Source organism: Streptomyces sp. NPDC060366 (assembly GCF_042725135.1).
Lineage (GTDB): Bacteria > Actinomycetota > Actinomycetes > Streptomycetales > Streptomycetaceae > Streptomyces.
In genome coordinates this window covers 57,672-113,179 of sequence record NZ_JBHXDC010000010.1, presented here as the reverse complement: position 1 = coordinate 113,179, position 55,508 = coordinate 57,672, and the positions used below count along the sequence as shown (strand labels likewise).

The following is a 55,508-nucleotide window of genomic DNA, read 5'->3' as shown; positions in this document are numbered from 1 at the left end:
GTCGACGCCCGAGCAGACCGGGTCGACGTGCGGGTCGAGATTCCAGTGTCGAAGGTGTGCGGCGACAATCCGCCGAATCTGCGATACGCGCTCCGGAGAGGCGTGCAATTCCACCTCGTAGTAGCGGCCGAGTGGAATCGTCATGGTCGAGGCTCCTCACACACAGGGGCCCACGTACTTCACCTCGTTGCTGCAACGACCCCCGAATACGAAGCGTGAGCGTAAGCCACTTCTGGGTCACTGAAAAGATTGACCCGACGGAGCCGAATGCGCAACTTATGGGATCCTCACGGCTGCTCCCGGGACATGGCGCGCGACAGCGATCCGGGGGCGGACGGACGAGAAACGCGCTGGTCGGAGGGGGTCCCCGGCCGGTCAGGCGGCCCGGCAGAGACAGAAGGGATGACCGGCCGGATCCGCGTACACCCGGAAGCCACGTTTACCCCCGTCGTCATCGAGATCGAGCGCTGTCGCGCCGAGCGCGAGCACCTTCTCCTGCGCGGCCTCCATGTCGGCCACCGTGAAGTCGAGATGCGCCTGCTGCGAGTTCGAATCGGCGCGCGGCCAGTCCGGGGCGCGGTGGCCGGGGGCCCGCTGGAAGGCGATCCGGGCGCCGCCCGGTTCGCGCAGATCCCACCAGTCCTCGTAGTCGTGGCTGATCTCCCCGCCGAGCACGCCTTGGTAGAACTCGGCGAGTGCCGCCGGGTCCTGACAGTCCAGCGCCACCAGTGTGAAGGTCACAGTCGTCACTTCTCGGCCTCCCCATTCCTCACGAACGGCGTGTGTCCAGCCGTAGCTGGACCTCCTGCTCCTGGTCACCCGCGGCCGTACCCAGCACCTGTACGGCGAACGCGCCGGACAGCTCCTCCTGTAGTTTCGCGACCGCCCAGTAGCCTCCCTGGACGTCCGCGGTCACCGGCTTGCTCAGCCGGGTCGGGTCGGCCTTCCGCCGTACCTCCGACACGTCGAAGGTCGAACTCCACACCGTCGGACGGGCGCCCGTCACCTCCTGAGGCCGGTCGTCCGGCGCGCGGTCGGAGGCGAAGACGGTGCGCAGCGCGCCGAACACGGCCTGCGCGTCCTCCGTCTCGCAGCCGCTGATCTCCACCGTCACTTCCGCGTCGGTGCCGTGTGCCGCTGTGGACTCTTGCGTGCTCTTCACCGTGGGTTCCTCCGCTGGGAAGTGGGCGCCGGGCCGGTCAGCCCGACGGCTCGTCGGGGACGGGCTGCTCGGGATGCACCCCGCCGGTGTTGGGGTCGCCGCGCCTGCCGGCGCCCGCCTCGTCCGCGTCGGGCAGCGACTGGTCGGGCTCGTCCGGGGCTTTTGCCGTGTCCGGGTCGTCGTCGGGCTCGCCGGACGAGCCCAGGCCCTCCACATCCACGTCCAGCGGGTCCTCGCCGGGGCGGGCGTGCTGGTCGGGGAGGTCCCTCGGGACGGCCGCGCCGTTTCCCTCGGTGTCGTCCGGATGTCGCTGGCTCACGGTGATTCCCTTCGTCGCCCGATGGTCGGTACGTCGTCGCGGTTACGTCGGTGGTCGGCGATCGCGGACTACCGACCGGCCTGGTCGTCCGCCGGGCCGCATACCCGATCGCGGGCCGAAAACCCGGACAGGCCGGGCCTCCCTGGTGTGGCGCGCCGATCGGTGCGCTCGCGCTCAGCGGTCCGTCAGGGTGAAAAGCCCGCCGTCGGGGTCCCGCAGCGTCACCTGTTCCCCGTCCTCGTACGAAGTCTTCTCCGCCGCGACCACGGCGCCGCCCATCGCCTCGGCGGTCTCGGCCGCCGTCCTGATCGCCTTCACACCGTCCACGGCGAACGACACGTGCCAGCGCGGGCGCAGATGCGGGTCCGCCGCGGCCTCGATGCCGCCGCTGCCTATTCGCGCCACGACGTGCCCGGAGCCCCGTCCCGTACGGAGCACGACCCGGTCCTGCTCGTAGCTGACGTCGATGCCACCGAGTCCGTCGTCGGCCCACTTCAGCACCTCGCCGTAGAAGATCGCCGATGCGATGGCGTCATAGGTCCGCAGTTCCAGCCGGAACGGGGGGCCGCCGAGCTTGGCCGTGGGGTCGGGCAGCGGCTCGCCCTCCCAGAAGCCGAAGACGGCGCCGTCCCGGTCGGCGGCGAGCGCCGCCCGCCCCATCTCGAAGGCCAGGGGCCCCACGGCGACCGTGGCGCTGCGCTCCCTGATGCGGGAGGCCGTCGCGTCCACGTCGCCCACGACGAAGTACGGCGTCCAGGCCACGGCGACCTGGAGCGTGGGGGCCAGCGCGCCGATACTCGCGACCGGTACGCCTTCGGTCTCCGCCACGACGAACTGGTCGCCGAGCTTGGCGGGGCGGAAGGTCCAGCCGAGTACGGCACCGTAGAAGCTCTGCGTGTCCGCGAGATCGCGGGCCAGCAGGCTCGCCCAGCACGGAGCCCCGAACACAGGATGCCTCGGTGCCATGACCGCTCGCCTCACTCCGGTCGTGCCAGTGGATCCCCCCGGCTCCCCTCCGCTCCCTGACGACTGTGCCAGCAGAGCACCCGGCCCGCATGTCGCCGGCATCTCGCCCTGGCCATGGGGCGGCCGGTGCACCGGTGGCCGGGCTCGGCGGATCCCGGCGTCGATTCGGCCGGTGCGGGCGGGGTACACGCGGCGCAGCGGCCGGCACGTGGGGCCGGCCCGCCCGAGCGGAAGGCTGACTTGAACCAGAAACAACCCGTCGCGAAGACGTCCGCCGTGGAGACATCCGAGGTGAGGACGTCCGACGCCGACAAGCCCGACGGTAAGCCCGACCCGAACAAGCCGGACCCGAACAAGCCCGGCTCGGAGAGCTTGGACGCGGCGAAGTCCGACGCGAAGAAGTCCGACGGAAACACCCGGATCACCATCCTCGTGGCCCTCGCCGCGAACATCGTCATCGCCGTCGCGAAGGCCATCGGCGGTCTCATCTCGGGGTCACCGGCGCTCCTCTCGGAGGCCGCGCACTCCGTGGCCGACAGCGTGAACGAGGTCTTCCTGCTCACCGCGCTGCACCGCAGCCGGCGCCCGGCGGACCGCCGTCACCCCTTCGGGTACGGCAAGGAGCGCTACTTCTGGTCGCTCCTGGCGGCTGTCGGGATCTTCGTCATGGGCGGCTGTTTCTCCTTCTACCAGGGCTATCACGCCCTGGCCACGGACGACGGGGAGAGCCCGAGCGGCTATACGGCCGGCCTGATCGTCCTCGGCGTCGCCCTGATCGCCGAGGGCAGTTCGCTGCTCCGCGCCCTCCACCAGCTGCGGAAACAGAAGGGCAGCGCCAAGGACCCCGCCGTGCGGACCGTCGTCGCCGAGGACGCGACCGCCGTGCTCGGTGTGCTGCTCGCGATGGCGGGCATGGTGCTGCATCTGGTCACCGGCGAGGTGGTCTGGGAGGCGGGCGCTTCCTTCGGTATCGGACTGCTGCTGGTGTACGTGGCGTACCGCCTCGGCGCCGAGGCGCGTGTCCAACTCGTCGGTGAGTCCGTCGATCCCGAGCTGCGCGGCCGGATCGCCTCGCTCCTCGACGCCCAGCCGGAGATCGACAACGTCGCCCAACTGCTGACCATGCGGCTCGGGATGGACTCGGCGCTCATCGCGGCGCGGATCGATCTGGTGCCGGGGCTCGACAGCGAGGAGATCGAGCTGATCTGCGTACGCATCAAGCGCTCCGTGGCCGGGACCTGGCCGGAGGCCGACCATGTCTTCCTCGACATCACGGAGGCTCCCCCGGAGACCTCGCGGACCGGCGGTACGTAGCGTCTTCGGAGGGAGCCGGGACGGCCCGCGAGGGGTGGTGGCAGACTGGCCGCCGATCCTTCGAACGGAGCCCCTGTGCCCATGATCCGTCGCCTCCGCCGGGCGGTGCGGCGCGTCTACCGCAGCACCGTCGACCTCAGCCATCCGGCCCGGTCCCCGCTCGGCAGCGCCGTCGTGAACTGCGTGGTCTACGAGGACGGCATACGGCAGCCGGGCGACTGCCCGGCCGAGGAAGCCGTACGACGGGTCCGCAAGTCCGGCAGGGGCTTCGTCTGGATCGGTCTGCACGAGCCGGACGAGGCCGAGTTCAAGGGCCTCGCCGACCTGTTCGGGCTCCATCCGCTGGCCGTCGAGGACGCCGTGCACGCGCATCAGCGGCCGAAGGTCGAGAGTTACGACGGGGCGCTGTTCGCGGTCTTCAAGACCTGCCGCTACGTGGAGCACGAAGTGCTCACCGCCACGAGCGAAGTGGTGGACACGGGCGAGCTGATGGTCTTCACGGGGCGGGACTTCGTGATCACGATCAGGCACGGCAGGCACGGTTCGCTCGGCCCTCTCAGGGAGCGGCTGGAGGCAGCGCCCGAGCGGCTGGCCATGGGTACGTCGTCCGTACTGCACGCGATCGCGGACCAGGTGGTCGACGACTGTCTCACTGTCGCCGACGCCGTCCAGGACGACATCGACCGTGTCGAGACCGAGGTCTTCAACGAGTCGGCCGGCCGGGCGGGGCGGGGTGACGCCGGGCGCATCTACCAGCTCAAGCGGGAACTGCTGGAGCTGAAGCGGGCCGTGGCGCCGCTCGCCCGGCCGCTCGACACGCTCGCCAACCGGACGCTGCCGGGTGTCACCGCCGAGGTACGGCCGTACTTCCGTGACGTCGCCGACCATCTGGCGCGGCTCACCGATCAGATCGCCGCGTTCGACAATCTGCTGGACTCCATCCTCCAGGCGCATCTCGCGCAGGTGACCGTCGCGCAGAACGAGGACATGCGCAAGATCACCGCGTGGGCCGCGATCGTCGCCGTGCCGACCATGGTCTGCGGCATCTACGGGATGAACTTCGAGCACATGCCCGGCCTGGGGTGGACGTACGGCTATCCGGCCGTCGTCGCTCTCATGGCGACGGCCTGCTACGTCCTTCACCGGAGCTTCCGCCGCAACGGCTGGCTGTAGCGGCCCCGGCTCGTCGCAACCGAGGACCACTCCCCCAGGGACTCGCATGAACTTCCGATCGAAAATATGTGCGATCCCCACTGGGTACGGTGTACGCTAGCTGCTCGCCGAGCATCACGAGGAGCAGTCCGTGAACATCCCAGCCGCCGACAGTCACAACGTGATCCAGGTCCGCGGGGCCCGCGAGAACAACCTGAGGGAGGTCTCGCTCGACATCCCCAAGCGCCGGCTCACGGTCTTCACCGGCGTCTCGGGATCCGGCAAGTCCTCGCTCGTCTTCGGCACCATCGCCGCCGAGTCGCAGCGTCTGATCAACGAGACGTACACGGCGTTCATCCAGTCGTTCATGCCGAGCATGGGCCGGCCCGACGTCGACTCGCTGCACAATCTGAGTGCCGCGATCGTGGTCGACCAGGAGCGGATGGGCGCCAACTCCCGTTCCACGGTGGGTACGGCGACCGACGCGTACACCATGCTGCGGATCATCTTCAGCCGGCTCGGCACCCCGCACATCGGGACCTCGACCGCCTTCAGCTTCAACGCCGCCGAAGGCATGTGCGCCGAGTGCGAGGGGATCGGCCAGGTGTCGAAGATCGACATCGACCAGCTGGTGAACCGCGAACTCTCCCTGAACGAGGGCGCGATCACCGTCCCCGGCTTCCAGGTGGACGCCTGGTACTGGCAGATCATGGTCGCCTCGGGCTTCTACGACCCGGACAAGAAACTCAAGGACTTCACCCCCGAGGAGTGGGAGGTCTTCCTCCACAAGACCGCGACCAAGGTCAAGGTCGGCTCCAACAACATGACGTACGAAGGGCTCGTCACCAAGGTCAACCGGACGGTCCTGGTCAAGGACCGGGATTCGATGCAGGCCCCGGTCAGGGCGTTCGTGGACCGGGCCGTGGTCTTCGCCGAGTGCCCGTCCTGCGGCGGCAGCCGGCTGAGCGCCGCCGCGCTGTCCTCGAAGGTCAACGACGTGAACATCGCGGAGTGTTCGGCGATGCAGATCAGCGATCTGGCCGAGTACGTACGGAAGATCGACGACCCGGGCGTCGCCCCGCTGCTCGGCAGTCTGCGGGATCTGCTGGAGTCACTGGTCGAGATCGGGCTCGGCTATCTGAGCCTGGACCGCGTCTCGTCCTCGCTCTCCGGCGGTGAAGCGCAGCGCGTGAAGATGGTGCGGCATCTCGGCTCCAGCCTCACCGACGCCACGTACATCTTCGACGAGCCGACGATCGGGCTGCACCCGCACGACATCCGGCGGATGAACGACCTGCTGCTGCGGCTGCGGGACAAGGGCAACACGGTGCTGGTCGTGGAGCACAAGCCCGAGGTCATCGCGATAGCCGACCATGTGGTGGATCTGGGTCCCGGGGCCGGTACGGCCGGCGGGCAGATCTGCTACACGGGCGACGTGGCGGGGCTGCGCGCCTCGGGCACGCTGACCGGGCGGCATCTCGAACACCGGGCGCGGCTGCGGGAGTCGGTGCGCGAGCCGAACGGACAGTTGTCGATCGAGGGCGCCGATCTGCACAACCTGAAGAACGTGAGCGTCGACGTCCCGACCGGTGTGCTGAGCGTGATCACCGGGGTCGCGGGGTCGGGGAAGTCCTCGCTGATCCATGGCTATCTCTCCAACAGGGACGGCGTGGTGGTGGCGGACCAGTCACCGATCCGGGGTTCGCGGCGGAGCAACCCGGCGACGTACACAGGGCTGTTGAGCCCCATCCGTACCGCCTTCGCCAAGGCCAACGGCGTCAAGGCGGCGCTGTTCAGCGCGAATTCGGAGGGTGCCTGCCCCAACTGCAACGGTCTCGGGCTCGTCTACACCGATCTCGCGATGATGGCGGGCGTCGCCTCGGTCTGCGAGAAGTGCGAGGGCAAGCGGTTCACTCCGCAGGTGCTCACCTACCGGCTGAACGGCAAGAACATCAGCGAGGTGCTCTCCATGTCGGTCGCGGAGGCGTACGACTACTTCCCCGGCGGGCAGGCACGCGCGATCCTCGGCCGGCTCAACGACGTGGGGCTGAGCTATCTGCGGCTCGGCCAGCCGCTGAACACCCTGTCGGGCGGTGAGCGGCAGCGGTTGAAGCTGGCGATCCAGATGGCGGAGAAGTCGTCCATCTACATCCTGGACGAGCCGACGACCGGGCTGCACATGGCGGACGTGGACAAGCTGCTCGCGCTGCTCGACCGGCTGGTGGACGCGGGCAACACGGTGATCGTCATCGAGCACCACCAGGCGGTGATGGCCCACGCGGACTGGCTGGTCGACCTGGGGCCGGGCGGCGGGCACGACGGCGGTCAGGTCGTCTTCACGGGTACGCCGGCCGATCTGGTGGCGCACTCGGACACGGTCACGGCGCGGCATCTGCGGGAGTACGTCGGTACCCACGCGTAGTCCGGGGCCGTACGGGGTCGGGCCCGGCGGGACGGCGGCACCGACCGCACACGTCCGCCGGGCTCAACGGCTTCTGGGCGCGCACCCGTGCACCGGGCCCGTGTACCTCCGCCGGGCCCGCCCGCATCTGCCCGGCCCGCACATATATCCGCTGGGCCGGCGGCGCCTCCACCGGCACAATCACGGTCATGTCACTCACGGTCGACCGTCTGCTCGTCGCACTCGAACCACTGTCGTACCCGGATCGCCTCAAGCACCTTGCCCACAGCGCCCGTTCACTCCACCCGACCGACGAACTACCTTCCCTGGTGGCCGAGTTGGCGGGGCGCGGCACCTACGAGCGACGTCTCGCGGCGTTCGCCGCGCTGGTCGGGCGGCACATCGACTTCCTGGCCGGGCGGCTGACCGACCGGGACCCGGTGGTCCGGGCGTACGCGATGCGGGCCGCCCGCACGCTGCCGCTCCCGGACGCGGCGATCGAGGCGGCGTACGAGGACGCCTCGGCCGACGCGCGGCAGCGGCTGGGCGAGGTCGTGCTGGCGAGCGGTCGTACGGCGCTGGCCGAGCGCCTGGTCCCGAGGCTGCGCGAGCAGTGGGGTGATCACACGGCGGCCAAGCTGCTGCCCGTCTGCTCGGCGGAGTTCGTGGCGGCGGCCCTGCCCGAACTCTCCTACGCCCTCGACTCCTGGACCAGAATCGGTCTCAACTTCCCCGATCAGGTGCTCGACCATGCCGAGCGGGACCTCGCGGACCGCCCGCGTGCCGAGCGCGACACCTCCTGGCACCGGTACGCGGAAGGGGTGGCCGCGGCCGTCTCCGCCCGCGGCGAGCGGGTGCTGTCGATGCTGGAGCGGCACCGGCCCGATGTACTGCCCGCGGCTCTGGTCGCGCGGTTGAACGAATTCGTGGCCGTCGACGCGGAGCGCACCGTACGGCTGCTGATCCCGGCGGACGGGGGCGGGCAGTCGTACCCGCCGCTTCCGTCGGCGTCCGTCCTGCGGCGGATCGTGCGGGCCGACCCTCCCTCGCTGCCCGCGCTCGGCCGCCACTGGATCGGCCGCCCGCACTTCGCCGTGCTGCTCAAGGCGCTGCCGCCGCACCGCCGGAGCGACTTCCTCGACCTGGCGACGGCCGGTGTCGAGAGCAAGGACGCCGACGACGTACTGCCGGTGCTCGGCCTGCTGCCGCGTGAACGCCGCTGGGCCGAGGCCCGCCGGTGGGCGGCCCGGCGGCGCGAGACGGGCGGCTCCTGGCACGAGGTCCTGGAGCTGGTCGCGTACGGCCCGGTCGCCGAGGCGCGTGCCGAACTGCTCGCGGGGACCCGCCGCCCGGACGCGGGTGACCGCGCGCGTGCCTGGCCGCTGCTGATCGTGAATGCCGCCCGCACCCGCGACCGCGCGTCCGTGCAGGAGGTGTTGGTCGAACTGCTGCGGCTGCGCAACGAACAGGATCCGGTGAGGTGCGCCGCCCTCGGCGCGCTCGCCGATGTGCGCCCCGACCTGTTCACAGCCGGCTCCACGCCGCAGCTGGACCGGATCCTCCAGGACGCCCTGGAGGCGCGGGACATCTCCTACAGCACGCGCGAGGCCGTCCGGAGCCTGGCGATCGCCCTGCTGCGTGAGAACGCGGCGGACGGTGAACAGGCCCTGCTGACTTGGTCGTTGGGTGCGCTGGAGCGTATCGCCGCGCATGTCGGGGTGGGGTATCTCGGCCCGCTCGACCGTGTGCTGCGGCGCGGCCAGGAACACCAGGTGCTCGACGCGCTGCGCCCGTGGCTGGACGCGGCGATGAACAAGGCCGACTACCAACTGCTGTTCACGCTGACCGGTTCGCTCGGCAGGCGGGCCCACCGGATGCCGGTCCTCCAGGGGTTGCTCGAAGAGGCGCTCAAGTACGGCGACGACAGCGCGTTCGCGACGGCGGTGAGGTACTGGCTCGAGCCGTGTTCGGACCGGCACGAGCGGGTGGCGAGGATTCTGGAGCTCGAACCGTCGGCGGCCGTACTCGGCCCGGTCGAGCGAGTCCTGACGGAGCGTCGGACCGATCTGCTGGACGTGCTGCTCGGCGGGCCGCCGCCGTACGGCCGCTTCCTCAAACGCGGCACGCGCCAAACGCTGCCCGAACTCCGGTGCGCCGCACGCTGGTTGCCGCGTCAGCAGGCGGCGGCTGGCGCCATGGCCGCGAGGGCGGCCGACGACAAGTCGCAGCCGCTCCACCGCCGGGCCGCGGCGATCCGGGCCGCGGCGACGGTCCCGGAGCACGGGCGTGCGCTCGCCCTGCGGTACGCCGAATCCCGGGACGTGGTGCTGGCGGAGGCCGCGCTGGCCGCGCTCGTATGGGCCGACCAGCCGCAGGACGCGCTTCCCGTGCTGCTGGCCCACGTCGGTGACGACCGCGCGAGGGTCGCCGTGCACGCCGCGACCCGCGCCGCGCGCTTCGCCGCGCCCTCCCAACTCGCCGAGCTGCTGGGCGCGGTGCTCACCGCCGACGAGGGTGTGAAGGTGACGAGCCGTAAGGAGGCGGTACGGCTGGCGGCCACGCTTCTGCCGCTCCCCCGCGCCGCGGCTCTGCTCGCCGCGGCGTTCGACGCGCCGCCCCGGCACCGCGACGTACAGGCGACGGTGGTGGCCTTCTCGACCGAACTGCTCTCCGAGGAGCGGACGTGGTCGCTGCTCACGGCGGCCACCGAAGGCCCGCCGCAGGTGCTCCAGGCGGTCGTACGGCCCGCGGCCTGGTCCCTGCCGGAGACCCACCGGCCCCGCTACGCCCGTCTGGTGGGCGACGTGTGCCGGTCGGCGGACCCGGAGGCGGCGACGGCCGGGCTGCGTGTGCTCCCCCTGTGGGCGCGGTACGCCCCTGACGTGGTGGACGGCCTGTCCGAGCGGGTCACCGACCTCGGCGAGGGGGCCGGGACGCGCGCCGTCTGGAGGGCCGCCGTGACGGCGATCGGCCGGCTCGCCGTCTCCGGGCTGCCGCATCCCGTCGGGGGCGCGGCTCCGGGAAGTCCGCTGCACGACGCGCTGACGGCGCTGCTCCCCGCGATCGCCGCGGGCGAGCCGGACGCTGCCGAGGACCGGGACCTCCCGGCCCGGCAGCGGGCGCTCGCTCTCCTGCGGGCCCTGCCGGACCGGCCGGGTCGCGAGATACATCCGGTGCTGGAGGCAGTGGCGGCGCTGCTCGCCGACGAGCCGTCACTGGCCGGGGCCCGCGCGGACGTGCTCCGCGGCCTCGTGGACCCGGACGCCGATCTTCCCGAACTCCTCGCGCGACTGAGGGACTTGGCGGCCAACGCGGCCGGCCGCCCCGCCCTCGCGGCGGCCACGGCGCACCAACTGCGCGGCCGGTTCGGCTCCGGCCCTCTGCCGTCCGATCCGTCGACGGTCCTGACCGCCGCGACCCGGCTGACCACCACCGGCGACCCGGCCACCGGCCTGCTGGCCGTCGCCCTGGTCTCTGCCACGGGCAACCGCCACGGCTGGCCCACCGAATGGCGCACGGCCCTGCGCGCCCTCCGGATACACCCGTCACCGGACGTGCGGGACGCGGCGCTGGGGGTGGTCCTCCGGACGGAGTGAGGCGCTTCGCGCGCGGTTCGCGTCCGAGGGTTCCGTGGGTTCCGTGGGCCGGTACGGCACCGGCCTACGGCGTCCCGTCGACGGTGGACACCGCGGTCGCCCTCAGGCGTCCCGGTACGCCTCCAGCAGCCGCAGCCAGACCTCGCTGATCGTCGGGTAGGACGGGACCGCGTGCCACAGGCGGGCGATCGGGACCTCGCCGGCGACCGCCACCGTGGCCGAGTGGAGCAGTTCGCCGACCCCGGGGCCCACGAAGGTCACCCCCCGCAGGATCTCGCTGTCCAGGTCCACGATCATCCGGGCGCGGCCCCGGTAGCCGTCCGCGTACAGGCTCGCGCCCGCGACATTGGCGATGTCGTAGTCGACCGCGCGGACCCGGTGGCCCGCCTCCTCGGCCTCCTTGAGGCTGAGGCCGACCGAGGCGGCCTCCGGCTCGCTGAAGACGACCTGGGGGACCGCGGCGTGGTCGGCCGTCGCCGCATGGGCTCCCCAGCGGTCGCTCTCCAGCAGGGGTACGCGCTGGGCCCTGGCCCCGATGGCGGCGCCCGCGATGCGGGCCTGGTACTTGCCCTGGTGGGTGAGGAGGGCGCGGTGGTTGACGTCGCCGACCGCGTACAGCCAGTCGCTGCCCTCGACCCGGCAGCTGTCGTCGACCGTCAGCCAGCCCGCCTTCAGCCCTACGGTGTCGAGTCCGATGTCCTGGGTGCGGGGCGCCCGGCCGGTCGCGAAGAGGATTTCGTCCGCCTCGATCCGCTCGCCGTTGTCGAGGACCACCGTGACGGGTCCGCTGCCGCCGTCGCGCTCGACCGAGGCGGCGGAGACGCCCATACGTACGGAGGCGCCCGCTTCCGTCAGTGAGTCGGTGACGAGCTCTCCCACGAAGGGCTCCATGCGGGGCAGCAGACCGTCGCCCCGTACGAGCAGCGTGACGTCCGAGCCGAATCCTTGGTAGGCGGTGGCCATCTCGACGCCGACCACTCCCCCGCCGACGACCACGAGCCGGTCGGGCACGCTCTGGGAGCTGGTCGCCTCGCGGCTCGTCCAGGGCTTGGCACCCGCCAGGCCCGGCAGGTCGGGCAGGATCGCGCTGGTGCCGGTGCAGACGGCGACCGCGTGGCGGGCGGTGAGGACCTGGACGCCGCCCTCGGGGTCGGTGACGGTCACCCGCTTCTCGCCGTCGAGCCGGCCGTGGCCCCGGTGGAGCACGGCGCCGATCGAGTCGAGCCAGGCGACCTGGCCGTCGTCCTTCCAGTGCGAGGTGTACTCGTCGCGGTGCGCGAGGACGGCCGGCACATCGAGCGGGCCCTGCACGGACGGGCTCAGACCGGGCACCCTGCGTGCCTCCGCGCGGGCGATCACCGGGCGCAGCAGGGCCTTGCTCGGCATGCACGCCCAGTAGGAGCACTCGCCGCCGACCAGCTCGCTCTCGACGACCGCCGCGCTCAGACCGGCGGCCCTGACCCGGTCGGCGACGTTCTCCCCGACCGGTCCCGCGCCCAGCACCACCACGTCGTACTCAATCGCTTCCGTCATGGGGCCAGTCTGGTGCGATGCCCGGCGCATGGCCACACGATCTTCGGGAATGGGCCAGGAATACGGCGGTGGTACGCACCGTTGTGCGAGGCGGCTTCATCCGGAGAGAACAGGAAGAGGTATCAGGTCATGGCCACTGTGGAACTCACCAAGGAGAACTTCGACCGGACGGTGTCGGAGAACGACTTCATCCTGATCGACTTCTGGGCTTCCTGGTGCGGTCCGTGCCGTCAGTTCGCCCCGGTGTACGAGCAGGCGTCCGAGCGCCACGACGACCTGGTCTTCGCCAAGGTCGACACCGAGGCGCAGCAGGAGCTGGCCGCGGCGTTCGAGATCCGTTCCATCCCGACCCTCATGATCGTCAGGGACAACGTCGCGGTCTTCGCCCAGCCCGGTGCGCTGCCCGAGACGGCCCTGGAGGACGTGATCGGGCAGGCACGCGCGCTCGACATGGAAGAGGTGCGCAAGTCGGTCGCCGAGGCGGAGGCCGCCGCGAAGGCGCAGGCCCCTGCGCCGGGCGACGGCACCGGATCCGGGACCGCCGCGAGCGCGTAGGGCAGGGGGCACAGGGCCCGCGCGTCAGCGTTCCAGTACGAGCGCGAGGCCCTGGCCGACACCGATGCACAGGGCGGCGAGACCGGTCCCCGAGCCCGCCGCCGCCAGTTGATGGGCGACGGACCCCGCGAGGCGCGCGCCGGAGGCACCCAGCGGGTGACCGATGGCGATCGCGCCGCCGCGCGGGTTCACGACGGCGGGATCCAGCTCGGGCCATTCGGCGAGGCAGCCCAACGACTGGGCGGCGAAAGCCTCGTTGAGTTCGAACGTGGTGAGATCGGCGAAGTCCCGGCCCGCCTTCGCCAGCGCACGGCGCACCGCCTCGACCGGGCCGAGGCCGAAGAGTTGCGGCTCGATGCCGGTGACGGCGGAGGCCCTGATCCGGGCGAGGGGTTCGCGGCCCGTCGCGCGCAGGCCCGCCTCGTCGACGATCAGCAGGGCGGCGGCGCCGTCGTTCAGCGGTGAGGCGTTGCCCGCCGTGACCGTCCCCTCGCCCTCCTTACGGAAGCTTGGCCTGAGCCTGCCGAGCGCTTCGAGGGAGGTGTTGTCGCGGACGCATTCGTCCCGTACGAGTTCCACTCCCGCGTACGGCACGACCTCCGCGTCGTACAGCCCCTCGCTCCACGCGCGGGCCGCCTTGCGGTGGCTCTCCAGCGCGAACGCGTCCTGTGCCTCCCTGGTGATCGCGTGTTTGTCGGCGACCAGTTCGGCGCCCTCGCCCAGCGGGACCGTCCATTCGGCGGGCATCGCCGGGTTGGTCATGCGCCAGCCGAGCGTCGTGGAGTGCAGTTGCTGGTGCCCGGCGGGAAAGGCGCGCTCGGGCTTCTGGAGCACCCAGGGAGCGCGCGACATGGACTCGACGCCTCCAGCCACGACGATCGACGCGTCGCCGAGCGCGACGGCGCGCGCCGCCTGGATGACCGCTTCGAGTCCCGAGCCGCAGAGCCGGTTGACGGTGACGCCGGGGACGGTCACGGGCAGCCCGGCGAGCAGCGCGGCCATTCGCGCCACGTCGCGGTTGTCCTCACCGGCGCCGTTGGCCGCGCCGAGCACCACGTCGTCGATCCTGGCCGGGTCGAGTTCCGGCGTACGGTCCACGAGCGCCCGCACGACATGGGCGGCGAGGTCGTCCGGCCGTACTGAGGAGAGCGCGCCGCCGAACTTCCCGATCGGCGTACGGACGGCGTCGACGACGTAGACGTCGCGAATGGTCATCGGATCGCTCATCGGGCTCTCTCCCCTTCGGTCAGCTGTTCGCTCGCGCACTCTTTCATGGGAGGGGCGCGGGGAGTCGAGGGGAGTGGCGGGGGCCCGGCCGGGAGTCCACGGGAGAACGTGCCGGCCGACCGGTCAACGCGTGCGAGGCTCCGCGACACCGGGTGTGTCCGGGCCGGCGGGGGCGTCGACGACGCGCGCCGACAGCCCGTAGTCCACCTCGTAGCCGTCGATCAGCAGACCTTCGACGGTGCGGGTCTCCGGGTCGATGTCCGCGACCATGCCGCCGCCCTCGTAGTGCGGGTAACCGGACTCACCGGTCTCCCCGGTCGCCTCCACGACGGCGGAGCGCAGGGCGGTCGCCGCGTCCGGCGGGCCGGTGCGGCCGGCGATGTGCTCCGGCACCAGCAGGATCTCGAAGCGCCGCGGGTATGGGTGCCAATGAGTGCTCATGCTGGTGACGCTAGACAACGCCCGGAGGCCCCGCATGTCGTCCAGGGGCCGTGTCAGGTCGACTCGCGCCGTACCGCCCGCGCCCCCATCAGATCGTGCCGCTCCGGTTCCCCGCCGGGATCGCGCACCACGCGGTCGACCAGGGCGGCCAGCCGCTGCCCGGTGACGAGGTCGATCCGCACGGTGGACAGGCGGGGCCGCAGCAGCCTGCCGAGAAGCAGGTCGTCGGCGCCGAGCACCGCCGTGTCGCCGGGGACGGCGACACCGGCGTCCTGGAACGCCCGCATCAGGAGCATCGCGTACTCGTCGTTGTAGGCGTAGACCGCGTCGAGGCCAAGGCCGTCCCAGCGGGCGGCGAGACGGGCCGCCGACTCCTCCGTGTAGGACAGCGGCAGCGGTTCGACGTGGCCGCCGGTGGACGACGCGGCGACGGCGGCGCGCGCGCCGGCGAGCCTGGGCTCCGAGAAGAGGTCGAGCCCCGGCTCCTCGGGCATCACCACCCCGATCCGGCTGCGCCCGCGCTCCAGCAGGTGCTCCACGGCGCAGCCGCCGATCTCGCGCTGGTTCATGACCAGGGCGTGCGCGCCCTCGACCCGCCGCGGGCCGAGCGTGATGACGGCTTTCGCGCCGGAGCGCTTGAGTATCTCCACCCCTTGGGGCGTGAGCGCGATCTCGCCGAGGGAGACGACGGCGACGGGGCGCAGTTCGGCCCAGGCGCGCGCCGCCTCGTCGCCGTCGAGGCCGAGGCTGCCGTACTGGACGACGGTGTAGTCCAACCGCCGCAGCGCCCACTGGAGTTCGTCGAGGAAGCGGCTGTAGAGGGGGCCGACGGGGACGTGCGCGGTGGGGAGCAGGACAATTCTGGTGTGTCCCGCGCGCAGGCTGCGCGCGGCGGCGTGGGGGACGTACGCCAGCTCCTCGGCGGCCTCGCGGACCTTGCGGCGGGTGGGTTCGCTGATCCGTACGGCGGAGGTGTTGTTGAGGACGTACGAGACGGTGGCCCGGGAGACTCCGGCCAGGCGGGCGACGTCGGCGCTGGTGGGGACGGGAGGGCCGGCGGTGCGGCGGGGACGTTCGGCGGGCGGTTCGGACCGCCGCGGGGAGGGCTGTGGGGACGACTGCGGGGAGGACTGTTCAGGTAACTGGCTCATCGCCCTCGGCATCTTTCCAGACGGCTCGCCGACGGGATCCGGGGCCTGTCGTCCGGAGGGATCACCACACTTCAAACGCGTCTCTCAACTCGGCTTCCTGAGAAGGGGATTGTCTTGCGACTGCACACCCACACCTGGGGCGAGGGCGACCGCGTCGCCCTCCTGATCCACGGCATCATGGCCGACCACCGGACATGGCGGCGGGTGGGCCCCGAACTGGCCGCGCGCGGACTGCGCGTGATCGCCGTCGATCTGCGCGGCCACGGTGCCAGCGGCCAAGGCCCGTACGGGCCGGGCGACTTCGCCGACGACCTCGTGGAGACGCTGCCCGCCGGTGCGGAGGTGGCGATCGGCCACTCCCTGGGCGGGATGGCGCTCGCGCTCGCGGTGGAGCGCCTGGCGCCGCGCCGCGCGGTCTACTGCGATCCGGCCTGGCATCTGCCGGGTCCGGCGGCGGGCGCCACCGAGAGCGAGGGACCCGCGCGGCTGGCGGCGGCCAAGACGCTCTCGCGCGGGGAGATATCCGCGCTCAATCCTCGTTGGGAGGATGTGGACGTGGATGTCGAGGTGGCGAGCCTCGCCGTGTGGGACGAGGGGACGGCGTACGGGATCGCCTCGGCGTTCGGCGCGGACCTGCGGCCCGCCCGGCCGGTGGTCCCCTCGCTGGTGACGACCGCCGATCCGAGCCCGATGGTCTCGCCCGCCGACGTGGCGGAGCTGCGTGCGCGGGGTTTCGAGGTCCGTGCGGTCGAGGGCGCGGGACACACGGCGCACCGTGACGATTTCGACGCGTTCATGGCCGCGTTGGAGGGCTGGATCTGAGACCGGGCCACACCGGGGCCGAGCGGGCGTCCGAGGAGGGTTCCGAGCCGCCCCGGTCGGCGGCCGGGGGCGCCGACGCTCTACCTTCGGTCGGATGAAGCCCTTCACCGAATCCGGCGCCCCCGACCACTCCCCCGACGCCGAACTCCCCGGCCGGAGCGGTCCCTCGGCCACCACCGAGGCCGAACCCCGTGACGTCGGGCCGGTACGCACCTCGTACGCGCCCGACAGGGACGGCGACCCCGATCCGGGCGAGATCGTCTGGACCTGGGTGCCTTACGAGGAGAACGACGGGCGCGGCAAGGACCGGCCGGTGCTCGTGGTGGCCCGCGAACCGGCCGGGACCCTGCTCGCCGTCCAGCTCTCCAGCAAGCGGCACGACCGCGACCACGAGTGGGTGCCGATCGGGGTCGGGCCGTGGGACCGGCGGGGGCGTGAGTCGTGGGTCGATCTGGACCGCGTGCTGCGCATCCACGACGAGGGCATGCGACGTGAGGCGTGCGCGCTGGACCGGGGACGGTTCGACCGGGTCGTGAGGCGGCTGCGGGAGCGTTACGGCTGGCGCTGAGCCGGCGCGCCGGAACGGGAGCCGGGGCCGGCGCCAGAACCGACATCGGGGCCGGCTCCCGGGGAATCGTCGGCGAACGTCCGGCGGAAGGCGGCCAGGGTGGCCGAATCAGCCGTCCGGTCGAGCACCGCGAAGACGACCTCGTCGAAGTGGCCGGCGAACCGGCCAGTCACCGCCCCCGCGCCCGTCCCGGCCCCCTCACCCGGCGGCCCGACCAGCAGCGCCCGGAACGCGCCGGCCACCCTCGCCGGGTCGTTGCGGAAAACCCCGCAGCCCCATGCCCCGAGCACCAGGCGCCGGTAGCCGCCCGCCACCGCGACCTCCAGGACCCGTTCGGCGCGGGAGTCGAGCGCGGCCGGAACGCGATGGCTCTCCTGGGGATGATCACGCGCGACGATCCCGGCGTTCGGCGCGGGCGAGGTGAGGAATCCGACCGTGAACGGGGTGTTCAGCAGCCGGCCCCGGTCGTCGCGGAAGACGGGGACGCCCGGCGAGTGGATCACGCGGTCGCTGTAGAAGGGGCTGCGCTCGGCCCGGTGGTGCGCGTAGTAGCCGGGGGCCCGCAGCAGGGTGACGTAGAGGGCGGAGGCCCGGCAGAGTGCCTCTTCCTGGGCCTGTGCTCCGTTCAGGTAGCCGCCGCCCGGGTTGCGCGCGGAGGCGAAGTTCAGGACGGCCACGGGGCCGGTCGATGCGGAGGTCATCCGGCGGGCGGCCTGGAGGCTGCTCTCACCGGTGACCTCGAATGATGTCGTACGGGAGGTGTCCGGGGTGACCGGCACGGGCTCCGGGCCGTACAGCCGGGTCCCTTCGGTGGCGGCCTCCAGCAGCGCGGCGAGCGGCACCCGGCGCCCGTCCTCGGCATGGTATCCGCCCGCCTCGACGATCTCCTCGGTGTGCTTCGCAATGCCCCGCAGCCGTGCGCTCATGACAGGCATCGTGCGTCAGGAAACACGCCCGGAGCAACCATGTTTTCCACCCGGAGGGGCACTCTTGTGCGGAGCGGCGGGAGTGGCCTTAGGTTGGACAAAGCGCTCCGCCCCGGACCCCGGGGCGGGGACCGGTCACGGTCTTCGACAGGAGGATCCGACCATGCCGTCGGACGAATTCGCAGCTGAGAGCCCGTCTCTCAACGAGGGCGACGCCGAGGCGCTGCTGCGCGGCATATGTTTCAAGACAGGGCCGCCCCGCATCGTCGGTGTCGAACTGGAATGGCTCGTTCACGATCTGTACGACCCCGAACTGCCCGTTCGGACCGCGCGTCTCGACAAGGCCTTCGGCGGCCTGCGGGACCTCCCCCTGCGATCGGCGCTGACGTTCGAACCGGGTGGCCAGCTGGAGCTCAGCTCGGCGCCCGCGCCCTCCCTGATGGAGTGTGTCGACTCCACAGCGGCGGACCTCGCCGCCGTACGCCGCGAACTGCGTACGGCCGGTCTCACGCTCACCGGCCTCGGACAGGATCCGTGGCACTCACCGGGCAGGCTCCTCCAGGAGCCGCGGTACGACGCGATGGAGACCTACCTCGACCGGATCGGCCCCTCGGGCCGCGCCATGATGCGTTCCTCCGCCTCCATCCAGGTCTGCCTCGACGCGGGGACCGAGGAGCCTGGCCCGCTCGGCTACGGCAGGCGCTGGCAGCTCGCCCATCTGCTGGGCGCGGTGCTGGTGGCCGCGTTCGCCAACTCGCCCGTCCAGGCCCGCCGTGCCACCGGCTGGCGTTCCACCCGGCAGGCGCTGTGGACGGACCTGGATCCGGCGCGTACCAAATCGCCCGACATGCGGCGGGAGCCGCGTCGCGCCTGGGCGGCGTACGCGCTGGACGCGCCGGTGATGTGCGTCCGGACGGCGGACGGTCCCTGGGACGTGCCCGAGGGGCTGAGTTTTCGTGAGTGGATCCGGTCGGGTCTGCCGCGCCCGCCGGTGCGAGCCGATCTCGACTACCACATCACCACCCTGTTCCCGCCGGTGCGTCCGCGCGGCCATCTGGAGCTGCGGATGATCGACGCCCAGCCGGGGGACGACGGCTGGATGGTGCCGCTGGCGGTGACCACCGCCCTGTTCGACGACCCCGAGGCCGCCGAGACGGTGTACCGCACCGTCAAATCGCTCGCCGAGACGGCGGGCCCCCTGCCCGCGCCGGGCAATCCGCTCTGGGTCACGGCGGCGCGGGACGGACTCGCCGACCCCGAGCTGCACGCGGCGGCGGTGGAGTGCTTCGCCGTCGCGCAGGAGGCGCTGCCCCGTACCGGTGCCACCGAGGCCGTACGGGAGGCCGTCGCGGCCTTCAACGAGCGGTACGTCGTGCCGGGCCGCTGCCCCGCCGACGACATGGACGTCCCCGTGACCGGGAAGGAGCTCCGCACATGACCGAGCACGCCGGGACACCGGCCGAGAGCGCGGACAGTGTCACCAAAGGTTCCGCCGACGGGATATCCGTCAGCGAGGACGTGGACGCGCTGCGGCGGCGGGCCGTCGACGCGCTGACCACCGCGCGCGAACGCACCGCGCTCCTCACCTCCTGCGTGGACGAGCCCGAACTGACCGCGCAGCACTCGCCGTTGATGTCTCCGCTGGTCTGGGACCTGGCCCATATCGGCAATCAGGAGGAGCAGTGGCTGCTCCGTACGGTCGGCGGCCGCGAGGCCGTCCGGCCGGAGATCGACTCCGTGTACGACGCCTTCGAGCATCCCAGGGCGCTGCGCCCCACGCTTCCGCTGCTCGCCCCGGCCGAGGCGCGCTCGTACGCCTCCGACATACGGGGCCGGGTCATGGACATCCTCGGCAGCAGTCCCCTGCGGGGCGGCCCGCTGCTGGACGCCGGGTTCGCCTTCGGGATGATCGCGCAGCACGAACAGCAGCACGACGAGACGATGCTGATCACCCATCAGCTGCGACGGGGTCCCGCCGCACTCACCGCGCCCGAGCCGCCGGCCCCCGATCCGGCCGACGCCGCGGACCTGCCGAGTGAAATCCTCGTGCCGGCCGGGCAGTTCTCGATGGGCACCTCGGCCGAACCGTGGGCGCTGGACAACGAACGGCCCGCGCACCACCGGCTCGTGCCCGCGTTCCACCTGGACACCGTGCCGGTGACCAACGGCGACTATCTGCGCTTCATCGAGGACGGCGGCTATACGGACGAGCGCTGGTGGGCCCCGGAGGGCTGGGCACAGATCCGTGAACACTCCATCGCCGCACCGCTGTTCTGGCGGCGCGAGGCGGGGCAGTGGCTGCGCCGCCGGTTCGGGGTGGTCGAGCCCGTGCCCGCCGACGAGCCGGTGCTGCACGTCAGCTGGTACGAGGCTGACGCGTACGCCCGCTGGGCGGGGCGGCGGCTGCCGACGGAGGAGGAGTGGGAGAAGGCGGCCCGGCACGACCCGGCCACCGGCCGCTCCCGGCGCCATCCGTGGGGCGACGAGGATCCGACCCCCGAGCACGCCAACCTCGGCCAGCGCCATCTGCGGCCGGCGCCCGCCGGGAGCTATCCGCTGGGCGCGTCGCCGCTGGGCGTACGGCAGTTGATCGGCGACGTGTGGGAGTGGACGTCGAGCGACTTCCTGCCCTATCCGGGCTTCGTCTCCTTCCCCTACCGGGAGTACTCCGAGGTGTTCTTCGGCGGTGCGCACAAGGTGCTGCGCGGTGGCTCGTTCGCCGTGGACCAGGTGGCGTGCCGCGGCACCTTCCGCAACTGGGACCTGCCGGTGCGCCGGCAGATCTTCGCCGGTTTCCGTACCGCGCGTACCGCCGGAGACATGTGATGTGCCGTCATATCGCTTACGTGGGGGTGCCGATGGCGCTCCGCGAGGTGCTGATCAGCCCCGAGTACGCGCTGTACCGGCAGTCCTGGGAGCCGCGCAGGCAGCGGTACGGGACGGTCAACGCCGATGGTTTCGGGGTGGGTTGGTACGCGGACGGGGACCCGGTGCCCGCGCGCTACCGCCGTACGGGGCCGATCTGGGGCGATCAGAGCGTGGTCGACCTGGCCAGGGCGGTCCGCAGTGGTGCGGTGCTCGCGGCCGTGCGGGACGCCACCGAATCGGGCTCGGACGGTGAGGCCGCGGCGGCGCCGTTCGCCTCCGGGCCGTGGCTGTTCAGCCACAACGGCGCGGTGCGCGGCTGGCCGTCGAGCCTGGCGCCACTGGCCGCCGCCCTCTCCGCCGCCGAACTGCTTTCGCTGGACGCCCGCACCGACTCGGCGCTCGTGTGGGCGCTGGTGCTGCACCGGCTGCGGGACGGTGACGGAATGGGCCAGGCCCTGTCCGACACGGTCGTCGAGGTGGCCGGGGCGGCGCCCGACTCCCGGCTGAACCTGCTGCTCACGGACGGTGCCACGATCACCGCGACCGCCTGGGGCGACACGCTCTGGTATCTCACCGAGCCCGGCCGGGGCACCGTCGTCGCCTCGGAGCCGTACGACGACGACCCGCGCTGGTGCGAGGTCCCCGACCACACCCTGCTGGCGGCGACCCGCGCCGACGTCCTGCTCACTCCCCTCAAGGAGCCACCCTCGTGAGCCCGTACCTGCTGACCCGCACCCTGCCCGAGGACGCCACCGACGCCGCGCTGCGCGCCGATGTGCTGCACGGGCTGACCCGCAGCCCCAAGTCCCTGCCGCCCAAGTGGTTCTACGACGCCAGGGGCAGTGAGCTCTTCGAGGAGATCACCGCGCTCGACGAGTACTACCCGACCCGCGCCGAGCGGGAGATCCTGCTCGCCCGCGCGCCCGAGATCGCGGCAGCGACGGGGGCCCGCACCCTGGTCGAACTGGGCTCGGGGTCCTCGGAGAAGACCCGGCACCTGCTGGACGCGCTGCCGCTGCTGCGCGGTTACGTACCGGTGGACGTGAGCGAGAGCGCGCTCACCGGCGCCGCCGATTCGCTGCTCGCCGAGCGGCCGGACCTCCAGGTGCACGCGCTGATCGCCGACTTCACCAAGGACATGGAGCTGCCCGCGATGCCGGGGCCGCTGCTGATCGCGTTCCTCGGCGGGACGATCGGCAATCTGCTCCCCGAGGAGCGCGCCGAGTTCCTCGCGGCCGTGCGCACGCTGCTGGCGCCCGGCGACGCGCTGCTCCTCGGGACGGACCTGGTGAAGGACGAGTCCGTACTGGTCAGGGCCTATGACGACGCGTCAGGTGTGACGGCCGCCTTCAACAAAAACGTTTTGGCTGTCGTCGACCGCGAGTTGGGCGCCGACTTCGACCCGGCGGACTTCGACCATGTGGCGCGCTGGGACGGTGAACAGCAGTGGATCGAGATGCGGCTGAGGGCGCGCCGGGCCCTGACCGTGAAGATTCCCGAGCTGGATCTGGTGATCACCTTCGAGGCGGGTGAGGAGCTGCGTACGGAAGTGTCGGCGAAGTTCACTCAGGACCGGGTCCGCACCGAACTGGCCGGTGCGGGGATGAAGTTGACGAACTGGTGGACCGACGAGGCCGGCCGGTTCGCGCTGTCGCTGGCGACGGCGGTCTGAGCGGCGCGGGCCAGCGAGCGGCGGTCCGCGTGGCGCGCGGCGGGGATCAGGGGCAGTACCTCGATCTCCGCCGTGAGCCCGCGGGCCAGCACGATCCGCCACAGTGAGACGGCGAGCGGGTCGTCGCCGACGAAGGCCGCGGGACCCAGCGGGCGGTAGCCGATCCGTACGGGACGGACGGGCGCCCCCGCGTCCAGCGCGGCCTGGAACACGGCCGCGGTGAAGCGTCCCTGGTCCCGGCCGCACCAGGTACTGCCCTCGGGAAAGACGATCACGCGGGATCCCGCGCGCAGGGCGTCACGGACGTCTCGTACGGTGTCCGGCAGCGCGCGGAGCCGGTCGCGCTCCACGAACAGCGTGCCGCCGTACGCCGCGACGGCGCCGAGGACGGGCCAGCGCCGGATGTCGCTCTTGGCCAGCACCCGCCCCGGGAACAGGGTCGCGACGAGCGGGATGTCCAGCCAGGAGATGTGGTTGGCGACGACGAGCACCCCGCCCGGCGTGTCGGGCAGCGGCGTCCCCGGCACCGGCGTGTCGGACATCGCCGGGTGAGACGCGCCGTCGGTCCGGATACGCAGCCCGAAGGCCCGGATCACCGTACGCGTCCAGCCTCTGGTCAGCCGGTCGCGCCGCCCGGCGCCGAGCAGGGCGACCGGCGGGACGAGCAGGATCCCGGCGATCACGGTGACGACACCGGCCAGCAGCCGCGCGGACGCGGCGACCGTGCCCCGGCGCAGGGAGTCCGTCCGGGGCGCGCAGAGTTGCGGGGTGCAGGGCGCCGTGGGCAGCCAGGCGCTCATCGCGCGGGGGCGAGCGAGAGGAAGTGCCGCAGATAGCGGGGGTTGGTGCGGCGCAGGGACAGCAGGACGTACAGGTCGGCGACGCCGAACTCCGGGTCGTGCGCGGGCGCGCCGCAGACCCAGGCACCGAGCCGCAGATAGCCGCGGAGCAGCGCGGGCAGTTCGGTGCGGGCGGCCGGGACGGTGGTGCTGTCCGGGGTCCAGAGACGGTGCGGGGTGACCCAGTACTCCTCGGGCGCGAGGTTGCGGTCCTTGACGGTGTTCCAGGTCGCCGAGGCGAGGGAGCCGCCGTCGCCCAGCGGGAGGGAGCAGCAGCCGGCCATCCAGTTGTGGCCGGTGCGGGTCATGTAGCGGGCGAGCCCGGCCCAGATCAGGGCGATGACGGCGCCGTTGCGGTGCAGGGGGTGGACGCAGGAGCGGCCGACCTCCACGAGGTCGTCGCGTATGTGGTCGAGACGACGGAGGTCGAACTCGCTCTCTGAGTAGAGCCGTCCGGCGGCACGGGCGCGGTCGGGCGGCAGCAGCCGGTACGTCCCCACGACCTCGCCGGTCTCGGCCTCGCGTACCAGCAGGTGGTCGCAGTAGGAGTCGAAGTCGTCGCCGTCGAGGCCGGGTTCGGGCCCGTCGACGAGGGCGCCCATCTCACCGGCGAAGACCATGTAGCGCAGGCGCTGGGCCGCGCGTACGTCCTCCTGGTCGCGGGCGAGGGAGACGAGATAGCGCTGGTCGGGGACGGAGGCGGGGAGAGGGAGCTGGGTGGGGAGGGTGTCGGGGATGACGGCAGGTGAGGCGGACATGACGGTCTCCTGTGCCGGACGGAGGAACGAGCGGTACGGGGGACGCCGCAGGCCCTGTCCGGCGGACAGGACCTGGGCGTCCCGGCACCTTGTTTCTTCCGTGTCCGGCTGGATTCGACATGACAGCCCGGCGGAGCGGGGATGTGGGACGGCTGAATGGCCGGAACTGGCGGGTAAGGCGTTGGCAAAGTGCCTGTACCCGCCCGCCCGGTGGGTCGACAGCCCACCGGCCCGGTGGCCTGCCGACCAGTCGGCCTCGCCGGTCCGGTTCGTCCCCGACCGCCGCCGCGCGCGAGCTACCGCAGCGCCGCCGAGATCTTCGCGTCCGCCGCCGCCGCGGCCGTCTTCGGGTCCTCACCCTGGAGGACGGCCGTCATGTACGCCTTGATCGGGTTGTCCAGCTCGACGTTGGCCCACTTCGGCGAGTTGGGCGTCGCGCGCCCCTCCGCCGCGCCCGCCGCCATCGCGGCCGTGGCCTCCTGCCCTTCGATGACGTCCGCGAGCGTCGTCTTGTTCGGCACGTAGCTCATCGTCTTGGCCAGATCCGTCTGCCACTTCTCGCCCGCGAGCGCCTTGACCACCTCGACCGCCGCCGACCGGTGCGAGGAGTTCTTGGGGACGATGAGGTCGGAGCCGCCGGTGAAGACCGCGCCGGGTGCCTCTGCGGTCTTGCCGGGGACCGGGAAGAAGCCGAGCTTGCCCTTGAGGTCCGGGTTCTTCTCCTCGATCTGGACGGCGGAGTTGGGGGTGTCGATGATCTGCGCGATGTCGCCCTTCGCGAACTCACCCTCCTGCTCCGGGGTGACCTCGTCGGAGTCCTTCGGGCCGTCGCCGAGCGCCTGCAACTCCTTGTAGAACTTCATGCCCCTGATCGCCTCGGGGGTGTCGAGCCTGCCTTCCCACTCGCCGCCCGACTCGACCGCCAGTTCACCGTCCTCGTCCCAGATGAAGCCGGAGAGGGTGTACCAGTCCTGACCGGCCAGATAGATGCCCTGTTGGGCCCCCTGGTCGAGCCGGTCCGTGATGTCCAGCCACTCGGCGCGGGTCCTGGGCAGTTCGTCGATGCCGGCCTCCGCGAAGAGGTCCTTGTTGTAGATGACGACGCGGTTGGCGGCGTACCAAGGTATGCCGAACTGCGAGCCGTTGATGCTCCCCGGCTCGGCGAGGCCGGGCAGCCACTCCTCGCTCCCCAGGTCCCTCACGGACTCCAGCGTGAGGTCCCGCAGGCCGTTGCTCTCCGCGTACTGCGCGACCTGGGTGTTGCCGACCTCGATGATGTCCGGCGAGTCGTCGGACTCCAGCGCGGCCATCACCTTCTTGCCGATCCCGGTCCACTCCTGGATCTCGACCTCCAGCTCGACCGAGGGGTTCTCCTTCTCGTACGCCTCGGTGAACCGGTCCAGGTACGCGGCGGAGACGCTGTCCTTCATGAGCCAGATGGTGATGACCTTGTCGTCGCCGCCGGGGAGCATCCCGCATCCCACGAGTGCTAGGGAGGACGCGAACACGGCGGAACCGACAAGGAAGCGGTTTTTCACGTAGGTCACCTTCTGGCATGCGGCAGATAAGAGTGAAACCCGACGTGGGGGGAGCAACCGGTGCTCGCACGGGCATTGGCGCGATTTTGGTATGGACCAGGGGACCGGTCAAGCCCCGCGCCCGCGCCCGAGGCCTCCGGTGCGCCCTCCGCGGCGCCTTCTCCTGCCGCGCGCGGCGCCTCGCGGTGGGGCACGGTGGAGTGAGACCGCGACCGGCGCGGAGAGGAGAACGACCCCCATGAGCAACCACACCTACCGGGTCACCGAGATCTACGGCACCTCCGAGGCGGGCGTCGACGAGGCCATCCGTAACGGAATCGGCCGGGCGTCCCAGACCCTCCGCGGGCTCGACTGGTTCGAGGTGACGCAGGTCCGCGGCCATATCGTCGACGGGCAGATCGAGCACTACCAGGTCGGGCTCAAGGTCGGCTTCCGCCTGGAGGACGGCGACACGGCGGGCTGACTCCGGAGCCGTACCGCCTCCACGGTGCGACGCCCTCGACGGCGGGGCGTCTCAGGTGCGCCCCTCGCGCTCCTGCCCGTCCTTCAGCGCCTGTGACGTGCTCGCCCAGCGGGCGCGTACGACCCGGAACCCGGCACGCTCCACGGCGTCGCACACCAGCTCGTCGTCGTCCACGAGCACCCGGATCTCGCGCTTCGCGGCCAGCGCGCGCAACCGTTCCACCTTGGTGGTCCTGGCGGGCCGCCGGTCGTCGTTGCGGCGCATGAACACCCGGCCGTCCGGCAGACCGTTCGCCCGCAGCCAGGTCAGTGTGGACTCGCGGCAGCGCTCGGGACGGCCGGTCAGATACACGACCTCGCACTCCTCGGCGCTCTTGAGGACCAGCGCCACCCCCTCCGGCAGCGGTGTGTCCTGACCCGCCGCGCCGAAGAAGCCGGCCCAGTCCTTCGGCCTGCGCTCCAGGAAGTGCTGGCGGTGCGCGGTCTCGGCGAGCGTCCCGTCCAGATCGAATACGGCCAGTGGTCTGCTGTGGCCCGTCGTACGCCTGTTGTCCGTCACACGCCCAGCCTAGAGAGCGGCCCGGGAATCCTGGCGCCGCGTCACTGTTGAACCAGACGTGAGCTCAGTGATCGCGAACACCCGATTCTCCGTACTCGACCGGTCCCGCACCCGTGAGGGCCAGGACGCCCCCGAGGCGCTGCGCGACACCGTGCGCCTCGCGGGGCGGCTGGAGGCGCTCGGCTACCACCGGTTCTGGGTCTCCGAGCACCACAGCGTGCTGGGTGTCGCGGGCTCGGCGCCCACGGTCCTGGCGGCGGCCGTGGCCGCCGCGACCTCCACGATCCGCGTCGGTACGGGCGGGGTGATGCTGCCCAACCACCGGCCGCTCGTCGTGGCCGAGCAGTTCGGGGTGCTGGAGTCGCTGTTCCCCGGCCGGATCGACATGGGCCTCGGCCGCTCGGTCGGCTTCACGGACGGAATCCGCCGGGCGCTCGGCAAGGACAAACGAGCCGTCCAAAACCCCGAGGACTTCGCCGGGCAGATCGAGGAACTCCTCGGCTGGTTCACCGGCGACCAGGACCTCTTCCCGCAGGTCCATGCCCTGCCCGCCGAGGGCCTGCGGCCCGCGCCGTTCGTCCTGGCCATGGGCGAGGGCGCGGACATCGCCGCGGCGGCCGGTCTGCCCGTGGTCGTGGGCGACCTGCGCGGCCGCGAGCGCATGCTGCGGGCCGTGGAACGCTATCGCGACGGCTTCCGCCCGTCCGCCTGGTCGGACCGGCCGCACGTGATCATCGCGGGAACGGTGGCGGTCGCCCCGAGCGAGGATGAGGCGCGCCGGCTGCTGATACCCGAGGCGTGGTCGATGGCCCACTCCCGCACCCGCGGCGTCTTCCCGCCACTGGCTCCGGCAGAGCGGATCGAGACGCTGACGATGACCGCGAAGGAGCGGGAGTTCTACGAGTCGGGGCTGCGCGGCCATGTCCAGGGCACCGAGGAACAGGTCGCCGACGCCCTGGAGTCGGTGATCAGGGAGAGCGCCGCCGACGAGGTACTGGTGACGACCAGTACGTACGACCGCGACGCCCTCCTGGACTCGTTCACGCGCCTGGCACGGATCGCGGGTCTCGGTGCGGGCACCGGGAGTTGAGGCGTGCCAGGCGCAGGACGTACCCCTCGAAGGACAGGACCTACCGCGCCACCTTGCGGGTCGCGCGCAGCCACTCCTTGTTCATCGCCGTGATCGACGGGAGCGGGATGCCCTTCGGGCAGGCCGTCGCGCACTCGCCGGCCAGGGTGCAGCCGCCGAAGCCCTCCTCGTCCATGGTCGCGACCATGTCCAGGACACGGGTCTCGCGCTCCGGGGCGCCCTGGGGCAGCACGTTGAGGTGGTTGATCTTGGCCGAGGTGAAGAGCATCGCCGAGCCGTTGGGGCAGGCGGCCACGCACGCGCCGCAGCCGATGCACTCGGCGTGCTCGAACGCGAAGTCGGCGTCCGCCTTGGGCACGGGCGTGGCGTGGGCCTCGGGGGCGGAGCCGGTGGGGGCGCTGATGTAGCCGCCGGACCCGATGATCCGGTCGAAGGCCGACCGGTCCACGACCAGGTCCTTGACCACGGGGAACGCCCCGGCCCGCCACGGCTCGACGTCGATCGTGTCGCCGTCGGTGAAGTGCCGCATGTGGAGCTGGCAGGTGGTGGTGCGTTCCGGGCCGTGGGCGTCGCCGTTGATGACGACGCCGCAGGCGCCGCAGATGCCTTCGCGGCAGTCGTGGTCGAAGGCGACCGGGTCGTCGCCGTCGAGGATCAGCCGCTCGTTGAGCAAGTCGAGCATCTCCAGGAACGACATGTCCTCGGAGATGCCGTCGATGTCGTACGTGACCATGGCGCCGGTGGCGTCGGCGGCGCTCTGCCGCCAGACGCGCAGGGTGAGCCTCATGCGTAGCTCCGCTGGGTGGGGTGGACGTACTCGAAGACGAGGTCTTCCTTGTGCAGGACGGGCGCGGTGCCGGTGGCGGTGAACTCCCAGGCCGCCGCGTACGAGAAGGCGTCGTCGTGCCGTTCCGCCTCGCCGCCGTCGGTCTGGGACTCCTCGCGGAAGTGGCCGCCGCAGGACTCGGCGCGGTGCAGCGCGTCGAGGCACATCAGCTCGGCGAGTTCCAGGTAGTCGACGATGCGGTTGGCCTTCTCCAGCGACTGGTTGAACTCCTCGCCGGTGCCCGGCACCTTGATCCGGCGCCAGAACTCCTCGCGGATCTGCGGAATGCGGTCGAGCGCCTTGCGCAGTCCGATCTCGCTGCGGGCCATCCCGCAGTGCTCCCAGAGCAGTTCGCCGATCTCGCGGTGGAAGGAGTCGGGGGTGCGGTCACCGTCGACGGCGAGCAGCAGGCGCAGCCGGTCCTCGGTCTCGGCGACGGCCTCGGCGACCGCCGGGTGGTCGTCACCGATCTCGGCCTGGTGCGGGTTACGGGCCAGGTAGTCGTTGATGGTCGAGGGCAGCACGAAGTAGCCGTCGGCGAGGCCCTGCATCAGGGCGGAGGCGCCGAGCCGGTTGGCGCCGTGGTCGGAGAAGTTGGCCTCGCCGATCGCGAACAGTCCGGGCACGGTGGTCTGGAGGTCGTAGTCGACCCAGAGTCCGCCCATCGTGTAGTGGATCGCCGGGTAGATGCGCATCGGCACCTGGTAGGGGTCCTCGGCGGTGATGCGCTCGTACATCTCGAAGAGGTTGCCGTACTTCTCCTCGACCGCCTTGCGGCCGAGGCGGCGGATCGCGTCGGCGAAGTCGAGGTAGACGCCCTGGCCGCCTGGGCCGACGCCACGGCCCTCGTCGCAGACGTTCTTCGCGGCGCGCGACGCGATGTCGCGCGGGACGAGGTTGCCGAAGGAGGGGTAGATCCGCTCCAGGTAGTAGTCGCGCTCGTCCTCGGGGATCTCGGCGGGCGGGCGGGTGTCACCGTGCGCCTTCGGGACCCAGATGCGGCCGTCGTTGCGCAGCGACTCGCTCATGAGGGTGAGTTTGGACTGGTGGTCGCCGGAGCGCGGGATGCAGGTGGGGTGGATCTGGGTGAAGCAGGGGTTGGCGAAGTGCGCGCCGCGCCGGTGGGCGCGCCAGACGGCGGTGGCGTTGCTGTTCTTGGCGTTGGTCGACAGGTAGAAGACGTTGCCGTAGCCGCCGGACGCGAGGACGACGGCGTCGGCGAAGTGGGTCGAGACCTTGCCGGAGATCAGGTCGCGGGCGACGATGCCGCGGGCCCGGCCGTCGACGACGATCAGGTCGAGCATCTCGGTGCGCGGGTGCATCTCGACGGTGCCGGCGGCGATCTGCCGGGACAGCGCCTGGTAGGCGCCGAGCAGCAGTTGCTGGCCGGTCTGGCCGCGGGCGTAGAAGGTGCGGGAGACCTGGACGCCGCCGAAGGAGCGGGTGTCGAGGAGACCGCCGTACTCGCGGGCGAAGGGCACGCCCTGGGCGACGCACTGGTCGATGATCTCGACGGAGATCTGGGCGAGCCGGTGGACGTTGGACTCGCGGGCCCTGAAGTCGCCGCCCTTGACGGTGTCGTAGAAGAGGCGGTGGATGGAGTCGCCGTCGTTGCGGTAGTTCTTGGCGGCGTTGATGCCGCCCTGGGCGGCGATGGAGTGGGCGCGGCGCGGTGAGTCCTGGTAGCAGAACTGGACGACGTGGTAGCCCTGTTCGGCGAGCGTGGCGCCGGCGGCGCCGCCGGCGAGTCCGGTGCCGACGACGATGACGGTGTGCTTGCGGCGGTTGGCCGGGTTGACCAGCTTGGCCTCGAAGCGGCGGGTGTCCCAGCGCTCGGCGACGGGCCCGTCCGGGGCCTTGGTGTCGGCGAGGGGTTCGCCGGTCGTGTAGTCGGTGTACGTGGGCGGGAGGAGGTCGTCCATGTCAGCTCACCACTCCGGTCATGACGCCTACGGGCAGGGAGATGAAGCCGACGGTCAGCACCAGCGCGAGGCCGTTGGCCATGATCTTCAGTACGCGGTCACGGGTGGCGCTGCCCATGCCGAGGGTCTGTGCGGCGCTCCAGAAGCCGTGCCGGACGTGCATGCCGACGGCGAGCATCGCGGTGATGTAGATGACGTTGCCGTACCAGGTGGAGAAGGTGGCGACGACGTTCTCGTACGGGTGGCCCGGCTGCGCGTTCTCGTTGACGGTGAGCGTCGTGAGGTCGAGCAGGTGCCAGACGATGAACAGCGCCAGGATGATCCCGCCCCAGCGCATGGTGCGCGTGGCGTAGCTGGCGCGGCGGCGCTTGTGCACGTAGGCGGTGGGGCGGGCGGCGATGTCGCGGCGGCTGAGCTGGTACGCGCAGACGCCGTGCAGGACGACGGCGGCGAGCAGCACGACGCGCACGATCCACAGGGCCCATTCGTGGTGCAGGACGGGCGCGCCCATGGTCCGCAGCCAGTGTCCGTACTCGTTGAACTCACCGGGACCGAAGAAGATCTTCAGGTTGCCCAGCAGATGCGCGACGAGGTAGCCGAGCAGGATCAGGCCGCTGACGGCCATGACGGCCTTCTTGCCGACCGTGGAGCCCCAGAGGGTGCCGAGCACCGAGGGCCGTTTGCCGGGGCGCCCGCCGCCCGGCGCGCCGGCTTTCCGGTCCGCCCGTTTGTCCGTACGTGTTGCCAGAGCCATGACACGCACGGTAGGGCTGGGGGTACCGAGAGGTCCAAGACATGGTTCGGCTCATATCCATAGGCTGTGCCTATCGTGGTGCCTATTATGGCCGGATGCAGTTCCAGCAGCTCGTCTATTTCGTCGCCGTCGCGGAGACCCTGCACTTCACCAGGGCCGCCGAGCGGGTGCATGTCTCTCAGCCCTCGCTCTCCCAGCAGATCCGGGCCCTGGAGAAGGAGCTGGGCGCCGAGCTGTTCGGCCGGGCGCGGGGCAATGTCGCGCTCACCGACGCGGGCGAGGCCCTGCTGCCGACAGCCCGGCGGATCCTCGCCGACGCGGAGACCGCGCGTCACGAGGTGCAGGAGCTGGTCCAGCTCCGGCGCGGCCGGGTACGGCTCGGCGCGCCGCCGAGCCTCTGTACGGGTCTGCTGCCCGAGGTCCTGCGCGAGTTCCACGACCGGCACCCGGGCATCGAGCTGCTGATCGAGGAGAGCGGTTCGCACGACCTCGTACGCGAACTGGCGCGCGGCGCCCTGGACTTCGCCCTGGTGGTCCTCCCGCTGCCGACCCCGTCACCGGCTCTGACGACGGTCGAGCTGCTGCACGAGGACCTGGTCGTGGTCTCGTCGGCGGCGGCGCCCGGACCGCGCCGGCCGGTGCGGATCTCCGATCTCCGCAGTGAGCAGCTGGTGATGTTCCGGCACGGCTACGACCTGCGGGAACTGACCGTGGCCGCCTGCCGGGCCGAGGGGTTCGAGCCGACGTTCACCGTCGAGGGCGGCGAGATGGACGCCGTGCTCGGTTTCGTACGCGCCGGTCTCGGGGTGGCGGTGGTGCCGAGCATGGTGGCGCAGCAGGCGGGGCGCGATCTGCGGGTGACACCGCTGGCGCCGCCGGGGCTGCGCCGTACGATCGCGCTCGCTCACCGCAGCGACGTCGCGCCCCCGCGCGCCGCGCGCGAACTCCAGAAGGTGCTGTTCAGCACGCGGGCGCGGAGCAGTACGGGTGGCGAGGGCCGTACCGCGGAGCCGGGCACGCGACGCGCGTAGCGGAGCGGGCGGCCGGTCGGCCACCCGCTCCGGACGGCGTCAGACCGCGTCGGCGAGCGACAGGGTGTGCAGCATCTCGGGCGGGCCGGGACGCGCGTAGTACCAGCCCTGCGCCGTGTCACAGCCCAGCCTTCGCAGATGGTCCGCCTGCGTCCCGGTCTCCACGCCCTCCACCGTCACGGCCAGCTCCAGGCTGTGCGCGAGCGAGACGATCCCCTCGACGATCTTGATGTCGACCGCGTCGGCCGGGTGCTGCTGCATCCCCTGCGTGAAGGAACGGTCCAGCTTGAGCACGCTCACCGGCAGCCTGCGCAGATTGGCGAGGTTGGAGTAGCCGGTGCCGAAGTCGTCGAGCGCGATGTCGACGCCCATCTCGGCGAGCTGGCGCAGCGGCTTGAGCAGATCCTCGTCCGCGCCGATCAGCGCGGACTCGGTGACCTCCAGGCAGAGCGAGCCCGGCGCGAGGCCGACCCGCTCCAGCACCTCCACCGTGTCGGCGACGAGCCCCGGATGGTGCAGCTGGGCCGGCGAGAGGTTGACGTTGATCCGCAGCGGACCCGCGAACGTGCCGGCCGCCAGCTCCTCCTGCCACGCCCTGGCCTGTCGCACGGACTGTTCCAGCACCCAGCGCCCGAGCGGCACGATCAGCCCGGTGTGCTCGGCGAGCGGGATGAACCGGTCGGGGCTGAGCACCCCGTGGGTCGGGTGGCTCCAGCGCACCAGCGCCTCGGCTCCGTGCACCTTGCCGTCGGCGAGATGCACCAGCGGCTGGTACTCGATGAAGAACTCGCCGCGCTCCAGCGCGGTCGGCAGCGCCGTGGTGAGCCCGTGCCGGGTGATGGCGCGGGCGTCGGCCTCGGCGTCGGCGTGCTCGAACCGGTTGCCGCCCGCCGACTTGGCCCGGTACATCGTGATGTCGGCGCTGCGCAGCACCTCCGCCGCGGTGAACTCCCCCGCCTTGCCCTCCACGATGCCGATGCTGCCCCGGACGGTGAACTCACGGCCGTCCAGGCTGATCGGGGTGGCGAGCGCGCCGAGGATGCGCGACGCGAGGTCGTTCACCTCGCGTACCGAGTCGGGCCCCGTGGTCAGCGCCACGAACTCGTCGCCGCCGAGCCTGGCGACCATCTCGCCGGGCGCCGTGGCGCAGCTCTGGAGCCGGTCGGCGACCTCGACCAGCATCCGGTCGCCGGCGGAGTGGCCGAGGCTGTCGTTGATCGCCTTGAAGCCGTCGAGATCGAGGTAGCAGAGGCCGAAGCGGGCCGGCTGAGAGGTGTCCTTCGTGGCTTCCTTCGCCGTCTCTCCCACCGGCTCCTTCGCCGTGTCCCTGGCGGGGGTGAGCGCCTTCTCCAGGCGCTCGAAGAACAGCGTCCTGTTGGGCAGTCCGGTGAGGGCGTCGTGGGTCGCCTCGTAGCGCAGCCGCAGATTGAGCAGCCGCCGCTCGGTGGTGTCCTCGAGCAGGGCCAGTTGGTACTGCGGCACGCCGTCGACGTCCCGGAGCAGCGAGACCGTCAGGTTGGTCCACAGCACGGTGCCGTCGTTACGGAAGAACGGTTTCTCCGTCCGGAAGCTCTCACGTTCCCCGCGAATCAGCTCACCGTGCATCCGCCAGACCTGCGGCGCGTCGTCGGGGTGCACCCACTCGCTGACGTTCCTGCTGCGGACATGGTGTTCGAGTCCGCCGAGCATCTGGGTGAGGGTGTTGTTGACCTCCAGCACATGGCCGTCGAGGTCGGCGATGCCGATGCCGATCGCCGCGCCCTCGAACACCGCGCGGAACCGGGCCTCCGTGGCGTGCAGCGCGTCCTCGGCGACGCCGCGCGCCGCGAGCGCGGAGCGCGCGATGGCCTCCTGCTCGGTGAGGGTGCGTTCGCGCAGCGCCAGGGCGAACCCGGCGGCGAGCGCGTGCTGGAGCCGGGCACAGCGCGCCCGCAGCTCCTCGGCGGCCAGTTCGCCGGCCGGGTCGGCCGACGCGCCGCAGTAGAGGACCAGATAGGCGTCGACGACGCCCAGGGAGCGGGCGAGCGTCTCCGGGTCCGTGCAGTGCACGGCCACCAGCGCGGCCCCGACGCCGTGCGCGGGCGCGGCGTCGAAGATCTTGTCGTGCAGAGCGTCCCTCAACCGGCGTGCCAGGGGCAGCAGATGCTGTTCGAACTCGGGCCGGGTCAGTGACGTGGCCGTCGCGGGGAAGATCGCCCGGCTCCAGATCGTCGCGAACCGCCTGAGCCGGTCCTCCAGTCCGTCCGGTTCCGCCGCTTCGTCGGGGACCTCCGCCGGCACCATCACGCCTTGCGTCCCACGCCGGCGAACCCGGACGACGCGTACGGGTCCTCCTGGCCGTCGGGGCTCTCCGGTCGCCAGTTCCCCATGGGCACCAGACCGGGCTCGACGAGGTCGTAGCCGTCGAAGAACCGGGCGATCTCCTCGCGCGTCCGCATGACCAGCGGGTTGCGGATGTCCTTGTAGACGCCGACCGTGCCGGCGACCCGTTCCTGGGGCAGCGGGATGCCCGCGTACGAGGCGTGGCACACGACGACGAGGCTGCCGGGTGCGAGGGCCTCGGTCAGCTCGGCAACGGCCTGGAAGGGTTTGTCCTCGTCCTCCAGGAAGTGCAGGACGGAGACCAGCAGCAGGCCGACCGGCCGGTTCAGGTCGAGAAGGTCCCGGACCTCGGGGCTGTCGAGGATCTGCCGGGGTCTGCGGAGATCGGCGGTCACGACGCCCGCGTTGCCGTTGCCTTCGAGCACCGCCTTGCTGTGTGCCACGGCGACCGGGTCATGGTCGACGTACACGACCCTGGCGTCGGGATCGGCGGCCTGGGCGACCTCGTGGACATTGCCGAACGTCGGAATGCCGGAGCCGATGTCGAGGAACTGGGTCACGCCCTCGCCGATGGCGAAGCGGACGGCGCGACGCATGAACGCCCGATTCGCCTGCATGATCTTGGGAAGTCCCGGCATGAACTCCATTGCCTTACGGGCCGCTTCCCTGTCCACTGCGAAATTGTGCGAACCGCCCAAATAGTAGTCATAAATGCGGGAAACGCTCGGCACCGATATGTCGATGCCCTGCGGTGCCCAGGCGGGACGCTCCATCGAGATCTCCAACAAGTCGCCACGGGTGAACGGCCTTGTACACGGCCGGTGTTCGAGCCGAGGCTACTGATCGCCCGCCAAGAGAGCGAGCTGAAACGGAAATTAGCGGTCCGTTCTCGGTCACACCCGAACCCTGACACGCAAACGGTCCGCCGTCACGCACGGGGGCGTGACGGCGGACAGCTCGGTCGGAGGCGCGACGTGGGGACTACTTGGGCGCTCCGACCAGCTTGGAGTCGGGAGCGACGGCGTACCAGGTGCCGCCGACGCCCTGACCATTGGTGTCACCGGGCTTGGCATCGCCGGCGAAGGTGTAGATCGGCCAGCAGTCGATGGTCTGCTGCTTGATTCCGTCGGGCCGGTCGAACGTCACGAAGCCCTTCTTGATGATGCCTTCGGTGTCGTTCTTGTCGACCGGGGCGACGACCGGCCACTTTTCGAGGCAGGCACCGGTGCAGGCGGTCTTCATCGGCCACGCACTGTCCTTCTTGAACCGATATACCGTCATACCCTTGGCGTCCACCACGATTTCACCGAGCTTGGGGTCCTTTCGCACGGACAGCCCGGCGAGATCGGCCTCGGAGGCTCCGGCCTCGTCCTCCCCTGCGGCGCCGACGGCGGCCTTCTTCCCGTCGGGGGCGGAGGCGAACCAAGTGCCGCCCACACCCTGCCCGTTGGCGTCACCGGGGTTGGTGTCCTTGGCGTAGCGGTACATCGGCCAGCCGCCGAGGGTCAGTTGCTTGGTGCCGTCGGCGCGTGTGACCTCTCCGATCTTCGACGCGTCGGTGCCCGCCGCCGCCTTGACGTCGCCCGCGGCGACGACCGGCCACGCCTTCTCGCACTCGCCGGCACAGTTCGACTTGGGCGGCTCGGCGGTGTCGTTGTCGAACCGGTAGAGCGTCATGCCCTCGCTGTCGGTGACGACCTCTCCGAGCTTCTTGCTGTCCCACACGGCGAGTTGGCCGGCCGTCTTGGGCTCGGTGGCCGATTCGTCGCCGTAGCCGGCGTCCGATCCGTAGCCGCCGTCGGCGGGTGCGGCGGCGCCGACCGCCTGACCGTTGGGGCTCTCGCCCTTCTCCTGACCGCACGCCGTCGTCAGGGCCAGTACGGCCACCGCGGTCACCGCGAGCGAGGCGTTCCGCCAGGTGTTCATGTCAACTCCCGTAGTTCGTAAGCCAGTTGGGGCGCCAGGCCGCGCCGTTCATGGTCCTAAGTACGCGCGGGAGGGTGAGGAGCGTTCAACGGACTTCAAAGAATCTTCAGAAAGAAACGCGGAAAGCCCCGATTCCCCACGATCAGGCGAATCCAGCAGTATTTCGGCATGCCGCGGACGGCGTTGTTTCATGCTGCCGCCGTGAACCGATCATTTGTCGTGCGGACCCTGGCCGTCACGGGGCTCCTGTGGATAGTCGGCACGCCCGTGCCGGCCGCCGCGGATGTCTGCGTCTCGGCCTGGACCGGGCCGGGCGGTGCGGGCGCGGTCGTCATCATCGGAGACGGGCCCTGCCGGCCCTCGCCGCCACCTCCACCGCCGCCCTCACCGCCGCCGCCCCCCGAACCCCCGCCGGAGCCTCCGCCACCGCCACCGCCGTCTCCCGAGCCACCGCCGGAACCCTCACCACCGCCGCGGCCCGAACCGGAGCCCGAGCCGCCCGTGGTCGCCGAGCCCGCGCCCGTACCGCCACCGGTCGCGCCGCCGCCGGTCCGGCCCGCCGTGGACCCGCCCCCTCCGCCACCACCGGCCGCTCCCCCGCCGGAACCGAAGCCCTCGCCGCCTCCTCCCCCGCCACCGCCGAAGGCCGGTCCGCCGGAGGTACGGGTGCTGCCCGCGTACAAGGCGCCCGCCCGCAAGCAGCCGACGAACAGCACGTCGGTGGTGATGCTCATGCTGCTGCTCACGGCGCCCGCGGTCCTCGCCGCCGCCATCCTTCGCCCCCGTTCCCGCTAGCTGACGGAGACCCATGTCGGAATGGCTTGTCCTGACCATCGCGATGGCCGCCGCGTGCGCGGTCGTCGTGACCATCGTCCTCATCAACCAGCGCCGGGTACCGGCCGACGACGACCCCTCAGAGAGCCCTGACGTCCTCGAATACATGACGATGATGATCGGCGTGGTCTACGCGATCGTGCTGGGCCTGGCGATCGCCGGCGTCTGGGAGGCGCGCGGCGGCGCGCAGGAATCCGTACGCCAGGAGGCGCAGGCCCTGCACGAGGTGCAGGCGCGGTCGGAGGTCTACCCGGTCGAGGTGCGCGACCGCATCCGGGGCGACGTCGACGCGTACGTCTCGTACGTGGTCCACACCGAGTGGCCCCACATGTCGGAGCACAACAGTCTCAGCGAGAAGGGCACGGCGCTGCTGGAGCAGGTGCGGCGGAGCGTCACCGACTACGTACCGGCCGACGACCACGAGGCGCAGGCCTATCAGCCGCTGGTCGACCAGGTGGCGGCGGCCGACGACGCGCGCGGCGCCAGGGGCGAGAACGCGGGGGCGACGATGCCGGGGGTCGTCTGGTTCGGCCTCATCATCGGCGCCGTCGTGACGGTCGGGCTGATCTTCACGCTCCAGATCCGCCGTACCTGGCGGGAACTGCTGCTGGCTGGTCTGTTCAGTGCCCTGATCGCGTTTCTGCTCTTCCTCATCTGGGACTTCGACGCGCCGTACGGGCGGGGCATCTCCGCGACGGCGGCCCCGTTCGTCGACCTGTTCCCGCACCTCCGTACGTAGGACGGGCGCCGGGATCGCCGGACGGGCACCGCGGGCCCGTCCGGCGGTCGACGGCGGGCCCTGACCAGCCGCCGGGAGGCCCGCGCGGCCGGTCGGGTGACAGGACAACCCATTCGCCGGACTGCGATCGCGGCGGTGGCGGTGCGCTCCTAGCGTGCCGGGTATCGAGGTGCATTTCCCGCCTCCGCGGAAATCAGTTCCGCACTGCCCCTCGGAGACCGGAGGATCGACCATGCGCGCGATACGTGCCGCGTCCGCCGCTCTACTGGGAGCGGCCGCACTCGCACTGACTACGCCTGCCGTGGCCACGGCGGCGGCCCCCGACCCACCGTTCGATTTCGCTGTCACCCCCTCGGTCGTCGCCGCCGGCGGAGAGGTGACCCTCACGGTCACCGGGTGCAGCAGCACCGCCACCGCCGAGTCCGGGGTGTTCGACGACACCCCCATCCCCTCCGGCGGATCGGCGCGCGCCTCCGTCTTCTGGGACGCCAAGCCCGGTGCGATGTACGAGGTGACCTTCATCTGCAACGGCGAGGAAGGCACCACCGACCTCACCATCGCGGGCGGCACCCCGTCCCCGACCGCCTCGCCGACCACGACCGCGTCACCGACCACGACCGCGTCGCCGACCGGGACCGCGACCCCGAGCCCGACCCGGACGACGACCGCCACCCCGACCCGTACCGCGACCACCAGCTCGACGGCGATCGCGCCTCCCGGCGGCGTCAAGGGCGGTCTCGGCGGCAGCTTCATGGGCATGAACAGCACGGAACTCGCCATCGGCACCGGCCTGGTCGCCGCGGCGACCGTCGGCACCGTCCTGGTCGTGCGCCGTCGCTCGGCGAGCCGTCTGCACTGACCCCCTCCGCCGTCACCCGCCCGTCACCCGCTCCCCGCCGGTCCGGGGAGCGGACGGAACGTCCGTCGCCCCAAGTCCCGTAGAGGACTTGGGGCGACGGACGTTCGCCGTACGGAGGTCCGGCCGGTCAGACGAGCGCGTTGCCCGCACGACGGCGCCGGGCGATGAAGTACGTGCCGCCGACGGCCGCCGTGCCGACGAGACCGGCACCGACCGCCATCTCGGTCGAGCTGGGGCCGATGGAACCGCCGAGGCCGCCCTCGGCGCCCTGGCCGGAGAGCACGCGGAAGCGGTGGGTCGCGATGCGGGTGCTGTCGCTGCACTTGACGGAGAGGTTGTAGTCGCCGGGCGTGGCGTTGTTGTTGATGCGGGCCCTGGCCTCCGAGTGGCCCGAGGAGTTCACCGACAGCTGCGCCGTGGGGAAGGCGTTGGACGTGACGGTGCCGCCGTGGCCGCAGCCGTCGACGGTGATGTGCAACGTACCGCCCTGGTGGACGGCGAACGGGTTGACGCGGACGTTGGTCGGGCCGTTGGTTGCCCCGGCCAGTGGGGCGGAGAGCGCCACGGCGGCGCAGGCCGCGGCAGTCACCATGAGAGCGCGTGAAGCACGCATCGTTGAGCCTCCAGTGGAAGACGCCCCAAAGCGGTGCTCCGGGAAATTCGACGAGTACGCCCTCCATGACGAACCATCACCATCTGGAGCGTTCGACGCATTTCGGCACTGGTCCACCCTGGTGAGGCGACACGCCGACAGAAGGCGATCCGGCCTGACGGACCCGCAGGTCACAGACCGTCAGAAGTTTTTATATGACGACTACTCGAATGGGGCAGCGCTGCGGGCACGGACGGCCGCACCACCCATTCGCCATCCATCTCTCGCGGGCCCGGACGTCCGCGCCTAGCGTGCGTACCAGGTGCCCACGAAGGGAGAATCATGGGCCTGGCCCTCAGCGGCTCGGAGTCGAGGAAACGCTCGCCCTGGGGCGTTCTGGCTCTTGTCATGCTCTCTGGTCTCGCACTGATGCGGAACGGGGCCGACGTGTCCCTGGGACCGCCCCAGCCGGCCTCGGCGGCGGCGCTGGACACCCGGCAGGACCAGGTGACCGCGCCGGGCACCGTCCCCATCGTGAAGCCCCTGCCGTACGCCCCCATGTCCCGCGTGACGATTCCGGCGATCAAGGTCGACGCACCCGTGATGGACGTGGGGCTCGACCCGGAGGGCTGGATCGCCGCCCCGCCGCCGGAGGACGCGAACATGGCGGGCTGGTACCAGAACGGCGTCGCCCCGGGCCAGCGCGGCACCGCGGTCGTCGTGGGCCACGTGGACAACCAGGCGGGCCCCGCGGTCTTCTACGGTCTCGGCTCGCTGAGCAAGGGCAAGCACATCGAAGTCACCCGCTTCGACGAGCGGGTGGCGGTGTTCGAGATCTACGGCGTCGAGGTGTTCTCCAAGAACGACTTCCCGGGGGCGCGGGTGTACGGCGACACCGGCCACTCCGAACTGCGTGTGATCACCTGCGGCGGCGGCTACTCGAAGGCGGGCGGCTACGACGGCAACGTCGTGGTCTTCGCCCGGCTGGTGGAGACCCGCTGAGGGCGTCTGCCGGATCTGTACGGAGAGGGTGGGGCGGCGCACGCCGCCCCACCCTCTCCGTGTGTCAGGACTTCGGTACGGAGATGCCGTAACCGCGCCTCGGGACAGTGATGGCGTATCCCTTCTTCAGCAGCTTGGGCAGGTAGTCGCGCAGCGCGGCCACACTCTGCGAACGGTTGCCGCCCGCGTCGTGCGACAGCACCACGACTCCGGGCGCGGCCCCGTCGAGCACTCTGCGGACGATCTTCCCGGTGCCGGGTGACTTCCAGTCGAGGGTGTCCAGGGTCCAGGCGAGCGGCTCCATACCGAGGTCGGCGCCGATCTTGAAGGTGTGCCGGTTCCAGGAGCCGTACGGGGCGCGGAACCAGACCGGCGGAAGGCCGAGTGTCCGCTCGATCACCTCGCTGGTGCGCTCCATCTCCTCAAGGATCTTGGCCGGTTTCAGTTTGGGCAACTCCGGGTGGGACCAGCTGTGGTTGGCCACGATGTGGCCGTCGTCGGCCATCTCGCGCAGCAGGTCGCCCTGCCCCTTGGCCATCCCGCCGCAGATGAAGAACATCGCCCGCACGTCGTGCGCGCGCAGCGTCTTGAGGATGGCGGGGGTGTACTTGGGGTCGGGCCCGTCGTCGAAGGTGAGCACCATCGAGCGGCCCAGGTCGGGCATCTTCATGAAGGGCTCGGTGCGCACGGGCGGGCGGGCCGGGCGGTAGCCGGGTGGCTGGAACTCCGTCATGGGGCTCAGCCTGTAGGCGGACGATCCGCCGGGCAGTGCCGGGGGCGGTCCGGCCGCCGACCCGCCCGCCGGAGGGTTCCCTGCCGCCGACGCACCCGCGGGAGGGCTCCCGGTGGCCGGACGGACCGGCGTGTGGGGATCGCCCGTGGTCATCAGCCGGGCCAGGCCCACGGCCCCGAGGACGGCGGCGACGCGCAGCACGGCCCGTCGCCCCGGCATCATCTGGTTCTTCTTGGTGGCTTCCATGGCCAATGGCTCGCACGGCCGACGGCTCCGGCGCTTCACCGACACCGGCGAGTGCGGGGAAAGCACCCGATGGGATGAGCGGATGAGCGTCAGTCGGGTCGGCGGGAAACGGCGGCGTCTCGCGAGGGCGGTGAGCTCCGCCGGTCTCCGGCGATCGGGGGACGATCCGGCCTCCGGGCGCACCCCCGGCGGCCCGCGTTCCGGAAGCCGATAGCCTCCTGGCGTGACGGATCAGCAGCCATCCCCCTTCGAACGCGGCACGGACGGCCCCAAGGTGATCGTCGCCGGTGTGGACGGCTCGGAGTCGTCCCTCCGCGCGGCGGCGTACGCCGGTGGTCTCGCCCGGCGGCAGAACGCCCTGCTCGCGGTCGTGTACGTGCAGCCGCTGATGTCGACGGGCGCCGCGCTCGGCGCCCCGGTCGCCGACACGACCGAGGAGATCGCCGAAGGTCTCGCGGAGGAGATCCGTACCAGCGCCGAGCGGGTCAGAGGCATCTGGGACGTCCGCTGGGAGTTCCACACCCTGCGCGGCGACCCCTACAACGGGCTGGTCACCGCGGCGGACGACCTGAAGGCGGACGCCGTGGTGGTGGGCGCGTCCGAGTCGGCGGGGCACCGCTTCATCGGCTCGGTGGCGGTACGGCTGGTCAAGGCGGGCCGCTGGCCGGTGACGGTCGTCCCGTAGAACGGCGTGCGGGCCTTCGGGAGGGCCCGGTGTCAACGGCCCGCCGTGAGGCCGTCCTTGGCGGCGCCGCGCCCGAGGACGGCCGCCTCGATCGCCGACCGCGTGGTGCGGTAGTCGTCCCTGGCCGGGTCTTCGTCGAGCGCACGGGACAGATTGACGACCCGTCCGACGGTGTTGTCCATGGTCTGCGGGACGAACTCCGCCTTCGTCACGGACCAGCGTTCCCCTTCGGCGGCGGGCGGCGCGAAGGTGAACCGGCCGATCGAGCCCTGGGTGCCGCGCGGGTCGAACTGTCCGGCGTGGTTGATCATCTCGCCGGCGATCTGGTCGCCCATGCCGTAGATGATCCAGGTGCCGTTGACCTTCTCGTACGCCTGCGGGACATGGGCGTGGGTGCCGATGATCAGGTCGATGTCGGGACGGCTCCCGGTCTTGGACGCGGTGAGGTTCCGGCCGAGGTTCAGCTGCTTCTCGTCGGGCGCGGTCTGCCACTCCGTACCCCAGTGGAGGCTCACGACGACGACGTCGGCGCCCGCCGCGCGGGCGGCCCGTGAATCGGCGACGATCTTCTCCTCGTCGATGAGGTCGACCGCCCAGGGCTGCCCGTCGGGCAGCGGCCTGCCGTTGGTGTCGTAGGTGTACGCCAGTTGGGCGACCTTCGCGCCGCCCGCGTCCAGCAGGGCGGGCCGGGTGTCCTCCTCGGCCGAGCGCGCCGAGCCGACGTGCTTGACCCCCGCCTTGTCGAGTGCGCCAAGGGTGCGGCCGATTCCCTCGGCACCATCGTCCAGGGAGTGGTTGGACGCGGTGGAGCAGGAGTCGTAGCCGGTCGCCTTGAGCGCGGTGGCGATCTCGGGCGGCGATTTGAACGACGGGTAGCCGGTGAAGGGTCCGCCGTCGGGGCCGTACACCGTCTCCATGTGACAGATCGCCACATCGGCGGCCGAGACGACGGGCTTCACCCCCGCGAGCATCGGTACGAAGTCGTGGCCCGCGCCGCCCGCGTCGGCGTTGGCCTGGCGGATGACGGAGTCGTGCGGCAGGACGTCTCCGGAGGCGACGAGCGTGAACCCGCGCCGCGGTGTGGCGCCGCCCGCCGCCGAAGTGCCGGACCCGGCGGCGCTCGTGACGGGCCGGTCGCCGGCCGCGTCCCCGGCGCCCGGTCCGGCGCATCCGGCGGTCGTACCGAGCAGCAGGGCGGCGGCGGCCACAGCCCCGTGTCGCATGCGCGTCGTCATCGGTCAGGCTCCTTCATTGACGAGGAAGGCGACCAAACGGTCAACGCATGCATATCTTCATATTAATGTGATTAATACACCAGACGTGGCGAATCACTCGAAATGGACGAAACGGATCGGCCGAACCGTTCACCGCACCACTCGCCGCGCGGAGCGACCGCTCGTCGCAGACCCTTGTGAGCCGTCTGTCCCCGGACGTACCCGATGCGTTCCGATACGCCAACGGCAACGACGCCGACGGCAGCGACCTCCGCGAGAAGGGACGTTCACGATGACCACCGCCACGGCCACGGCGACGACCGACGAGCGGGCGCTGGCGGAGTTGCAGCGCGACCACGGTCCCGCGCTGCTCCACTTCCTGCTCGGTCTGACCTACGGCGACCGGCAGCGCGCCGAGGATCTGCTCCAGGAGACGCTGGTCCGCGCCTGGCAGCACCCCGAGGCTTTCGAAGGCCCCTACGAGTCCATGCGGCCCTGGCTCTTCACCGTCGGCCGCCGGCTGGCGATAGACGCCCGCCGCTCACGTCTCGCCCGCCCCACCGAGGTCAGCGACGGCGTCCTCGAAGCCACCCCGGAGCCGGGCGACCCCACGGAGCGCTCCGTCGCCGCGCTCGACGTACGCCAGGCCGTGAAGTCGCTGAGCCCGGAGCACCGCGCCGTACTCGCGCAGATCTACTTCAAGGGACTGAGCGTGGTCGAGGCCGCGCAGGTGCTCGGCATACCGGCCGGCACCGTCAAGTCCCGGTCCTACTACGCGCTGCGCGCCCTCGGTCGCTCCCTGCCGGGCTACCACAGGTCCTCCTCGTCGAAGAGTGCGAGGAGCGCCGCGGCATCGGCCACCTCCGCATAGGCGGCAGCGCACTTCGCACAGCCGTCCAGGTGCCCGGCGACGAGCCGGTCCTCCTCGGGCGTGAGAGCTCCCAGCGCGTAGGCACCGAGCTGCGACCGCACATGCGGGTCACCGCCGGCCTCACCCGTCACAATCGCCTCCGGTCCTCTGTCGGATCCTGCTCTTCTGGCCACGCTGGGCACCGGCCGCCGGTTCAATGCTCCGTGAAGCAGCGTCCACGGAGGGGAAGGAAGGCGCAAAACAATGCGTCCGGAACGTCATGACGAAGGCGGTGGCGGCGGCCTGCTCGTCCCCATGGCATGGATGTACGCGGAGTACATCGCCGACGAACTACTGCGCACCGGCGATCTGATGCCGCCCACCACACTTGAGTACCGGGCGGGTCGCGACGCCCTCGCCCTGACCATCTTCCTGTCCGACGGAGCGGTCGGCGGGCCCGGCGGCGTGGCGCGGATGGACGAGTGGCGGACGCTGACCGAGTACGGCACCGGTTGGCGTGAATGGGTCTGTCACCAGCTCGACCTGCTGGAGACCCGCGTGTTCCAGGCGGAGCGGACCGGCGTCGCCCGCCCCGACCCGGATCTCGAACTGGCCCTGGCCGCCTGGCGGTGGCTGGAGGAGACCGAACTGCTGGCGCCGGACCTCGACGCGATGGGCCCGCCGGGCGGCGATCCGCTCCTGGCCGGTCGCGGGGACCCGGAGCGGTACGAGGAGGAAGGGCCACAGGTGTGGACCCCGGCGTGGCAACTGGGGCTGCCGCTGGGGCATCTGGCGATCCATCTGTTCTGAAACGACAGGCGCCTTCGGCGTTCCCGGCCGCCGGGCCCGCTCAGGTGCCGTGCACACCCGCGCGGTACTTGGGGATCCGCACCGTGATCCGCATCCCGGCCCCCACCCCCGTCTCGATGACGAGCCCGTAGTCGTCCCCGTAGACCTGGCGCAGCCGTTCGTCCACGTTGAGCAGTCCGATGCCCGTGGACAGACCGCCCTCGCCGCGCAGGATCCGGCGCAGCCGATCCGGGTCCATCCCCACCCCGTCGTCCTCGATCACCACTTCCGCCTCCGAGCCCGCGTCGAGCGCGCTGATGGTGATGTGGCTCATCGTGATCTTTCCTTCGAGGCCGTGCTTGACGGCGTTCTCGACGAGCGGCTGGAGACAGAGGAACGGCATCGCGACCGGCAGCACCTCGGGGGCGACCTGGAGCGTGACCGACAGCCGGTCGCCGAAGCGGGCCCGGACGAGTGCCAAGTACTGGTCGATGGAGTGCAGTTCGTCGGCGAGGGTGGTGAAGTCCCCGTGCCTGCGGAACGAGTAGCGGGTGAAGTCGGCGAATTCCAGGAGCAGTTCCCGCGCCCGCTCGGGATCGGTGCGGACGAACGAGGCGATCGCGGCCAGTGAGTTGAAGATGAAGTGCGGCGAGATCTGGGCGCGCAGCGCCTTGATCTCCGCCTCGATCAACTGGGTCCGGGAGCGGTCGAGTTCGGCGAGTTCGAGCTGTACGGAGACCCAGCGGGCGACCTCACCCGCGGCCCGCGCGAGGACCGCGGATTCCCTTGGCGCGTAGGCGACGAGGGTGCCGAGCACCCGGTGGTCGACGGTCAGCGGCGCGGCGACGCCCCAGCGCAGCGGGCAGTCCAGATCGCCGCAGCCGCTGGCGAAGGCGGTGTCGCGCCCGCTGGCGAGCAGCCCCTGCACATGGTCCATCACATGCTTGCCGTGGTGCTCGCCGAGGCCGTCCCAGACCAGCACCCGGTCCCGGTCGGTGAGGCAGAGTGCGTCGGTCCCCAGCAGTGAGCGCAGCCGGCGGGCGGCCTTGCCCGCGCTCTCCTCGGTGAGTCCGGCGCGCAGCGGCGGGGCGGCGAGCGACGCGGTGTGCAGGGTCTCGAAGGTGGCGTGTTCGACGGGCGTACCGACGTCACTGGTCCGGTCCGGGCGACCGTGTCCGGTACGGCGGCCGAGCACATAGCCCCCGGCGAGCAGCAGCGCGCCGAGCACGATCAGTACCGCGAGGGCGGCGCCGCTCATCGTGAACCTCTCATCCGGATCGTCGGGGTCGTCGTGATCGTCGTGGGCCTCTCGCCGGGGTCATCGCGGGCCTCCCCGGGCACGGGGCATCAGGGCCTCCGGCAGATGGAAGCGGGTCATGGCGGCCTTGGTCCCCGGCGGTATCCGCGAGCGCGTGGCCAGCGACACCAGGATCATCGCGAGGAATCCGACGGGCACCGACCAGACGGCGGGCCAGGCGAGCAGCGCGTGCGGCCAGCCCGACCGTACGGCGCCGCTGACCGTGATCCCGATGGCCACCAGCGCCGAGCCACCGCCGAGCAGCAGTCCGGCGATCGCGCCGGGCGGGGTGAGCCGCCGCCACCAGATGCCGAGCACCAGCAGCGGGCAGAACGAGGACGCGGAGACGGCGAAGGCCATCGCGACGGCGTCCGCCACCGGCATGCCGCTGACGACCAGCGAGCCGCCGAGCGGTACCAGGATCGCGAGCAGCGTGGCCAGCCGGAAGTGCCGTACGCCGCGGGAGGGCAGCACGTCCTGGGTGAGCACCCCGGCCACCGCCATGGTCAGGCCGGAGGCGGTGGACAGGAACGCGGCGAACGCGCCGCCCGCGACGAGCGCGCCCAGCAGATCGCCCGCCGTGCCCCCGATCACCAGATCGGGCAGCAGCAGCACGGCGGCGTCGGCATCCGTACCGAGGGCGGGCGCGGGCGCGTACAGCCGGCCGAGCGCGCCGTAGACCGGCGGCAGCAGGTAGAAGCCGCCGATCAGGGCGAGCACGACGACGGTGGTCCGGCGGGCCGCCCGGCCGTTGGGGCTGGTGTAGAAGCGGACCACGACGTGCGGCAGGCCCATGGTGCCGAGGAAGGTGGCGACGATCAGCCCGTACGTCGCGTACATGGGGTGGTCCGCGCGGCTCGACATCTCGGTCAGGTCGAAGTCGATCGGGGGCCGGCCGTCGCCCTGCCAGGCCAGCAGCAGGAAGATCGCCGGGACGAGCAGCGCCGTGAGCTTGAGCCAGTACTGGAACGCCTGCACGAAGGTGATGCTGCGCATGCCGCCCGCCGCGACGGCCACCACCACGACGACCGCGACGAGGACGGCGCCGAACCAGTTCGGCGCGCCGGTCAGGATCTCCAGGGTGAGGCCCGCGCCCTGGAGCTGCGGCACCAGATAGAGCCAGCCCGCGCCGACGACCAGCGCGCTGACCACGCGCCGGGCGGGGCGGGACTCCAGGCGTCCCTCCGCGAAGTCGGGCAGCGTGTACGCGCCGGAGCGGCGCAGCGGGGCGGCGACGAAGATCAGCAGGACCAGATAGCCGGCGGTGTAGCCGACCGGATACCAGAGCATGTCGGGGCCGTGCAGCAGGAGCAGTCCGGCGATGCCGAGGAAGGAGGCGGCGGAGAGGTACTCCCCGCTGATCGCGGCGGCGTTGAGACCGGGCCGTACGGTACGGGAGGCCACGTAGAAGTCGGAGGTGGTGCGCGATATGCGCAGGCCGAAGCCGCCTACGAGGACGGTGGCGACCACGACGACGGCGACGGCCGTCACCGTGTAGCTCTGGCTCACGGCAGCGGCCGGCCCTTCACCAGCCGGGCGAAGTCCCGCTCGTTACGCTCCGCGCGCCGCACGTACCACCAGGCCAGCAGGGTCAGCAGCGGATAGGCGGCGACGCCGAGGACCACCCAGACGACGGTGGAGTCGCCCAGCGCGGCGAAGGCGAGCGGGAGGGTGCCGACGACCGTGGCGAGCAGGGCGAACGCGGTGAGTCCGGCGCGGAGCTGGCTGCGCATGAGGGAGCGGACGTAGGCGTCGCCGAGTGCGGTCTGCTCGTCGATCTCCGACTGGGCGCGGTAGCGGGGCAGTGGGCGTACGCGGCGGGGTTCACCGGTGACGACCTCGCGCTTGGGGTGGGGTTCCGCGGTCATGGTCTCTCCTCCCCCTCGTCCCCGGCACCGGTGCCAGGGCCGGAGTGTAGGCAGACCGTCAAGGCGGAGGGAAGTCCCGGCACCCCACCGTCCGCCCGGCGAAGGGCCAGGTCAGCGGCCGGGCTGGCGCATCAGCAGATCGCGCAGGGCCCTGGAGTGACGTCTGCTGACCGCCAGTTCCGCGTCGCCGACGCGCACGCTCATGGCGCCCGCGTCGAGGCGCAGCTCGTCGATGCGGGCGATGGCGACGAGATGGCGTCGGTGGATCCGTACGAAACCGCGGGAGCGCCAGCGCTCCTCCAGGGTGGTGAGGGGGATGCGCACCAGATGGCTGGCGGTGTCGGTGTGGAGTCTGGCGTAGTCGCCCTGCGCCTCGGCGTAGACGATGTCGGCGACGGGGACGAAGCGGGTCACGCCGCCGAGCTCGACGGGGATCTGGTCGGTGGAGGTGTCCACGACCGGGCCGCGCTCCCCCACCAGCTCCGCGACGCGCCGGACGGCCTCGGCCAGCCGCTCCCGGCGGACGGGCTTGAGCACGTAGTCGACGGCCTTGAGGTCGAACGCCTGGACGGCGAAGCCCTCGTGGGCGGTGACGAAGACGATCAGCGGGGGTTCGGCGAAACCGGCCAGGAGCTTGGCGACGTCGAGGCCCGTGAGCCCCGCCATGTGGATGTCGAGGAAGACGACATCGACGGCGGCCGGGTCGTCAGGACCGGCGTCGAGCGCGGCCCCGATACGGCGCAGCGCCTCGGTCGCGCTGGTGGCGCCCTCGGCACCGCGGATCCGCGGGTCGGCGCGCAGGAGGTACAGCAGCTCTTCGAGGGCGGGCTCTTCGTCGTCCACGGCCAGTACACGCAGCATGACGCGGAAGTTTAAGGGCTCCGGGGCGTGGTGAGCCCGGATCGGAGGTGGATATCGATGCGTGGACAAGGATGTCGTTTGAGTGATTCGCCGTCGCGCCCCGTATCAGGGGGCATGCGGACCCCGGAGATCCATCGCGACGTCGGCGCCTACGCGCTCGGCGTCCTCGACGCGGCCGACGCCTTCCGCTTCGAGGACCATCTCATGGACTGTCCGCACTGCACACTGCTGTTGGGCGATTTCGACGCGGTGAGGGGTCAGCTCGACGAGTACACGCGGCAGACCCCCGCGCGGGTGGCGCCCATCGTGTCGGCCGGGCCCGAGCTGCTGCACCGGATGCTCGTTGGGACGGCCGCGCGGCGGCGGGTGAGCCGCAGACGGCGGCTTGCCCTGCTGGCGGCGGCGATGGTGATCGCGGTGGGCGGCCCGTTCGCGATCGTCGACGCGCAGCGGGGCGGCGGTTCCCCGGCGGTGCCGACGGCCGAGCGGTGGACGGCGAAGGACCGCAGGACGGGGACGGCGGCCGTCGTGACGGCGGCGGAGCGGGGCTGGGGCACGGACATCGCGCTGGAGCTGTCGAAGTCGGCGGCGGCCGGGGTGTGCGCGCTGATCGCCGTGGGCCGTGACGGGTCGGAGGAGACCGTGATGACCTGGTCCGCCCGCGCCGACAGTGACGGGCCGATGGTCACGTGGGGCGGCGCCGCGCTGCGGCCGTACGAGATCGACCGGTTCGAGGTGCGCACGGCGGACGGCCACCGGCTGATGACAGTACGCGGCGGGTGACGGCAGGGACGGTTGACGGTACGGGGCGGGTGAGAGGGCCTTCGTACGGAGGCGGCCGGCGCTACTTGAGGAACCGGGACGTCCGGCGGTCGGCGAGCGGTTTGCCGCCCGTCTGACAGGTCGGGCAGTACTGGAGCGAGGAGTCCGCGAAGGCGACCGACCTGATGGTGTCGCCGCAGACGGGGCACGTCTCGCCGGCCCGGCCGTGCACCCGCAGTCCGCTCTTCTTCTCGGCCTTGAGCCGGCCCGCGGCGACGCCGCGCGAGCGCTCGATCGCCGAGTTCAGCGTGTCGCGCATCGCACCGTGAAGGACGGTGATCTCGTCCTCGGTCAGATTCTGGACCGGCTTGAAGGGTGACATCTTCGCCGCGTGCAGGATCTCGTCGCTGTACGCGTTGCCGATGCCCGCGATCAGCCGCTGGTCCCGCAGGGCGCCCTTGAGCTGCCGCCGCTCCCCCACGAGCAGCGCGGCGAGGGCGTCCCGGTCGAAGGAGTCGTCCAGCGGGTCGGGGCCGAGGGTCGCGACGGCGGGCACCTGGAAGGGGTCGCGTACGAGATGGACGGCGAGGCGCTTGGTGGTGCCCGCCTCGGTCAGGTCGAAGCCGTCGCCCCCGGCCAGGACGGTCCGCAGCGCCAGCGGCCCCTTCCCCGGGCGCGGCGGCGCCGCGGGGAACTCGTCCTTCCAGCGCAGCCAGCCCGCGCGGGCCAGATGGATCACGAGATGGAGCCCGGAGGTGCCCGCCACGATGTCGAGCCACTTGCCGTGCCGCTCGATCCCGCTCACGGTGGTGCCCTCCAGGGCGGTGAGCGGCGGGTCGTACGTCTTGAGGACGTTGATCGACAGGGGCAGGACGCGGGCGACCTCCTTGCCGACCAGATGGCCGTCGAGGAACTCTCTCAGCGCTTCGACTTCGGGGACTTCCGGCATGCGTCAAGCGTGCCGCAGCACCGGCGCGAACGCCCGGCGGGCGCCGGGTTCAGAGTCCGTAGACCGCCGTGGCCGTTCCCCCGAAGACCGCCCGCCGCTCGTTCTCGCTCAGATCGCCGGTCAGCGTACGGGTGACGGCCGCGACCTCGGCGTACGAGGCGGCCAGCCGGCACACCGGCCAGTCCGAGCCGAACATCAGCCGCGCGGAGCCGAACGCGTCGAGCGCGGTCTCGGTGTACGGGCGCAGCGTGTCCGCCGTCCAGGAGTCCCACGCGGCCTCGGTGACAAGCCCGGAGAGCTTGCAGACGGCGTTGGGTCTGGCGGCCAGCGCCCGGATGTGACCGGCCCAGGGGTCGAGGTCGCCGGCGGCGACGGGCGGCTTGCCGAGGTGGTCGAGCACGAAGGTCAGCTGCGGCAGCAGCGCGGCGGCCGTCGTCGCGGCCGGGAGTTGGTGCGGCTGGACTATCAGGTCGTACGCGAGCCCGGCGGCGGCCACGGCGGTGAGCCCGCGCAGTACGTCGGGACGCAGCAGCCACTCGGGGTCGGGTTCGCCCTGGACCTGGTGCCGGATGCCCACGAGCTTGTCGCCGCCGGGCATCTCGCGCAGCGCGGCGAGGGTGTCGGCGACGTCGGGGGCCGTGAGGTCGGTCCAGCCGACGACTCCGGCGATCAGCTCGCTCGTGTCGGCGAGGGCGAGGAATTCGGGGGTCTCCTCCGCGACCGTGACGGTCTGGACGAGGACGGTGGCGCCGACTCCGGCCGCGCGGGCCTCCGGTGCGAGATCGGCGACGGCGAAGTTCCGCCGGATGGGTGCCATGGCGGGGCCGGTGATCCAGTCCTGGTCCCGTACGGAGAGGTCCCACACATGGTGGTGGGCGTCCACGACCGGCGCAGACGCGGTCGGTGGCCGGAGGGAGGCTTCGCTCATCGGGCGTCGCCCTCCAGCAGGCCCTCGGCGCGCAGGTCGTCCCAGAGCGCGTCGGGGACCGTGCGGCCGTACATGTCCGCCGCGTCCTCGACCTCCTCCGCGGACCGGGTGCCGACGAGGACGCTCGCGACGGCCGGGTGCAGCAGCGGATAGGCGATCGCGGCGGCGCGCAGCGGGACTCCGTGCCGCTCGGCGAGGGCCTTGATGCGCAGGGCGCGTTCCAGCAGTGCGGGCGGGGCGGCCGTGTAGTCGTACGTCGCGCCGGGGCGCGGGTCGGCGAGCAGCCCGGAGTTGAAGACGCCGCCGACGACCACGCTCCGGCCGCGCGCGGCGGCCTCGGGCAGGAGTTCGGCGAGGGCGGACTGGTCGAGGAGGGTGTGGCGGCCCGCGCACAGGACGACGTCGACGTCCGTGTCCCGGAGGAAGCGGGTGAGCACGGCCGTCTGGTTCATTCCGGCGCCGATCGCGCCGACGACTCCCTCGGCCCGCAGCCGTTCCAGCGCGGGGTACGCCTGCCCGAAGGCGTCGGCGACGTGGTCGTCCGGGTCGTGCAGATAGACGGTGTCGATCCGGTCGGTGCCGAGCCGCTCCAGGCTGTCGTCGATGCTCCGCCGCACGCCGTCGGCGCTGAAGTCCCAGACGCGGCGGTGCGTGGCACGGACGGCGAAACCGTTGTCGAGGTCGTCGCCGTCCGCGAACGGCAGGGGTTCCAGCAGCCGGCCCACCTTGGTCGACAGGGTGTATTCGGCGCGGGGGCGGGAGCGCAGGGCCTCGCCGAGGCGGCGTTCGGCGAGGCCGAGGCCGTAGTGCGGTGCGGTGTCGAAGTAGCGGATGCCCGCGTCCCAGGCGGCGTCGACGGCCGCCGCGGCCCGCTCCGGTTCGACGGGGGTGTAGAGATTGCCGATCCCGGCCGTTCCGAAGGAGAGCTCGGATACGCCGACCTCGCCGCTTCCGAGCGTGTTCTGCCGCATTGCGCTGGGCCTCCCGAAGTTGACACCCAGAATATTCATCGGATGACTGGGTGGCGTCAACACCTTCGAGGCAGCGAAGTCCGCCGCACCGGGGACTGTGTCCCAGCTGTGTCCGCGCCGTGTCCGTTCAGCCTGTGCGGCGCTTGAGGACTTCACCCGGCCGCACCGCTCGCGTCGGGAATTGTCCGATCTATCCGCCCAGGTCGGCCCCGGCGGACACCGCGGGCACAGCGGACACGGCAGACAGGTCGCGTTCGACGGGGACGGTGGCCACGACGGCCTCGACGTCGGTGTCGGCGGTCATGACGGGGCCGGCAGGGCGGATGGGGCCGACGGCGCCGGTGGGCGCCGTCGCGCGGAGCAGTTCGTTCAGCTCCTCGTTCATGTTCTTCGCCAGCCCTCCGAGATCGGGCACGGCCTTGCCGTCGGCGACGAGACCGACATGGACCCGTCCGCCGTACGTCGTCAGCCCCACCGCCAGGGACTGACCACGCGCCAGCGGCGCCATCGGATAGATCTCACGCAGCGGGCAGCCCCCGAACGAGAGCGTCGCGCGCGGCAGCGGCACGCTCGTCACGAGCACGTCGAAGAGCATCCGGGCCGCACTGCCCGCGATCGGCGCGCCGAGCCGGTGCGCCAGCGGATGCAGCTGCCCGGCGAGTACGGCGAGGGCTCCGGCGCCCCGTGAGGGACCGTCCTTCTTGTTGCGGTCCATGGCCCGGCGCACCGCGGTCAGCCGGGACAGCGGATCGGGCTCGGAGACCGGCAGGCCGAGCAGATACGCGGAGAGCATGTTGCCCGAGCCGGAGCCGCCGCCCGCGCCCGTACCCTGCCTGGCCCGGCTCGGCCGCCGTCCCGAGACCGGCACGAGAGCGCGCGGATCGGAACGCGGGTCGCAGTCCGGCAGTTGTTCGCCCCGCTCCAGCATCCAGCGGCGCAGCGCGCCCGCCACGGTGGCGAGGAGTACGTCGTTGACCGTGCCGCCGTGCGCCTTGCGCACCTGCCGTACGTCCTCCAGCGCGAGCACGGCGGTGGCGAGCTGCCGGGTGCCGCTGGAGCCCGCCGTGAGGGCCGGCGTACCGCGCAGGTCGAGCCGGCTGGCACGGACGACGGAGGCGCCGATCCCGAGCGCCCGGCCCAGGTCGCCGAGCCGGTGCCTCGCCATGTCGGCCACCTGCCAGGGGCCGGACAGCCAGGAGCGGGGCGGCGCGGGGCGGGCGCGGCGGGCGCCGGCGGCTCGCGCGTCGGCGATCTGGTCGAAGATCCCGGCGCCGATGGCCACGGCGCGCATACCGTCCGCGAGGGCGTGGTGCAGCTTCACCAGTACGGCGAAGGGCCGCCCGCCCGGCGACGTACCGCCGATCGATCCGTCACCGCCCGGCGCCCCGCCGCCCGTCGGCCGGCCCGCCAGGACGTACATCTCCCAGGGCGGGATGCCGCGCTCCAGCGGGCGTTCCATCAGCTCCCCGGCGAGCCGCGCGGTCTCCTCGGCGAAGTCCCCGGGCGGCAGTTCCACGAGCCTGACGTGCCTGCGTACGTCGAAGTCCTTGTCCACGCTCCAGGCGGCGCCGCCGACGGGCAGCAGGACGTCCCGTACCAGCATCCGCAGCCGGGGGACGGCCGCCGCGCGGGTGGCCAGCAGGTCCAGCAGCGCGTCGTCGCCGACACCGGTCCGCACGCCCGGCGCGCCGGGGCCGTCCGGCGCCGCCTCGAAGACGGCGAGCGCGCCGAGGTGCATCGGGTGGTCCGGTGATTCGAGATGCCAGAAGGCCAGATCGAGAGGTGCCAGCAGCTCGGTGGTCAAGGGGGCCTCATGTCTCGCGGAGGGAATGGCCTGCGGGGAACGCGCCGGAGAGGGGAGCCGGGAGCTGCAAGTCAATCGCCTCCGGTCGGTTACGATCAAGTACGAACGCGTTACGCACAGTTAGCGCCACTGTAACGCCCCGCACCCCCCGTTGCCCTCTCAGCCGTCCCGCTCCGGGCGGCCCGAGATGACGAACTCGCTCCACACGCACTTGCCGCTGCCTCGCGACTCCACGCCCCATTCGTCGGACAGCGCGTCCACCAGCACCAGACCTCGCCCCGAGACCCCCGACTCGCCCGCGTCCCGGATCCGGGGCAGGGCGCTCGACCGGTCCTCGACCTCCAGCCGCAGCCGCCGCTCCACCCCCGGCAGCACCCGCACGGTCACGATCGAATCACCGTCGGTGTGCGTCAGCGCGTTGGTCATCAGCTCGTCCACCACCAGCTCGACATCGTCCGACCGGTCGCCCGCACCCCACGCGCGTACCGCCGCCCGGACCATGTGACGGGCCGACGACAGCGCCTCGGCGTCGCCCTGCCCGACGTGCTGCTGGAGTTTGCCGCCGGTCCTGCCCGCGTACGCGCCCCGCCTGCGCAGCAGCAGTACGGCGACGTCGTCCTCGCCGCCGCGCTCGTCCACCGCCTCGCACAGCCGGTCGGCCAGCTCCTGGAGGTCGCGCGGGCCGCCCGCGACCAGAGCGGCCAGCCTCTGCATCCCCTCGTCCAGATCGACTCCTGGGATCTCCACCAGACCGTCGGTGTAGAGGACCAGCGTCTGGCCGGGATCCAGTTCGACGGTGTTCACCGGGTAGTCGAGCCGGCCGAA

55 protein-coding genes (2 of these 55 cut by a window edge) are annotated in these 55,508 nt (G+C 71.7%); 21 read left to right on the top strand and 34 right to left on the bottom strand.

Going from position 1 to position 55,508, the window contains the following annotated elements:
- From ACFWHU_RS24075 to ACFWHU_RS24055, 5 genes are all read right to left on the bottom strand, one after another.
- Positions 1-144: the 5' portion of an ATP-binding protein gene (locus ACFWHU_RS24075; protein WP_387227033.1), read on the bottom strand. Its footprint begins 354 nt before the window's first position; 144 of the gene's 498 nt are visible here — the first part of the coding sequence; the start codon lies at positions 142-144; its stop codon lies beyond the left edge, outside the window.
- Between the two features lie 231 nt (positions 145-375).
- Positions 376-750, bottom strand: coding sequence for a VOC family protein (locus ACFWHU_RS24070; RefSeq protein WP_387227031.1), 375 nt, complete (start codon positions 748-750; stop codon positions 376-378).
- 19 nt (positions 751-769) lie between these two features.
- A complete protein-coding gene (locus ACFWHU_RS24065; protein WP_385800189.1) occupies positions 770-1,162 on the bottom strand; it encodes a hypothetical protein in 393 nt (130 codons plus the stop codon).
- Positions 1,163-1,199: 37 nt separating this feature from the next.
- On the bottom strand, positions 1,200-1,481 hold the full coding sequence (locus tag ACFWHU_RS24060) for a hypothetical protein (RefSeq protein ID WP_385800187.1): 282 nt from the start codon (positions 1,479-1,481) through the stop codon (positions 1,200-1,202).
- Between the two features lie 174 nt (positions 1,482-1,655).
- Positions 1,656-2,447 carry a VOC family protein gene (locus ACFWHU_RS24055; RefSeq protein WP_385800185.1) on the bottom strand — a complete coding sequence of 264 codons (792 nt, stop codon included), beginning with the start codon at positions 2,445-2,447 and terminating at the stop codon, positions 1,656-1,658.
- Positions 2,448-2,819: 372 nt separating this feature from the next.
- Between ACFWHU_RS24055 and ACFWHU_RS24050 the strand changes: the two genes are divergently transcribed.
- The 4 genes from ACFWHU_RS24050 (at position 2,820) to ACFWHU_RS24035 (ending at position 10,910) form a co-directional block, all read left to right on the top strand.
- Positions 2,820-3,761: a cation diffusion facilitator family transporter gene (locus ACFWHU_RS24050; RefSeq protein ID WP_385800216.1), complete on the top strand. Its 942-nt coding sequence runs from the start codon at positions 2,820-2,822 to the stop codon at positions 3,759-3,761.
- Between the two features lie 81 nt (positions 3,762-3,842).
- Positions 3,843-4,934: a magnesium and cobalt transport protein CorA gene (locus tag ACFWHU_RS24045; protein WP_387227029.1), complete on the top strand. Its 1,092-nt coding sequence runs from the start codon at positions 3,843-3,845 to the stop codon at positions 4,932-4,934.
- 130 nt (positions 4,935-5,064) lie between these two features.
- On the top strand, positions 5,065-7,335 hold the full coding sequence (locus ACFWHU_RS24040; RefSeq protein WP_387227027.1) for an ATP-binding cassette domain-containing protein: 2,271 nt from the start codon (positions 5,065-5,067) through the stop codon (positions 7,333-7,335).
- A 188-nt stretch (positions 7,336-7,523) separates the two neighbouring features.
- Positions 7,524-10,910 carry a hypothetical protein gene (locus ACFWHU_RS24035; protein WP_387227025.1) on the top strand — a complete coding sequence of 1,129 codons (3,387 nt, stop codon included), beginning with the start codon at positions 7,524-7,526 and terminating at the stop codon, positions 10,908-10,910.
- A 102-nt stretch (positions 10,911-11,012) separates the two neighbouring features.
- Here ACFWHU_RS24035 and ACFWHU_RS24030 read toward each other — a convergent pair whose 3' ends face one another.
- Positions 11,013-12,443: a dihydrolipoyl dehydrogenase family protein gene (locus ACFWHU_RS24030; protein ID WP_387227023.1), complete on the bottom strand. Its 1,431-nt coding sequence runs from the start codon at positions 12,441-12,443 to the stop codon at positions 11,013-11,015.
- A gap of 129 nt (positions 12,444-12,572) precedes the next feature.
- Here ACFWHU_RS24030 and trxA point away from each other — a divergent pair, with 129 nt between their 5' ends.
- Complete coding sequence (gene trxA, locus ACFWHU_RS24025) at positions 12,573-12,998, top strand: thioredoxin (RefSeq protein ID WP_385800170.1); 426 nt, start codon at positions 12,573-12,575, stop codon at positions 12,996-12,998.
- A gap of 24 nt (positions 12,999-13,022) precedes the next feature.
- Here trxA and ACFWHU_RS24020 read toward each other — a convergent pair whose 3' ends face one another.
- From ACFWHU_RS24020 to ACFWHU_RS24010, 3 genes are all read right to left on the bottom strand, one after another.
- Entirely contained in the window at positions 13,023-14,213 is a 1,191-nt protein-coding gene (locus tag ACFWHU_RS24020) for a thiolase family protein (RefSeq protein ID WP_387227273.1), read from the bottom strand.
- A gap of 135 nt (positions 14,214-14,348) precedes the next feature.
- Complete coding sequence (locus ACFWHU_RS24015) at positions 14,349-14,666, bottom strand: hypothetical protein (protein WP_385800169.1); 318 nt, start codon at positions 14,664-14,666, stop codon at positions 14,349-14,351.
- Between the two features lie 53 nt (positions 14,667-14,719).
- A complete protein-coding gene (locus tag ACFWHU_RS24010) occupies positions 14,720-15,829 on the bottom strand; it encodes a LacI family DNA-binding transcriptional regulator (RefSeq protein WP_387227020.1) in 1,110 nt (369 codons plus the stop codon).
- A gap of 102 nt (positions 15,830-15,931) precedes the next feature.
- Here ACFWHU_RS24010 and ACFWHU_RS24005 point away from each other — a divergent pair, with 102 nt between their 5' ends.
- Positions 15,932-16,639, top strand: a complete 708-nt coding sequence (locus ACFWHU_RS24005) for an alpha/beta fold hydrolase (protein WP_385800166.1) — start codon at positions 15,932-15,934, stop codon at positions 16,637-16,639.
- A gap of 94 nt (positions 16,640-16,733) precedes the next feature.
- Complete coding sequence (locus tag ACFWHU_RS24000; protein WP_385800164.1) at positions 16,734-17,207, top strand: type II toxin-antitoxin system PemK/MazF family toxin; 474 nt, start codon at positions 16,734-16,736, stop codon at positions 17,205-17,207.
- Here the strand turns inward: ACFWHU_RS24000 and ACFWHU_RS23995 are convergent.
- Complete coding sequence (locus ACFWHU_RS23995) at positions 17,192-18,133, bottom strand: TIGR02452 family protein (RefSeq protein ID WP_387227017.1); 942 nt, start codon at positions 18,131-18,133, stop codon at positions 17,192-17,194. The two genes, ACFWHU_RS24000 and ACFWHU_RS23995, sit on opposite strands and share 16 nt — an antisense overlap.
- Positions 18,134-18,296: 163 nt before the next feature.
- Here ACFWHU_RS23995 and egtA point away from each other — a divergent pair, with 163 nt between their 5' ends.
- Genes egtA through egtD form a run of 4 tightly spaced genes read left to right on the top strand, consistent with a single transcriptional unit; the run spans position 18,297 to position 22,673 of the window.
- On the top strand, positions 18,297-19,571 hold the full coding sequence (gene egtA / locus ACFWHU_RS23990; RefSeq protein ID WP_385800160.1) for an ergothioneine biosynthesis glutamate--cysteine ligase EgtA: 1,275 nt from the start codon (positions 18,297-18,299) through the stop codon (positions 19,569-19,571).
- The gene (gene egtB / locus ACFWHU_RS23985; RefSeq protein WP_387227015.1) at positions 19,568-20,959 is read left to right on the top strand and encodes an ergothioneine biosynthesis protein EgtB; all 1,392 of its coding nucleotides are present in this window, start codon (positions 19,568-19,570) and stop codon (positions 20,957-20,959) included. The genes egtA and egtB overlap by 4 nt, the downstream gene beginning before the upstream one ends.
- Positions 20,959-21,714 (top strand): ergothioneine biosynthesis protein EgtC, encoded by a 756-nt coding sequence (egtC, locus tag ACFWHU_RS23980; protein WP_387227013.1) that lies wholly within the window; start codon positions 20,959-20,961, stop codon positions 21,712-21,714. The genes egtB and egtC overlap by 1 nt, the downstream gene beginning before the upstream one ends.
- A complete protein-coding gene (egtD, locus tag ACFWHU_RS23975) occupies positions 21,711-22,673 on the top strand; it encodes an L-histidine N(alpha)-methyltransferase (protein WP_385800154.1) in 963 nt (320 codons plus the stop codon). The genes egtC and egtD overlap by 4 nt, the downstream gene beginning before the upstream one ends.
- Here egtD and ACFWHU_RS23970 read toward each other — a convergent pair.
- From ACFWHU_RS23970 to ACFWHU_RS23960, 3 genes are all read right to left on the bottom strand, one after another.
- Entirely contained in the window at positions 22,568-23,473 is a 906-nt protein-coding gene (locus ACFWHU_RS23970; protein WP_387227010.1) for a lysophospholipid acyltransferase family protein, read from the bottom strand. The genes egtD and ACFWHU_RS23970 overlap by 106 nt on opposite strands.
- Complete coding sequence (locus tag ACFWHU_RS23965) at positions 23,470-24,270, bottom strand: GNAT family N-acetyltransferase (protein ID WP_387227008.1); 801 nt, start codon at positions 24,268-24,270, stop codon at positions 23,470-23,472. The genes ACFWHU_RS23970 and ACFWHU_RS23965 overlap by 4 nt, the downstream gene beginning before the upstream one ends.
- Before the next feature lie 296 nt (positions 24,271-24,566).
- Positions 24,567-25,808 carry an extracellular solute-binding protein gene (locus ACFWHU_RS23960; protein ID WP_385800148.1) on the bottom strand — a complete coding sequence of 414 codons (1,242 nt, stop codon included), beginning with the start codon at positions 25,806-25,808 and terminating at the stop codon, positions 24,567-24,569.
- A 238-nt stretch (positions 25,809-26,046) separates the two neighbouring features.
- Here ACFWHU_RS23960 and ACFWHU_RS23955 point away from each other — a divergent pair, with 238 nt between their 5' ends.
- Positions 26,047-26,271 carry a dodecin gene (locus ACFWHU_RS23955; RefSeq protein ID WP_078073950.1) on the top strand — a complete coding sequence of 75 codons (225 nt, stop codon included), beginning with the start codon at positions 26,047-26,049 and terminating at the stop codon, positions 26,269-26,271.
- 51 nt (positions 26,272-26,322) lie between these two features.
- On the opposite strand, the gene ACFWHU_RS23950 is transcribed toward ACFWHU_RS23955, so the two are convergent.
- Complete coding sequence (locus ACFWHU_RS23950; RefSeq protein ID WP_387227006.1) at positions 26,323-26,829, bottom strand: hypothetical protein; 507 nt, start codon at positions 26,827-26,829, stop codon at positions 26,323-26,325.
- A gap of 58 nt (positions 26,830-26,887) precedes the next feature.
- Between ACFWHU_RS23950 and ACFWHU_RS23945 the strand changes: the two genes are divergently transcribed.
- A complete protein-coding gene (locus tag ACFWHU_RS23945; protein ID WP_387227004.1) occupies positions 26,888-27,919 on the top strand; it encodes an LLM class flavin-dependent oxidoreductase in 1,032 nt (343 codons plus the stop codon).
- Between the two features lie 40 nt (positions 27,920-27,959).
- Here the strand turns inward: ACFWHU_RS23945 and ACFWHU_RS23940 are convergent, their stop codons facing one another.
- The 3 genes from ACFWHU_RS23940 to ACFWHU_RS23930 are packed head-to-tail and all read right to left on the bottom strand — an operon-like array spanning position 27,960 to position 31,421.
- Positions 27,960-28,706, bottom strand: coding sequence for a succinate dehydrogenase/fumarate reductase iron-sulfur subunit (locus tag ACFWHU_RS23940; RefSeq protein WP_387227002.1), 747 nt, complete (start codon positions 28,704-28,706; stop codon positions 27,960-27,962).
- Complete coding sequence (locus ACFWHU_RS23935) at positions 28,703-30,667, bottom strand: fumarate reductase/succinate dehydrogenase flavoprotein subunit (RefSeq protein WP_385800140.1); 1,965 nt, start codon at positions 30,665-30,667, stop codon at positions 28,703-28,705. The genes ACFWHU_RS23940 and ACFWHU_RS23935 overlap by 4 nt, the downstream gene beginning before the upstream one ends.
- A gap of 1 nt (position 30,668) precedes the next feature.
- The gene (locus ACFWHU_RS23930; RefSeq protein WP_381791615.1) at positions 30,669-31,421 is read right to left on the bottom strand and encodes a succinate dehydrogenase cytochrome b subunit; all 753 of its coding nucleotides are present in this window, start codon (positions 31,419-31,421) and stop codon (positions 30,669-30,671) included.
- 95 nt (positions 31,422-31,516) lie between these two features.
- Between ACFWHU_RS23930 and ACFWHU_RS23925 the strand changes: the two genes are divergently transcribed.
- On the top strand, positions 31,517-32,452 hold the full coding sequence (locus ACFWHU_RS23925) for a LysR family transcriptional regulator (RefSeq protein WP_387226999.1): 936 nt from the start codon (positions 31,517-31,519) through the stop codon (positions 32,450-32,452).
- 39 nt (positions 32,453-32,491) lie between these two features.
- Here ACFWHU_RS23925 and ACFWHU_RS23920 read toward each other — a convergent pair whose 3' ends face one another.
- The 4 genes from ACFWHU_RS23920 to ACFWHU_RS23905 all read right to left on the bottom strand — a co-directional run bounded on the left by ACFWHU_RS23920 (position 32,492) and on the right by ACFWHU_RS23905 (position 37,446).
- Positions 32,492-34,735 (bottom strand): putative bifunctional diguanylate cyclase/phosphodiesterase, encoded by a 2,244-nt coding sequence (locus tag ACFWHU_RS23920; RefSeq protein ID WP_385800135.1) that lies wholly within the window; start codon positions 34,733-34,735, stop codon positions 32,492-32,494.
- Positions 34,735-35,547: an SAM-dependent methyltransferase gene (locus tag ACFWHU_RS23915; protein ID WP_387226997.1), complete on the bottom strand. Its 813-nt coding sequence runs from the start codon at positions 35,545-35,547 to the stop codon at positions 34,735-34,737. Before ACFWHU_RS23915 ends, ACFWHU_RS23920 begins: the two co-directional genes overlap by 1 nt.
- A 208-nt stretch (positions 35,548-35,755) precedes the next feature.
- On the bottom strand, positions 35,756-36,700 hold the full coding sequence (locus ACFWHU_RS23910; RefSeq protein ID WP_385800132.1) for an SCO0930 family lipoprotein: 945 nt from the start codon (positions 36,698-36,700) through the stop codon (positions 35,756-35,758).
- 188 nt (positions 36,701-36,888) lie between these two features.
- Entirely contained in the window at positions 36,889-37,446 is a 558-nt protein-coding gene (locus ACFWHU_RS23905) for a hypothetical protein (protein WP_385800130.1), read from the bottom strand.
- 62 nt (positions 37,447-37,508) lie between these two features.
- On the opposite strand from ACFWHU_RS23905, the gene ACFWHU_RS23900 reads away from it, so the two are divergent.
- On the top strand, positions 37,509-38,273 hold the full coding sequence (locus ACFWHU_RS23900; RefSeq protein ID WP_387226993.1) for a hypothetical protein: 765 nt from the start codon (positions 37,509-37,511) through the stop codon (positions 38,271-38,273).
- Between the two features lie 232 nt (positions 38,274-38,505).
- Positions 38,506-39,132, top strand: coding sequence for a hypothetical protein (locus ACFWHU_RS23895; protein WP_387226991.1), 627 nt, complete (start codon positions 38,506-38,508; stop codon positions 39,130-39,132).
- Between the two features lie 127 nt (positions 39,133-39,259).
- On the opposite strand, the gene ACFWHU_RS23890 is transcribed toward ACFWHU_RS23895, so the two are convergent.
- The gene (locus tag ACFWHU_RS23890) at positions 39,260-39,745 is read right to left on the bottom strand and encodes a hypothetical protein (RefSeq protein WP_385800124.1); all 486 of its coding nucleotides are present in this window, start codon (positions 39,743-39,745) and stop codon (positions 39,260-39,262) included.
- A gap of 321 nt (positions 39,746-40,066) precedes the next feature.
- Between ACFWHU_RS23890 and ACFWHU_RS23885 the strand changes: the two genes are divergently transcribed.
- Positions 40,067-40,726: a class F sortase gene (locus tag ACFWHU_RS23885; protein WP_385800122.1), complete on the top strand. Its 660-nt coding sequence runs from the start codon at positions 40,067-40,069 to the stop codon at positions 40,724-40,726.
- A 64-nt stretch (positions 40,727-40,790) separates the two neighbouring features.
- Here the strand turns inward: ACFWHU_RS23885 and ACFWHU_RS23880 are convergent, their stop codons facing one another.
- Positions 40,791-41,705, bottom strand: a complete 915-nt coding sequence (locus ACFWHU_RS23880) for a polysaccharide deacetylase family protein (RefSeq protein WP_385800120.1) — start codon at positions 41,703-41,705, stop codon at positions 40,791-40,793.
- Between the two features lie 223 nt (positions 41,706-41,928).
- Here ACFWHU_RS23880 and ACFWHU_RS23875 point away from each other — a divergent pair, with 223 nt between their 5' ends.
- A complete protein-coding gene (locus ACFWHU_RS23875) occupies positions 41,929-42,390 on the top strand; it encodes a universal stress protein (RefSeq protein ID WP_147877850.1) in 462 nt (153 codons plus the stop codon).
- Positions 42,391-42,422: 32 nt separating this feature from the next.
- Here the strand turns inward: ACFWHU_RS23875 and ACFWHU_RS23870 are convergent, their stop codons facing one another.
- Positions 42,423-43,625, bottom strand: a complete 1,203-nt coding sequence (locus tag ACFWHU_RS23870; RefSeq protein ID WP_387226987.1) for a CapA family protein — start codon at positions 43,623-43,625, stop codon at positions 42,423-42,425.
- 271 nt (positions 43,626-43,896) lie between these two features.
- Between ACFWHU_RS23870 and ACFWHU_RS23865 the strand changes: the two genes are divergently transcribed.
- A complete protein-coding gene (locus tag ACFWHU_RS23865) occupies positions 43,897-44,475 on the top strand; it encodes a sigma-70 family RNA polymerase sigma factor (RefSeq protein WP_078073967.1) in 579 nt (192 codons plus the stop codon).
- Here the strand turns inward: ACFWHU_RS23865 and ACFWHU_RS23860 are convergent.
- Positions 44,412-44,606 (bottom strand): zf-HC2 domain-containing protein, encoded by a 195-nt coding sequence (locus ACFWHU_RS23860; protein ID WP_078073968.1) that lies wholly within the window; start codon positions 44,604-44,606, stop codon positions 44,412-44,414. The genes ACFWHU_RS23865 and ACFWHU_RS23860 overlap by 64 nt on opposite strands.
- Positions 44,607-44,718: 112 nt before the next feature.
- On the opposite strand from ACFWHU_RS23860, the gene ACFWHU_RS23855 reads away from it, so the two are divergent.
- Positions 44,719-45,264 carry a hypothetical protein gene (locus ACFWHU_RS23855; protein ID WP_385800115.1) on the top strand — a complete coding sequence of 182 codons (546 nt, stop codon included), beginning with the start codon at positions 44,719-44,721 and terminating at the stop codon, positions 45,262-45,264.
- Positions 45,265-45,304: 40 nt separating this feature from the next.
- Here ACFWHU_RS23855 and ACFWHU_RS23850 read toward each other — a convergent pair whose 3' ends face one another.
- The 4 genes from ACFWHU_RS23850 to ACFWHU_RS23835 form a co-directional block, all read right to left on the bottom strand.
- Positions 45,305-46,501, bottom strand: a complete 1,197-nt coding sequence (locus ACFWHU_RS23850) for a sensor histidine kinase (RefSeq protein ID WP_385800113.1) — start codon at positions 46,499-46,501, stop codon at positions 45,305-45,307.
- A 60-nt stretch (positions 46,502-46,561) separates the two neighbouring features.
- Positions 46,562-48,049, bottom strand: coding sequence for a cation acetate symporter (locus ACFWHU_RS23845; protein WP_385800111.1), 1,488 nt, complete (start codon positions 48,047-48,049; stop codon positions 46,562-46,564).
- On the bottom strand, positions 48,046-48,408 hold the full coding sequence (locus tag ACFWHU_RS23840; protein ID WP_385800109.1) for a hypothetical protein: 363 nt from the start codon (positions 48,406-48,408) through the stop codon (positions 48,046-48,048). Before ACFWHU_RS23840 ends, ACFWHU_RS23845 begins: the two co-directional genes overlap by 4 nt.
- A 111-nt stretch (positions 48,409-48,519) precedes the next feature.
- Complete coding sequence (locus ACFWHU_RS23835) at positions 48,520-49,269, bottom strand: LytR/AlgR family response regulator transcription factor (protein WP_385800107.1); 750 nt, start codon at positions 49,267-49,269, stop codon at positions 48,520-48,522.
- A 78-nt stretch (positions 49,270-49,347) separates the two neighbouring features.
- Here ACFWHU_RS23835 and ACFWHU_RS23830 point away from each other — a divergent pair, with 78 nt between their 5' ends.
- Positions 49,348-50,052, top strand: a complete 705-nt coding sequence (locus ACFWHU_RS23830) for a zf-HC2 domain-containing protein (RefSeq protein WP_385800105.1) — start codon at positions 49,348-49,350, stop codon at positions 50,050-50,052.
- A gap of 61 nt (positions 50,053-50,113) precedes the next feature.
- Here ACFWHU_RS23830 and ACFWHU_RS23825 read toward each other — a convergent pair whose 3' ends face one another.
- From ACFWHU_RS23825 to ACFWHU_RS23805, 5 genes are all read right to left on the bottom strand, one after another.
- Positions 50,114-50,980 (bottom strand): Fpg/Nei family DNA glycosylase, encoded by an 867-nt coding sequence (locus ACFWHU_RS23825; RefSeq protein ID WP_385800104.1) that lies wholly within the window; start codon positions 50,978-50,980, stop codon positions 50,114-50,116.
- A 49-nt stretch (positions 50,981-51,029) separates the two neighbouring features.
- Positions 51,030-51,908 carry an amidohydrolase family protein gene (locus ACFWHU_RS23820; protein WP_387226981.1) on the bottom strand — a complete coding sequence of 293 codons (879 nt, stop codon included), beginning with the start codon at positions 51,906-51,908 and terminating at the stop codon, positions 51,030-51,032.
- Positions 51,905-52,879, bottom strand: a complete 975-nt coding sequence (locus tag ACFWHU_RS23815) for an aldo/keto reductase (RefSeq protein WP_385800100.1) — start codon at positions 52,877-52,879, stop codon at positions 51,905-51,907. The genes ACFWHU_RS23820 and ACFWHU_RS23815 overlap by 4 nt, the downstream gene beginning before the upstream one ends.
- A 190-nt stretch (positions 52,880-53,069) precedes the next feature.
- Complete coding sequence (locus ACFWHU_RS23810; RefSeq protein ID WP_387226979.1) at positions 53,070-54,683, bottom strand: wax ester/triacylglycerol synthase family O-acyltransferase; 1,614 nt, start codon at positions 54,681-54,683, stop codon at positions 53,070-53,072.
- 159 nt (positions 54,684-54,842) lie between these two features.
- A protein-coding gene (locus tag ACFWHU_RS23805; RefSeq protein WP_387226977.1) for a SpoIIE family protein phosphatase crosses the window boundary here: on the bottom strand, positions 54,843-55,508 show its 3' end. Its footprint extends 1,431 nt past the window's final position; 666 of the gene's 2,097 nt are visible here — the last part of the coding sequence; its start codon lies beyond the right edge, outside the window; it ends in the stop codon at positions 54,843-54,845.

Coding starts and splice junctions, on each gene's coding strand:
- ACFWHU_RS24045 (WP_387227029.1), top strand. CDS start 3,843: ATGATCCGTCGCCTCCGCCGGGCGGTGCGGCGCGTCTACCGCAGCACC.
- ACFWHU_RS23890 (WP_385800124.1), bottom strand. CDS start 39,745: ATGCGTGCTTCACGCGCTCTCATGGTGACTGCCGCGGCCTGCGCCGCC.
- ACFWHU_RS23870 (WP_387226987.1), bottom strand. CDS start 43,625: ATGACGACGCGCATGCGACACGGGGCTGTGGCCGCCGCCGCCCTGCTG.
- ACFWHU_RS23820 (WP_387226981.1), bottom strand. CDS start 51,908: ATGAGCGAAGCCTCCCTCCGGCCACCGACCGCGTCTGCGCCGGTCGTG.
- ACFWHU_RS23940 (WP_387227002.1), bottom strand. CDS start 28,706: ATGAGGCTCACCCTGCGCGTCTGGCGGCAGAGCGCCGCCGACGCCACC.
- ACFWHU_RS23900 (WP_387226993.1), top strand. CDS start 37,509: ATGTCGGAATGGCTTGTCCTGACCATCGCGATGGCCGCCGCGTGCGCG.
- ACFWHU_RS23835 (WP_385800107.1), bottom strand. CDS start 49,269: ATGCTGCGTGTACTGGCCGTGGACGACGAAGAGCCCGCCCTCGAAGAG.
- ACFWHU_RS23955 (WP_078073950.1), top strand. CDS start 26,047: ATGAGCAACCACACCTACCGGGTCACCGAGATCTACGGCACCTCCGAG.
- ACFWHU_RS23880 (WP_385800120.1), bottom strand. CDS start 41,705: ATGGAAGCCACCAAGAAGAACCAGATGATGCCGGGGCGACGGGCCGTG.
- ACFWHU_RS23815 (WP_385800100.1), bottom strand. CDS start 52,879: ATGCGGCAGAACACGCTCGGAAGCGGCGAGGTCGGCGTATCCGAGCTC.
- ACFWHU_RS23965 (WP_387227008.1), bottom strand. CDS start 24,270: ATGTCCGCCTCACCTGCCGTCATCCCCGACACCCTCCCCACCCAGCTC.
- ACFWHU_RS23920 (WP_385800135.1), bottom strand. CDS start 34,735: ATGGTGCCGGCGGAGGTCCCCGACGAAGCGGCGGAACCGGACGGACTG.
- ACFWHU_RS24035 (WP_387227025.1), top strand. CDS start 7,524: ATGTCACTCACGGTCGACCGTCTGCTCGTCGCACTCGAACCACTGTCG.
- ACFWHU_RS23935 (WP_385800140.1), bottom strand. CDS start 30,667: ATGGACGACCTCCTCCCGCCCACGTACACCGACTACACGACCGGCGAA.
- ACFWHU_RS23930 (WP_381791615.1), bottom strand. CDS start 31,421: ATGGCTCTGGCAACACGTACGGACAAACGGGCGGACCGGAAAGCCGGC.
- egtB (WP_387227015.1), top strand. CDS start 19,568: ATGACCGAGCACGCCGGGACACCGGCCGAGAGCGCGGACAGTGTCACC.
- ACFWHU_RS23885 (WP_385800122.1), top strand. CDS start 40,067: ATGGGCCTGGCCCTCAGCGGCTCGGAGTCGAGGAAACGCTCGCCCTGG.
- ACFWHU_RS23910 (WP_385800132.1), bottom strand. CDS start 36,700: ATGAACACCTGGCGGAACGCCTCGCTCGCGGTGACCGCGGTGGCCGTA.
- ACFWHU_RS23825 (WP_385800104.1), bottom strand. CDS start 50,980: ATGCCGGAAGTCCCCGAAGTCGAAGCGCTGAGAGAGTTCCTCGACGGC.
- ACFWHU_RS23915 (WP_387226997.1), bottom strand. CDS start 35,547: ATGGAGCGTCCCGCCTGGGCACCGCAGGGCATCGACATATCGGTGCCG.
- ACFWHU_RS23840 (WP_385800109.1), bottom strand. CDS start 48,408: ATGACCGCGGAACCCCACCCCAAGCGCGAGGTCGTCACCGGTGAACCC.
- ACFWHU_RS23895 (WP_387226991.1), top strand. CDS start 38,506: ATGCGCGCGATACGTGCCGCGTCCGCCGCTCTACTGGGAGCGGCCGCA.
- ACFWHU_RS24055 (WP_385800185.1), bottom strand. CDS start 2,447: ATGGCACCGAGGCATCCTGTGTTCGGGGCTCCGTGCTGGGCGAGCCTG.
- ACFWHU_RS23850 (WP_385800113.1), bottom strand. CDS start 46,501: ATGAGCGGCGCCGCCCTCGCGGTACTGATCGTGCTCGGCGCGCTGCTG.
- ACFWHU_RS24020 (WP_387227273.1), bottom strand. CDS start 14,213: ATGACCATTCGCGACGTCTACGTCGTCGACGCCGTCCGTACGCCGATC.
- ACFWHU_RS23855 (WP_385800115.1), top strand. CDS start 44,719: ATGCGTCCGGAACGTCATGACGAAGGCGGTGGCGGCGGCCTGCTCGTC.
- ACFWHU_RS23925 (WP_387226999.1), top strand. CDS start 31,517: ATGCAGTTCCAGCAGCTCGTCTATTTCGTCGCCGTCGCGGAGACCCTG.
- ACFWHU_RS24010 (WP_387227020.1), bottom strand. CDS start 15,829: ATGCCGAGGGCGATGAGCCAGTTACCTGAACAGTCCTCCCCGCAGTCG.
- ACFWHU_RS23995 (WP_387227017.1), bottom strand. CDS start 18,133: ATGAGCGCACGGCTGCGGGGCATTGCGAAGCACACCGAGGAGATCGTC.
- egtC (WP_387227013.1), top strand. CDS start 20,959: ATGTGCCGTCATATCGCTTACGTGGGGGTGCCGATGGCGCTCCGCGAG.
- ACFWHU_RS24015 (WP_385800169.1), bottom strand. CDS start 14,666: ATGAGCACTCATTGGCACCCATACCCGCGGCGCTTCGAGATCCTGCTG.
- ACFWHU_RS23865 (WP_078073967.1), top strand. CDS start 43,897: ATGACCACCGCCACGGCCACGGCGACGACCGACGAGCGGGCGCTGGCG.
- trxA (WP_385800170.1), top strand. CDS start 12,573: ATGGCCACTGTGGAACTCACCAAGGAGAACTTCGACCGGACGGTGTCG.
- ACFWHU_RS23970 (WP_387227010.1), bottom strand. CDS start 23,473: ATGAGCGCCTGGCTGCCCACGGCGCCCTGCACCCCGCAACTCTGCGCG.
- ACFWHU_RS24000 (WP_385800164.1), top strand. CDS start 16,734: ATGAAGCCCTTCACCGAATCCGGCGCCCCCGACCACTCCCCCGACGCC.
- ACFWHU_RS24030 (WP_387227023.1), bottom strand. CDS start 12,443: ATGACGGAAGCGATTGAGTACGACGTGGTGGTGCTGGGCGCGGGACCG.
- egtA (WP_385800160.1), top strand. CDS start 18,297: ATGCCGTCGGACGAATTCGCAGCTGAGAGCCCGTCTCTCAACGAGGGC.